Raw genomic sequence first — 57,671 nt, 5'->3', positions numbered from 1 at the left:
TCGCCGCGTCTGGACGACAAAGGCCGCCTGATCCTCCCCGCCAAGTTCCGGGACAAGCTCGCTGGCGGCCTGGTCGTGACCCGCGGCCAGGAGCGCTGCCTGTACGTCTTCGCGATGGACGAGTTCATGCGGGTCGCCGACCAGATGCGCTCGGCCCCCATGACCAGCAAGGCCGCCCGCGACTACCTGCGCGTCTTCCTCTCCGGCGCCAGCGACGAGATCCCCGACAAGCAAGGACGCGTGACGATCCCGACGACGCTGCGCGAGTACGCCGGACTCGACCGCGACCTGGCCGTGATCGGAGCCGGGTCGCGCATCGAAATCTGGGACGCCGGCGCCTGGGCGAGCTACCTCGCGGAGTCCGAGCAGGCCTTCTCCGAGCAGGCCGAGGAGGTGGTGCCCGGCCTGATGTGAGCCCGACCCGCCCGCCCACCCACCCGTTTCACCCACCTCGTCCGCTCGTCGTGGTCTCCACCCGCTCCCGACGTCCTGGCGCACCTTCCCCGGTGCCAGGCCGCTCGGAGCGGTTGGGGACCAGGCCGAGCGGCCGTGTCCTTCAGCTCCTTCCCAGATCCCTCGCAGATCCCTCGTACATCCCTCGTACATCCCCTGCGACCCACCTCGCCCCGCACCCACCGCGAGCCCCGAAAGGACCGGCCATGCAGCGCACCGGCGACGCCGCCTCACGGCACGAGCCGGTCATGCTCGCCCGCATCGTCGAGCTGCTCGCGCCGGCCCTCGCCGAGCCGGGTGCCGTGCTGGTCGACGGCACGCTCGGCATGGGTGGGCACGCCGAGGCGCTGCTGCGCGCCTGCCCGGACGCCGAACTCGTCGGGATCGACCGCGACCGCGAGGCCCTGACCCTGGCCGGTGAGCGCCTCAGCCCCTTCGGTGACCGCGTGCACCTGGTGCACGCGGTGTACGACGAGCTCGCCGACGTCCTCGCCGACCTGCGGCTGGGCGCAGTGCAGGCGGTGCTGCTCGACCTCGGCGTCTCGTCGCTGCAGCTCGACGAGGACGACCGCGGCTTCGCCTACCGCGTCGACGCTCCGCTCGACATGCGGATGGACGCCGACGAGCCGCTGACGGCGGCCGAGGTGCTCAACACCTACGAGCTGGACGACCTCACGCGGATCCTGCGCGAGTACGGCGAGGAGCGGTACGCGCGGCGCATCGCCGCCGCGGTGGTGCGCGAGCGCGCTCGCACGCCGTTCACGACGTCGGCCCGCCTCGTCGAGCTGGTGCGGGCCAACGTGCCGGCCGCCACCCGCCGGGAAGGCGGCAACCCGGCCAAGCGCACGTTCCAGGCCCTGCGGATCGAGGTCAACGGCGAGCTCGAGGCCCTCGACCGGGCCCTGCCCGCAGCGGTTGAGGCGCTCGCGGTGGGTGGGCGCCTGGCGGTGCTGGCCTACCACTCGCTCGAGGACCGCCGGGTGAAGCAGGTGCTCGCTGCGGGAGCACGCAGCAGCGCGCCGGTCGGCCTGCCGGTCGAGCTGCCCGAGCACGCGCCGTACCTGCAGCTCCTCACGCGAGGCGCCGAGGTGCCCAGCGAGACGGAGATCGAGCACAACTCCCGGGCCGCCTCGGCCCGGCTGAGAGCAGCAACGCGCATCCGCGCTGGTGGGGGGAGAGCAGCATGAGCCAGACCTTGGCTGCGGCGACCGGACGGCGTGCGTCCGCGGCGGCCGCCCGCACGGCGCCGGGGAACCCCGGGGTCCGACCGGCCCGGCCGCCTCGGCCCACGCTGCGGGTGGTGCGGCCGCCGGCCGTCGAGCGCGGCCGCACGGTGTTCGCCGTGTCGTGCCTGCTGCTGCTGGTGGGCGGGCTGCTCTCGCTGCTGCTCATCAACACCGCGCTGGCCCAGGGCTCGTTCACGCTGCACGACCTGCAGGCGCAGTCGGACGAGCTCGGTGACCGCGAGCAGGCTCTGCGCCAGGACATCGACGTCCAGGCCGCACCCGAGCGCCTGGCGGAGCGGGCCAGGGCCCTCGGCATGGTGCCGTCGCAGTCGCCGGCGTTCCTGCGGCTGTCCGACGGCAAGCTTCTCGGCGTGGCGGCCCCGGCTCAGCAACCCGAGCAACCTACCGTTGCAGGACAGGCGAAGAAGGCCAGCCAGGCGTCCACGAAGTCCACGAAGTCCACGAAGTCCACGAAGGTCTCGACGAAGTCGACCACGACGAAGAGCAGGTGATGGGGCAGGCGAGGACGACGCCGCGCGGGTCCGCGAACCGCCCGGCGTCGAGCCGTCGGTCTGCGCCGCGGACGTCGTCGGCGTCCCGGGCGGGTTCACCGCGGCCCGGTTCCCCAGCGGCGGGCGCGGCGCGACCGCGGCGGCAGGCGCCCGCGCGTCCGGCTGGCCACGGCCCGCGGGGGCCACGTCGCCCGTCCGTACCGGTGCGTCGGATGCGGCTCGGCCACCCGGCCCGCCGGGCGCGCACCATGTTCCTCGGCGTCTGCATCGTCTTGAGCCTGTTCGCGGTGCAGCTGCTTCGGCTGCAGGCGCTCGACGCCTCGGCGATGGCCCAGCAGGCCCTGGGCAGCCGCCTGACGACCGTGACGGTCGACGCGACCCGCGGCCAGATCGTCGATCGCGACGGCGTCGTGATGGCCACCAGCCTTGAGCGCTACAACGTCACGGTCGACCAGACCACCGTCACCGAGTACTTCCGGTACGAGAAGGACCCGGTGACCGGCGCCAAGCACAAGGTCGTGCTCGGGATCGACGGAGCGGCGCGCGACCTCGCCCCGCTGCTGCACATGAGCGTCGACGCCGTGCGTGCCAAGCTCGACGGCGACCGGCGCTTCGCCTACGTCGCCAAGCGCGTCACCCCCGAGGTGTGGCGCAAGGTCGACGCGCTGCAGATCCCGGGGATCTACCCCGAGACCACGTCACAGCGGGCCTACCCGGCCGACGGCGTCGGTGCCTCGGTGGTCGGCTTCATGAGCAAGGACGGCAAGCCGCTGGGCGGCCTGGAGCTCAAGCTCAACCGCGAGCTCACCGGCCAGGACGGCAGCGTGACCTACGAGCGCGACCCGGGCGGGCGGCACATCCCTACCGGCGACGTGGAGCAGAAGGCCGCGGTGCCCGGCACGACCGTCGAGCTGACCATCGACCGCGACCTGCAGTGGAAGGCCGAGCAGCTGCTGCAGGCCAAGGTCGACGAGAGCGGCGCGCTGTCGGGCACGGTCGTGGTGATGACGCGCGACGGCCAGATCCTCGCGCTCGCGAACGCTCCGACGTTCGACCCCAACGTGCCGAGCAAGGCCAAGCCGGCCAACCTGTCGAACCGCGCCCTGTCCGAGGTGTACGAGCCGGGGTCGACGAGCAAGCTCATGACCGCCGCGGCGGTCCTGGAGGAGGGCGTGGTGACGCCCACCACGCCGTTCACCGTGCCCGGCCACATCCGGCGCGCAGGCAAGACGTTCCACGACTCCCACGACCACGCCCCCGAGCGGCTGACCTTCGCCGGCGTGCTCGCCAAGTCCAGCAACGTCGGCACGATCATGGCGGGCGAGAAGCTGTCGCCGGCGACGATGTACCGCTACCTCACCAAGTTCGGGATCGGGCAGCCGTCCGGGCTGGACTTCCCCGGGGAGAGCCGCGGCATCCTCGCCCAGCCGAAGGACTGGAGCGGCTCGCAGCGCTACACCGTGCTGTTCGGCCAGGGCCTGTCGGTGAACGCGGTCCAGGCGGCTGGTGTCTTCCAGACCATCGCCAACGACGGTGTGCGGGTGGAGCCGCAGCTCGTCGCGGGCACGGTCGGAGCCGATGGCGCCCTGAAGGCGGCTGCCGCGCCGAAGCAGACGCGCGTGGTGAGCGCTCGGACCGCAGCGGCGCTGCGGCTGATGCTCGAGGGGGTCGTCAGCGCCGAGGGCACCGCGCCCGAGGCGAAGATCGCGGGCTACCGCGTCGCCGGCAAGACCGGCACAGCCCAGCGGTACGACCCCACGTGCGGCTGCTACCAGGGCTACACGGGCTCCTTCATCGGCATGGCCCCCGCCGACGACCCGAAGCTGGTCGTCGCCGTCACGCTGCAGCGTCCGGTGCGCGGCTACTACGGCGGCACCGTCGCCGCTCCGGTGTTCCGCGAGGTCATGACGTACGCGCTGCAGAAGCTGCAGATCCCGCCCACCGGCTCGAAGTCGCCCAAGATCTCGATCACCCCGGCCGCCCGGTAGCCTCGGCCCGTGTCTGCAGCTGCCGTGCCGTCGTCCGCCGGGCTGCGTCCCTCGGTGACGAGCGGGTGCACGCTGGGCGAGCTCGTGGACGCCGCCTCCGGAGCGCTCGCGCTCGATCCGGCCGGCGCCGGCGGCACCCGGGTGACCGGTGTGACCCTCGACTCGCGCGCCATCCGGCCCGGGGACCTGTACGCGGCGCTGCCCGGCTCGCGCGCCCACGGGGCCCAGTTCGCCGCCGCGGCGCGCGATCTCGGGGCGGTGGCCGTGCTCACCGACGCGGCCGGACGCGACCAGCTGCGCGAGGCGGACGTCGAGCTCCCGGTGCTGCTCGCCGACGACCCGCGCGCCGTGCTGGGGTCCGTCGCCGCCGACGTCTTCGGTCGGCCGGCCGCTGACCTCGCCCTGCTCGGCGTCACGGGCACCAACGGCAAGACCACCACGACCTTCCTGATGGACGCCGTGCTGCGGGCAGGCGGCTTCACGACCGGGCTCATCGGCACCGTCGAGACCCGCGTGGGCGAGGAGCGGCTGCGCAGCGTGCGCACCACGCCCGAGGCCCCCGATCTGCACGCACTGCTCGCGGCGATGCGCGAGCGCGGTGTGCAGGTCTGCTCGATGGAGGTCTCGAGCCAGGCCCTAGCCCAGCACCGGGTCGACGCGGCCGTGGTCGACGTCGCGGGCTTCAGCAACTTCAGCCGTGACCACCTCGAGCTGCACGGCGACATGGCGACCTACCTGGCGGCCAAGGAGCTGCTGCTCACGCCCGAGCACAGCCGGCGTGCGGTCGTGGTGGTCGACGACGACGGCACGCGCACCGCCGCCAGCCGGGCGAGCGTGCCGGTGACGACGCTGTCGGGGCGCGCCGACGCCGGCACCGACTGGGTGGTGACCGGTCGTGAGCCGCGCGATGGGGGCACCGATTTCCAGCTGTGCGCCGCCGACGGCCGGCGGCTCGACCTGCGCTGCCCCTTGCCGGGCGAGTTCAACGTCATGAACGCCGCCCTGGCCGCCGTCATGCTGCTCGAGCACGGGCTCACCGAGCAGCAGGTGGCGCACGGCCTTCGGCACGCCGGCGGGGTGCCCGGCCGCATGGAGGTCGTCGGTGACCCGACGGCGGGCCCGCTCGCCGTCGTCGACTACGCCCACACCCCAGACGCCGTGGCCGCGGCGCTGCAGACGCTGCGCTCGTCGGTTGCGGGCCGCCTCGTGGTGGTGCTGGGGGCCGGCGGTGACCGTGACCCTGACAAGCGGCCGCTCATGGGCGCGGCGGCGGCGCGGGCGGCCGACGTCGTCGTGATCACCGACGACAACCCCCGCAGCGAGGACCCGGCCGCGATCCGGGCCGCCGTGCTGGCGGGGGCGCGCGAGGCCGCGGCCCCGCACGTCGAGGTGCTCGAGGTCGCCGACCGCCGGCAGGCGATCGGCGAAGGTGCGCGGCGGGCGGGACGGCCGGGGGACGTCCTGCTGGTCGCCGGAAAGGGCCACGAGCCCGGGCAGGAGATCGCTGGAGTGGTGCACCCCTTCGACGACCGCGAGGAGCTCGCGGCGGCGCTGGCCGAGGTGCAGTCGTGATCGCGCTGACGCTGCTGGAGATCGCGCAGGTCACCGGCGGCGAGGTGGTCGGCGACCCGCGCGCCGGCGCCACGGTGGTCGACGCCGCAGTGGTCACCGACGCACGCGAGTGCGGGCCCGGCAGCCTCTACGTCGCCCGCCGGGGCGAGCACGCCGACGGCGTCGACTTCGTCCCGCAGGCGCTCGAGCGCGGCGCGGCCGCGGTGCTGGCCGACCGGCCGGTCGACGCCCTGCCCTGCGTGGTCGTCGCCGACGTGCAGGAGGCCTTCGCCGCACTGGCCCGCGCGGTCGTGCAGCGCGTGCCGGACGTCACCGTCATCGGCATCACCGGCTCGTCGGGCAAGACCAGCACCAAGGACCTGCTGGCGAGCGTGCTGGCCGAGCTCGGCCCCACCGTCGCGCCCGAGGCGTCGCTCAACGGCGAGGTGGGCGTGCCGCTGACCGCCCTGCGCATCGAGCCGAGCACGCGCTACCTCGTGCTCGAGATGGGTGCCCGCGGTGGTGGCCACATCCGCTACCTCACCGAGATCGTGCGACCCGACGTCTCGGTGGTGCTGAACGTCGGCAGCGCCCACCTGGGCGAGTTCGGCTCGGTCGAAGGCATCGCCGAGGCCAAGTCCGAGATCGTGCAGGCCCTCGAGCCGCAGGGCCTGGCCGTGCTGAACGGCGACGACTCGCGGGTGCGCGCCATGCGCGAGCGCACGCGCGGACGCGTGGTGCTCGTCGGGCGGTCGGCCGACTGCGCGGTGCGCGCCGACGAGGTCACCCTCGATGACCAGGCACGGGCGTCGTTCGTGCTCGTGACGCCGGAGGGCTCGGCGCCCGTGCGGCTCGCGCTGTTCGGTGAGCACCACGTGGCCAACGCGCTGGCGGTCGCCGCGGTGGCGCGCGAGCTGGGCATGCCGGTCGACGCGATCGCCGCCGCGCTCGGCCGGGGCCGGGCCGCGAGCCGCTGGCGCATGGAAGTCACCGACCGCCCCGACGGCGTGCGCGTCGTCAACGACGCGTACAACGCCAACCCCGACTCGATGCGCGCGGCGCTCAAGGCCCTGGTGGCGATGGCCGCGGGCCGGCGCACGTGGGCGGTGCTGGGCGAGATGCTCGAGCTCGGCCCCGACTCGCTCACCGCGCACGACGAGATCGGGCGACTCGCGGTGCGGCTCAACGTGTCTCGGCTCGTCGCGGTGGGGCCGGGCGCTCGACCGATCCACACCGGTGCGGTGCACGAGGGCTCGTGGGGCGAGGAGTCCGTGCACGTCCCGGACGTCGAGGCGGCCTACACCCTGCTGCGCGAGCAGCTGCAGCCCGGAGACGTCGTCCTGCTGAAGTCCAGCCGCGACAGCGGCCTGCGCTACCTCGGCGACCGGCTCGCGGCCGACGGGCAGGCGAGCGCATGAGGGCCGTACTCATCGCCGCGGCCGTCTCGCTCATGACCACGCTGCTCGGCACCCCGCTCTACATCCGGTTCCTCGTCAAGGGCGGCTACGGCCAGTTCATCCGCGACGACGGCCCGACCTCGCACCACACCAAGCGCGGCACGCCGACGATGGGCGGGGCCGTGATCATCCTGGCGACGTTGCTGGCGTACCTCGCCGCCCACGCCATCACCCTCAACGCGCCGACGATGAGCGCGCTGCTCGTGCTGTTCCTCATGACCGGGCTCGGCGTCGTGGGCTTCCTCGACGACTTCATCAAGATCAGCAAGCAGCGCAGCCTGGGTCTGCGCGCGGTGCCCAAGCTCATCGGCCAGTCGGTGGTGGCGCTGCTGTTCTCGGTGCTGGTGCTGCAGTTCCCCAACCAGCAGTACCGCACGCCAGCCTCGACGCAGATCTCGTTCATCCGCGACACCCGGCTCGACCTGGCGTTCGCCGGCCCGGCCATCGGCGTGATCCTGTTCGTGGTCTGGGCGTACCTCATGATCGCCGCCACCAGCAACGGCGTGAACCTCACCGACGGCCTCGACGGGCTCGCCACCGGCGCGAGCACCCTGGTGTTCGCCGCGTACATCCTCATCGGCACCTGGCAGTCCAACCAGTCGTGCCAGTCGCTCACGGCGGGCGAGACCGGTGCCGCAGCGCTGAAGTGCTACGAGGTGCGCGACCCGCGCGACCTCGCCGTGGTGGCAGCCGGCCTCATGGGAGCCTGCATCGGCTTCCTGTGGTGGAACGCCTCACCGGCCAAGATCTTCATGGGTGACACCGGTTCGCTGGCTCTCGGGGGCGCGCTCGCCGGGCTCGCCATCACCAGCCGCACCGAGCTGCTGCTGCTGGTGATCGGCGGCCTGTTCGTCATCATCTCGCTGTCGGTGATCGTGCAGGTGGGCTCGTTCAAGCTCACCGGTAAACGCGTGCTGCGCATGGCACCCCTGCAGCACCACTTCGAGCTGCTCGGGTGGCAGGAGGTCACGATCACGATCCGGTTCTGGATCATCGCCGGCCTCTTCGTCGCCCTGGGTCTGGGCATCTTCTACGCCGAGTGGGTGGTCGGTTCGTGACCAGCCGGCTGGACTCCCTCACCGACCGCGACGCCGACTGGGCCGGCCTGTCGGTGGTCGTCGCCGGCCTGGCCGTCAGCGGGTTCGCCGCCGCCGACGCGCTCGTGCAGCGGGGGGCGCGGGTCGTCGTCGTCGACGGCCGCGACGGTGAGGCCGAGCGCGAGCGCCGCGAGATCCTGCAGATCATGGGCGCGCAGGTGCACCTCGGTCCCGAGGCGACCACGCGCCTGCCCGATCTGGCCGAGCAGCCCGACCTCGTCGTCACCTCACCCGGGTGGCGTCCCGACCAGCCGATGCTCGCCGCCGCGCAGGCCGCCGGTATCGCGGTGTGGGGCGAGGTCGAGCTGGCCTGGCGGCTGCGCCCGGCCGAGGGCGGTGCGCCGTGGCTCACCCTGACGGGCACGAACGGCAAGACCACGACCGTGCGCATGCTGGCGCGCATGCTCGAGGCCGCGGGCCTGCGGGCCGCCGCGGTGGGCAACGTCGGGACGCCGATCCTGCACGCCGTGTTGTCGCCCGAGCCCTTCGACGTCCTGGCCGTCGAGCTGTCGAGCTTCCAGCTGCACTGGCTCGACCACAGCCCGCTGTCGGTGGCCCCGCTGGCCAGCGCGGTGCTCAACGTCGAGCCCGACCACCTCGACTGGCACGGCTCGATGGACGCGTACGCCCGCGCCAAGGGCGAGGTGTACGAGCGCACCCAGCTGGCCTGCGTCTACAACGTGCAGAACCCGGTGACCGAGAAGCTGGTGCGCGACGCCGACGTCGCCGAGGGGTGCCGCGCGATCGGCTTCACGCGGGGCATCCCCTCGGTGGGCATGCTGGGCGTCGTCGACGACGTGCTCGCCGACCGCGCCTTCATCGACGAACGGCGCACCTCGGCGGCCGAGCTCGCGACCCTCGAGGACGTCCGAGGTGACGCCCCGGTGCTGGCACCGCACCAGGTGTCGAACGCGCTGGCCGCCGCGGCGCTCGCCCGCGCGGCCGGCGTGCCGCCGGTGGCGGTGCGCGACGGGCTGCGTGGCTTTCGCCCCGACCCGCACCGCATCGCGCACGTGGCCACGCACGGCCAGGTCACCTACGTCGACGACTCCAAGGCCACCAACCCGCCGGCGGCAGCTGCCTCGCTGAGTGCCTTCGACCACGTCGTGTGGGTCGCCGGCGGACTGCTCAAGGGCGCCGACGTCGACGACCTCGTCCGCGCGCACGCTGGCCGCCTGCGCGCTGTCGTGCTCATCGGACGCGACCGCGACGAGATCGCCCAGGCGATCGCGCGACACGCTCCGGATGTGCCCGTCGTCGACGTGGCCAGCACGGACACTGGGGTGATGGACGACGTCGTGCGGCTCGCCAGCGAGCTGGCGCAGCCCGGCGACACGGTCCTGCTCGCGCCGGCGGCCGCGTCGATGGACATGTTCCGCGACTACGCCCAGCGCGGGGAGGAGTTCGCCGCCGCCGTCCACCGGTACACGCGCGACCACGAGGGGAAGTAGCAGGTGGCCAGCCAGGTCGACACGCGGACGGCGCCCGTCGCCACCAGCCGGCTGCGCCGTCAGCTGCCGGCGCTGGAGCGGCTGGACTCGCCGGTGGCGACGTACTACGTCCTGCTCGGCGCGACCCTGCTGCTGCTCGTCATCGGGCTGGTGATGGTGCTCTCGGCGTCGTCGGTCACCTCGCTCACCAAGAGCGGCTCGTCGTTCACGGTGTTCCGCAGCCAGCTGGTCTTCGCGGCGGTGGGCGTCCCGCTGATGCTCATCGCCTCCCGCGTCCCGGTCCGCGCCTGGAAGGCCATCGGGTGGATCGCGCTCATCGTGGCGCTGCTCGCGCAGGCGCTCGTGTTCTCGCCACTCGGCGTCGCGGTCAACGGCAACCGGAACTGGATCGGCGTCGGCGGCATGCGGCTGCAGCCGTCGGAGGCCATGAAGCTCGCGCTCGTGCTGTGGGGCGCGGCGGTGTTGGCGCGCAAGCGGCTGCTGCTCGACCGGTGGGTGCACGTCGCCGTCCCGGTCATGTTCCCGATGGGGTTCATCGCGATCGGCCTCGTGCTCGCCGGCCACGACCTCGGCACCGCGCTGGTGCTCCTGATGATCCTGGCTGCGCTGCTATTTGCGGCCGGCGCGCCGGGGCGGGTGTTCCTCACCGCGGGTGGGGTGATGGCCGCCCTCGTGGGGCTCATGGTCGTCACCAGCGAGAACCGCATGAAGCGGATCGCGAGCTGGCTCGGCGGCGGATGCGACGACCGCCTCGGAGCGTGCTACCAGTCGATCCACGGCAAGTACGCCCTCGCCGACGGCGGCTGGTGGGGGGTCGGACTCGGGGCGAGCCGCGAGAAGTGGTCGTGGCTGCCCGAGGCGCACAACGACTTCATCTTCGCGATCATCGGCGAGGAGCTCGGCCTGCCGGGTGCGCTGGTGGTCCTCGCGCTGTTCCTCCTCCTGGGCTGGGCTTGCCTGCGGCTCGTCACGCGGTCGGACGACCTGTTCGTCCGCATCGCCTCGGCCGCGGCCATGGCCTGGTTGCTCGGGCAGACGCTCATCAACGTCGGGGCGGTCATCGGCATGCTGCCCGTCATCGGCGTGCCGCTGCCGCTGGTGTCGAGCGGTGGCTCGGCGCTCGTGACGTCGCTCGTGCTGCTCGGCATGCTCATGTCGTTCGCGCGCGCCGAGCCGGGGGCCGCCGAGGCACTCACCGCGCGCACCGGCCTGCTGCGCCGCTCGCTCGCCGTCCTGCCCGGTCACCACGTCGGCGAGCGCCGTCGGGGTGGTCGTTCGTGACGATCTCGGTCGTGCTGGCCGGTGGCGGTTCGGCCGGTCACGTGACGCCCCTGCTCGCGCTCGCCGACTGTCTGCGTCGGCGCGACCCGGCCACACGCATCACCGTCCTGGGCACCGCGGAGGGTCTGGAGGCCCGGCTCGTGCCGGCGCGCGGCTACGAGCTCGTGCAGCTGCCGAAGGTGCCGATGCCGCGCCGGCCCGGGCCGGACCTCCTGCGGATCGGCGGTCGGCTGCGCGAGGCCGTGCGTGCGGCGGGTGCTGCACTCGACGCCGCGGAGGCCGACGTCGTCGTCGGGTTCGGGGGCTACGTCTGCCCGCCGGCCTACCTCGCGGCCCGCCGTCGGGGCACACCCATCGTGATCCACGAGGCCAACCCGCTGCCCGGCCTGGCCAACCGCCTCGGCGCCCGGCTCACGCCGTACGTCGCCACCACGTTCCCGCACACGCCGCTGCCGCACGCGGTGCAGACCGGCGTCCCGCTGCGGCACGAGATCAGCGACCTCGCTCGCGCCGACGACGCCGAGCGCCTGGCCCGGCGTCTGCTCGCCCGCGAGCACTTCGGGCTCGACCTCGACCGCACCACCGTGCTCGTCACGGGTGGGTCGCTCGGGGCCCAGCGGCTCAACGACACCTTCGGCGAGGCGGCGCCCGACCTGCGCGCGGCCGGCGCGCAGGTGCTGCACGTCAGCGGCACGGGCAAGCAGGTCGAGGTGCGGCAGAGCGCCGGGGGAGCGGGCGACGACGTGCCGCCGTACGTCGTCGTGCCCTACGTCGACGCCATGGAGCAGGCCTACGCCGCGGCCGACCTCGTCGTGTGCCGGGCCGGCGCCAACACGGTGTGCGAGCTCGCCACCGTGGGACTGCCCGCCGCCTACGTCCCGCTGCCCGTGGGCAACGGCGAGCAGCGGCTCAACGCCGAACCGGTGGTCGCGGCCGGTGGCGGCCTGCTGGTCGACGACGCCGACTGCACAGCCGGCTGGGTGCGCGAGGTGCTCGTGCCCCTGCTGCAGGACGCCGCCGCGCTGCGCGCCATGGGCGAGGCGGCGGCGCGCTTCGTGGTGCCCGACGCGGACGAGCGGCTCGCCGACCTCGTCGAGGCCGCCGTCGAGGGTCGCCGGGTGCCGTCGTGAGGGCCACCGTCGACCTCGACCTCGAGCTGCCCCCGGCGGCCGAGCTGTCACCCGTGCACTTCATCGGCATCGGCGGCGCGGGCATGTCCGGCATCGCCCGGATCATGCTGGCGATGGGGCTGCAGGTCAGTGGCAGCGACGCCAAGGAGTCGCTGCTGCTCACCGCGCTTCGAGCCGAGGGCGCGCGGGTGGACGTGGGTCACGACGCCGCGCACGTCGAGGGGGCCCGCGCCGTCGTGGCGTCGTCCGCCGTGCGGCCGACCAACCCCGAGCTGGCCCGGGCGCGCGAGCTCGGCCTGCTGGTGCTGCACCGCTCGCAGGCCCTCGCCGCGGTCAGCGCCGGTCGTCAGGTGGCGGCCGTCGCCGGCACCAACGGCAAGACCACCACGACGTCGATGCTCACCGTCATGCTGCAGCACTGCGGCGCCGATCCGTCGTTCTCCATCGGCGGCGAGCTCACCGAGAGCGGCACGAACGCCCACTTCGGCAGTGGCGACGTCTTCGTGCTGGAGGCGGACGAGAGCGACGGCACCTTCGTCGTCTACCGGCCGCAGGTGGCCGTGGTGACCAACGTGCAGCCCGACCACCTCGACTACTACGGCACGGCTGCAGGCGTCGACGAGGGCTTCCTGCAGTTCGCGCGCAGCATCCGTCCCGGGGGCCGGCTCGTCGCCTGCGCCGACGACGAGGGCTCCGCGCGCCTCGCCGAGCGTGCGGCCGCCGAAGGCATCGCGGTCACCACGTACGGCGCCGACGCGGGAGCCGACGTGCGCCTCGACGACCTGCGCCTGGTGGGCGCGGGGTCGTCGTTCACCGTCGTCGACCACGGCCGGACGGTCGGCCGCGCGACCGTGCGCGTGCCGGGCCGGCACAACGCCCTCAACGCCCTGGCCGCCTACACCGCGATGGTGGCGCTGGGGCAACCGGCCGAGGCGGCGCTCGCGGCGATCGAGGTGTTCTCCGGCACGCGGCGGCGGTTCGAGGCGCGCGGCACGGCCGGTGGCGTGCGGGTCTTCGACGACTACGCGCACAACCCCGGCAAGGTGCTGGCAGCCCTCGAGACCGCCCGCCAGGTGGCGGGCGGGGGTCGGGTCGTGGTGGTGTTCCAGCCGCACCTGTACTCGCGCACGCGGGACTTCGCCGAGCCCTTCGGCCGCGCGCTGGGACTGGCGGACGAGGTCGTCGTCATGGACGTCTACGCCGCGCGCGAGGATCCCTTGCCCGGGGTGTCGGGCCAGCTGGTGGCCGATGCCGTGCCGCTGCCTCCCGAGCGGGTCGCGTTCGTGCCGTCGTGGTCGGCCGTGACGGACGCCGTGCTGGCGCGGGTGCGGCCTGGCGACCTGCTGCTCACGGTCGGCGCCGGTGACGTCACGATGCTGCCGGACGAGGTGCTGGCCCGGCTCGACGAGGGCACGCAGCGGTGAGCACGCGCTCGACGCGGGTGCGCGAACCGGTCTCGGCCGCCTCGGCCCGGTTCGAGGCGCGAGCGCGCGCGGCGCGCTGGCGGGCCCGGCGCCCAGCGCTCGTGGCGTTCGCCCTGGCCACGGTGGTGGTGCTGCTGGCCGCGGTGTCGTGGTTCGGGCCCCTGCTCGACGTGCGCCACGTCGAGGTACGTGGTCTCACGGGCGCCCAGGCGGCGCAGGTGCGCGACCTCGCCGCCACGCAGCGAGGCACACCGCTTCCTCGTGCCGACGCGAGCGCGGTGAGGCGTGAGGTCTCGCAGCTGCCCTACGTGGCGTCCGTGCGCGTGCAGCGGGCGTGGCCGTGGACCCTGCGGGTCGTCGTCCGGCCGCGGGTGGCCGTGGCAGCCGTACCGCAGCCCGGTGGGGGGTTGCGGCTCGTCGACGCCGACGGCGTGCCGTTCGCGACGGTGCGGCAGGCGCCGTCGGGCCTGCCGGTGCTGCGGGTGCCTGTCGGAGCCGCTGGCCGCGATGCGCTCGCGGCGACGCTGACGGTGCTCGACGGGCTGCCAGAACCCTTGCGCGCCAACGTGAGCCAGGTCAGCGCGAGCACTCCGGACGACGTCCGGATGCGCTGGCGCGGAGCCACCGTCGTGTGGGGGAGCGCCGCCAACACCCCGCTGAAGGCCCAGGTGCTGCAGGCGCTGAGCCGCCAGCAGGCCAAGGTCTACGACGTCAGCTCGCCGCACACGCCCGTCCTGCGCTGACCCCTCTCGACCTCTCCCACCCCTCCAGACCTCTCCCGTGAGTTGGCGCGGTGGCACCCTGCTGCACTCCTAGTGCAGCAGGGTGCCCCAGTCGCACAGCGCGAGTGCAGTGATCTTCCCCAGTGCGTTCGGACGACGGCCTCGACGCGGTTGCGGGCCAGGGATGGCCGGGGATTGGCGGGGGATTGCCACGGGTCTGCCGACACGCCGGGTGTGGTCGTTGTGACTCACCGCTCGCGCACTTAGCGTCTGCGCCAGACGTAGTTGACATAACTATAACCCTCAACTTGAGGGTCAGGGTCGAGCGACACGGCTCAGCACCACTCCAGCCCCAGCACCACTCCAGCCCCAGCACCACCCCGGCCCCAGCACCACCCCGGCCCCAGCACCACCCCAGCCCCAGCACCACCCCAGCGAGAGGCACTCGACGTGGCAGCACCGCAGAACTACCTGGCCGTGATCAAGGTCGTCGGTATCGGCGGCGGCGGCGTCAACGCCATCAACCGGATGATCGACGTCGGTCTGAAGGGCGTGGAGTTCATCGCCATCAACACCGACGCGCAGGCCCTGCTGATGTCAGACGCCGACGTCAAGCTCGACGTCGGCCGAGAGCTCACCCGCGGCCTCGGCGCCGGCGCCGACCCCGAGGTCGGCAAGAGGGCCGCCGAGGACCACATGGAGGAGATCGAGGAGGTCCTGCGCGGAGCCGACATGGTCTTCGTCACCGCCGGTGAGGGTGGCGGCACCGGCACCGGTGGTGCGCCGGTCGTCGCGAAGATCGCCCGCTCGCTCGGCGCCCTGACGATCGGCGTCGTCACACGCCCGTTCACCTTCGAGGGACGCCGTCGCGCCAACAGCGCCGAGACCGGCATCGCGGCCCTGCGCGACGAGGTCGACACCCTCATCGTCATCCCGAACGACCGGCTGCTGTCGATCAGCGACCGCGCGGTCAGCATGCTCGACGCCTTCCGCAGCGCCGACCAGGTGCTGCTCTCGGGTGTGCAGGGCATCACCGACCTGATCACGACCCCCGGCCTGATCAACCTCGACTTCGCCGACGTCAAGTCGGTGATGCAGGGGGCCGGCAGCGCGCTCATGGGCATCGGCTCGGCCCGCGGTGAGGACCGCGCCGTCCAGGCCGCCGAGCTCGCGATCTCCTCACCCCTGCTCGAGGCGAGCATCGACGGCGCGTACGGCGTGCTGCTGTCGATCCAGGGTGGGTCCGACCTGGGCCTGTTCGAGATCAACGAGGCGGCCCGCCTGGTGCAGGAGGCCGCGCACCCCGAGGCCAACATCATCTTCGGCGCCGTGATCGATGACGCTCTCGGCGACGAGGTGCGCGTGACCGTGATCGCGGCCGGTTTCGACGGCGGCGTGCCGACCCGGCGCCAGGACGAGCGGGCACTGGGCCAGATCACCGGCGCCTCCCCCCGGGCTGCGGCAGCCGCCGGGCAGTCCACCGGCCACGTGAGCGCGCCGGCGCCGTCCAGCGGCTCGACGTCGTCCGTGCCGAACGGCGTGAGCCAGCGGCCGTACTCGCCGGTCGGCGCCACGTCGGCCACGCCGACGCCCGTGCCCGCGAACCCGCCGGTGCCCGAGCCCGCGAGGGCGTCGTCGGAGTGGACCGACCAGCCCGCACGCTCCGAGCAGCCCGTGCGGCGCGAGGAGCCGGTCGTGGTGCCCGAGTCGCTCGAGCCGGTGCGTGCCCGCGCGCCGCGCTCGGTGGTGTTCGACGACACCGACGACGAGCTCGACGTGCCGGACTTCCTCAAGTAACCCGCACCGCCGACGACGGCCCGCTGCGCGACCTGCGCGGCGGGCCGTCGTCCGTCCGGCGCCGCCGCGACGACGTGCGACACAATGCAGCGGTGATCGCCTGGAGCCAGTCCCTGCCCGGTGCCGCCGGGGGCGTGCGCCTGGCGCTCACCGACCGCGAGGGCGGCGTCAGCACCGGGCCGTGGGCGGGGACGGTGGGCGGCGGCCTCAACCTGGCGACCCACGTCGACGACGACCCCGCGCACGTGGCGACGAACCGGCAGCGGCTGTGCGCCGCGCTGGCGCTGCCCCCCGACGCGCTGGTGGTGGCCGAGCAGGTGCATGGGCGCGACGTCGTGCAGGTGAGCGGTCCGTGCGCCGACCCGCCCGTGGCCGACGCCCTGGTCACCGACCGCCCGGGGACGGCGCTGATGGTGCTCGTCGCCGACTGCGTGCCCGTCCTGCTGGCCGACCCCGAGCAGGGAGTGGTCGGCGTCGCCCACGCCGGGCGCCCCGGCATGGTGGCCGGCGTGGTGGGGGAGGCGATCGCGGCGATGCGCGACCTCGGCGCCCGCGACCTCCTCGCGCGGCTCGGGCCGTCGGTGTGCCCGCGCTGCTACGAGGTGCCCCTCGACATGCGAGAGGACGTCGCCGCCCGCCGCCCGGAGACTCGCTCGCTCACCTGGGACGGCCGGCCCGCGATCGACGTCGCCGCCGGCGTGCTGGCCCAGCTGGCCGAGCTCGACGTCGCCGTCCGCCAGCTGCCGGGCTGCACGGTCGAGTCCGACCGGTTGTACTCCTACCGGCGTGACGGCCTCACCGGCCGGTTCGCGGGACTGGCCTGGCTGCAGGACGCCGCGTGAGCCTCGACGCGCGGACCCAGGAGCTCGAGCGCAACCTGGCTGCCGTGCGCGAGCGCATCGCGCGCGCCTGCGCTGCCGCCGGCCGTGACGCGGGCGAGGTCACGCTCGTCGCGGTCACCAAGACCTTCCCGGCGGACGACGTCGTGCGCCTGGTCGGCTTGGGCGTGCGCGACGTGGCCGAGAACCGCGACCAGGAAGCCCGCGCGAAGGTGCAGGCCGTGCTCGACAGCGCTCGGCCGGGTGCCGCAGACCTGCGCTGGCACTTCGTCGGTCAGCTCCAGCGCAACAAGGCCGCGTCAGTGGCGCGTTACGCCGACGTCGTGCACTCGGTCGACCGCCCCGCTCTGGTGACCGCGCTGAGCCGCGGCACCGTCGCCGCCGGGCGCGAGCTCGCCGTGCTGCTCCAGCTCGACCTCGATCCCAGCGGCAAGGCGACCGGCCGCGGCGGCGCGGCGCCCTCGCAGGTGCTGGAGCTGGCCGAGCAGGTGCAGGCCGCGGACGGCCTGACGCTGCGCGGGGTGATGGGGGTGGCTCCGCTCGGCGCGCCCGCGCGCGAGGCGTTCACCCGGCTCGCCGCTGCCGCTGCCGTGCTGCGCGAGCGCGTGCCGGATGCCACGTGGATGTCGGCGGGCATGAGCACCGACCTCGAGGACGCCGTGGCCTGCGGCGCGACACACCTGCGTGTCGGCAGCGCGGTCCTCGGATCACGTCCGTCACTCCGGTAACGTCCGAAGGCGTCACACGGGCGCGTGGGGCGTCCACTGACGACACGGAGGAGCTGGCGATGGCAGGTGCGCTGCGCAAGACCATGGTGTACCTCGGGCTGGCCGAGGACGACGACCAGTACGACGACGAGATGTACGACGACTACGACGACCAGCCGTCGCACCGTCCGGAGGTCCCTCGCGCCGAGACGCCGGCACACCGCCCGGGCCACGCCCAGGTCACCCAGCTGCCATCGCGCGCCGTCGGCGTCGTGCGCAGCGCGTCCCCGGAGGCCGACCTGCGCCGCATCACGACGATCCACCCGCGCACCTACAACGAGGCCAAGACGATCGGCGAGGCCTTCCGCGAGGGCATCCCGGTGATCATGAACCTCTCTGACATGGACGACGCCGACGCCAAGCGTCTGGTCGACTTCGCGGCGGGGCTGGTTTTCGGGCTGCACGGCGCCATCGAGCGCGTGACGAGCAAGGTGTTCCTCCTGTCGCCCGCGCACGTCGAGGTGACCGCGGAGGACAAGGAGCCCGTGAACACCTCGGGCCTGTTCAACCAGAGCTGACGGCGTGCACGTCGTCCGGTCGGTCCTCTACCTGGTGGTCCTGGCCTTCTTCATTCTGCTCATCGGCCGCCTGGTCCTGGACTGGATCCAGGTCTTCGCCCGCGCGTGGCGTCCCCGCGGCGTCGTCCTGGTGATCGCCGAGGCGATCTACACCGTGACCGATCCGCCGCTGCGGCTCCTGCGTCGCGCGGTGCCGCCGTTGCGCATCGGCCAGGTGGCCATCGACCTGGCCTTCATGATCCTGTTCATCGTGACCCTGCTGCTGATGCAGCTGCTGTCGTGAGGCCGGCGCCGACGTCCGCCATGACCGCAGCTCGTCACCCCGGGTGCGTCCCGCCCGTGCTCGACAGGCGGTGAGGAGGATCGCGTGATGGAGTCGAAGTGACCTCCTACCTGCAGATTCGCTACCGTGTGCCGGGCGACCCCAGACACCGAGAGGTGACCACATGCCGCTGAACCCCGAGGAAGTTGTCAACAAGCGCTTCAGCCCGACGAAGTTCCGTCAGGGCTACGACGAGGAAGAGGTCGACGAGTTCCTCGACGAGGTCGTCGCCGAGCTGCGACGCCTCAACGCCGAGAACGACGAGCTGCGCGCGAAGCTCAGCGCGTGCGAGAGCCGCGTGGCCGAGTTGTCGCGTGGCGGCGGGGCCCGCCGCCAGGAGCAGGCCCCCACGCCCGCTCCGGTCGCTGCCCCTGCCCCGGCTCCCGCTCCCGTTCCGGCTCCCGCCGCTGCGCAGCCCGCGCCGGCTGCGGCGTCGAGCGGTCCTGAGAGCGCTGCCGGCATGCTCGCGCTCGCCCAGAAGCTCCACGACGAGCACGTCGAGGCGGGCAAGGCCGAGCGGCAGAAGATCGTCGGCGAGGCGCAGGAGCACGCCGCTCGGCTCGTGCGCGAGGCCGAGCAGAAGCAGCGCGAGACGCTGGGCGACCTCGAGGAGCAGCGGCAGGTGCTGCAGCGCAAGGTCGAGCAGCTGCGGCAGTTCGAGCGCGAGTACCGCAGCCGCCTGAAGGCCTACCTGGAGGACCAGCTCAAGCAGCTCGAGACCAAGGCATCCGTGGGTGGCTCGGGGCCCGACAACGCCCAGAGCGGGTCCGGGGGCTCGTCGGCCGAGGTCACGCCGCTGCCGACGCGGGGCGGCGGGTTCACTGGCGGCTCGGACTCCGAGCGCCAGGGTCAGCCGCAGCAGCAGGACACGCCGAGGTTCCCCTTCGGGAGCTGATGAACGGGGTCGCCACGTCGGCGAAGGGCCATCGGATGATCCGGTGGCCCTTTGCCGTGCTCGGGGCCAGCGCGTCACCGAGCGTCGACGGTGCGGCGAGTCGCGTTGAGTCGGCGTCTGCCGCACCCCTATCCTTCCCGCACCGTGCCGTGCGGCGCGGGAAGGCGCCCTCGGGCCGAAGCTGGGAGAGATGATGGCGAGGACGATCAGCGTGGGCACCACCGCCCGCCGCGCTGTCGGTGTGGCCGTCGCCTCGGCCGCCCGGGTGGCGAAGAAGGTCACGAGCGCCCGCGTCGGCGCCGCAGCGCCCGCGAAGAAGGCGGCGAAGAAGGCCACGCCGACGAAGAGCGCCGCCACGGCGAAGAAGGCGGCGACGGCGAAGAAGGCCACGCCGACGAAGAGCGCCACTACGACGAAGAAGGCGGCGACGGCGAAGAAGGCCGCGCCCACGAAGAAGGCGGCGACGGCGAAGAAGGCGGCGACGGCGAAGAAGGTCACGACCGCGAAGAAGGCGGCGACGGCGAAGAAGGTCACGACGGCGAAGAAGGCGGCGACGGCGAAGAAGGCGGCGGCGGCGAAGAAGGTCACGACCGCGAAGAAGACGGCGCCCGCGAAGAAGGCCGCGACGGCGAAGAAGGCCGCGACCGCGAAGAAGGCGGCGCCCACGAAGAAGGCGGCGCCCACGAAGAAGGCGGCGCCCGCGAAGAAGGCGGCGCCCACGAAGAAGGCAGCCCCATCCACCAGCACGACGAAGCGACCGCCCGCTCGCCGCATCTCGAACATCAAGCGGATGGCGGCGCCGACGCCGGAACGCCCGGCGACGAAGGCCGCGACGAAGGCCGCGACGAAGGCCGCGTCGAAGACCGCGACGAAGACCGCTCCCCGGCAGCTGAAGGTGCGCGAGGACGAGTCGCCGTGGACCGCCGCCGAGCTGCGCGAGGTGCGCGAGGAGCTGCGGCGCGACGTCGAGCGGCTGCAGGGCGAGATCACGGCGGCCGAGAGCGACCTGCAGGTGCTGCTGCGCGACTCCGGTGACGGCACGGGGGACGACCAGGCCGACGCCGGTGCGAAGACCTTCGAGCGCGAGCAGGAGATCACCCTCGCCAACAACAGCCGCGAGATGCTCGAGCAGAGCCTGCGGGCCCTGGCCCGCATCGACGACGGCACCTACGGCGTGTGCGAGTCGTGCGGCAACCCGGTCGGCAAGATGCGACTGCAGGCCTTTCCCCGTGCGACCCTGTGCGTGTCATGCAAACAGCTCCAGGAGCGTCGCTGAGCGACGCCGCACCCTCGCCCACGCGGGCCCGCCGAGGCCTGCTCGCCGTCCTCGTCCTCGTGGCAGGGGGTGTGTACGCCCTCGACCAGGTCACCAAGGCCCTCGCGGTCGACCACCTGTCATCGGGCCGTGTCGTCCCCTTGCTCGGCGACGTGCTGCAGCTGCGGCTGATTCGCAACCCTGGTGCGGCCTTCTCCTTCGCCACGGGCATGACCTGGGTGCTCACGCTCGTGGCCATCGCCGTGGTCGTGGTCGTCGTCCGGTCGTCGCGTCGCATCGGCAGCCTGCCCTGGGCGCTCGCGCTGGGGCTCCTGCTCGGTGGGGCGCTCGGCAACCTGACCGACCGGCTCCTGCGCCAGCCGGGGTTCGGGCGCGGTCACGTCGTCGACTTCATCGCCTACTGGCACCTGTTCATCGGCAACGTCGCCGATGTCGCCATCGTGGCCGCCGCGGTGCTCGTGATGGTGCTGGGCGCACGGGGGACGGCGCTCGATGGCACACGCACCGGCGGACGGCGGAGCCACCGTGGCTGAGCCGGACGCGCAGCTGCGCTCGCTGCCCGTGCCCGACGGGCTCGAGGGCGAGCGCCTCGACGCCGCGCTGGCTCGGTTGTTCGGCTTCTCGCGCACCCGGGCCGCCGAGCTCGTCGCGGAGGGCAGGGTGCAGCTCGACGGGTCGTCGACCGCCAAGTCCGACCGCGTCTCGGCGGGTCAGTGGCTCGAGGTCAGCCTGCCGGTGCCTCGGTCGGTCGAGCCGGTCGTCGCCGAGCCGGTCGAGGGCCTGCGGGTCGTGCACGACGACGACGACATCGTCGTGGTCGACAAGCCGGTCGGCGTCGCCGCCCACCCCAGCCCGGGGTGGACCGGCCCGACGGTGGTCGGTGGACTGGCCGGTGCCGGCTACCGGATCGCCACGTCGGGCGCCGCGGAGCGACAGGGCATCGTGCACCGGCTGGACGTCGGCACGTCGGGCCTCATGGTCGTCGCCAAGAGCGAGCACGCCTACACCGTGCTGAAGCGCGCCTTCAAGGAGCGCACGGTCGACAAGGTCTACCACGCGCTGGTCCAAGGTCACCCGGACCCGCTTCGAGGCACGATCGACGCCCCCATCGGCCGGCACCCGCAGCACGACTGGCGTTGGGCGGTGACCTCGGGCGGCAAGCCCAGCATCACCCACTACGAGGTGATCGAGGCCTTCCGGGCCGCCTCGCTCGCCGAAGTGCACCTGGAGACCGGGCGCACGCACCAGATCCGGGTGCACTTCTCGGCGCTGCGGCACCCGTGCGTGGGCGACCTGACCTACGGCGCCGACCCCACGCTCGCGGCGAAGGTGGGGTTGTCGCGGCAGTGGCTGCACGCGGTCCGCCTCGGGTTCGAGCACCCCGGCACGGGCCAGGCGGTCGAGTTCTCGAGCGAGTACCCGGACGACCTCGCGAGGGCCCTGGACGTCATCGCGGCTGGCTGACCTCGGCGACACGCGCAGCAGCCTGGGACGTTGCCCGCCCTCGGCCCGGCTGTCCGACGTGCGACCTAGACTTCACCCCATGCCCTCCAGCTCCACCCCGTCGGACTCGTTCGCGCACCTGCACGTCCACACCGAGTACTCGATGCTCGACGGAGCGGCGCGCATCGACGACCTGATGGCCGAGGCGGCACGCCAGGGCATGCCGGCGATCGCCACCACCGACCACGGCTACATCTTCGGCGCGTACGAGTTCTGGAAGGCCGGCCAGCGGCACGGGGTCAAGCCGATCATCGGGCTCGAGGCGTACCTCACGCCCGGCACCAGCCGCTTCGACCGCACCCGGGTCAAGTTCGGCGACGGCGGCCGCGACGACGTGTCGGGCTCCGGCGCCTACACGCACATGACGCTGCTGGCGCGCACCACGGGCGGCATGCACAACCTGTTCCGGATGGCCTCGCTCGCCTCGCTCGAGGGCTACTACTTCAAGCCGCGCATGGACCGCGAGCTGCTGCAGACCTACGGTCAGGGACTGATCGCCACCACCGGCTGCCCCAGCGGCGAGGTGCAGACGCGCCTGCGGCTCGGCCAGTACGACAAGGCGGTCGAGGCCGCGGCGGAGTTCCGCGACATCTTCGGCGCCGAGAACTTCTACTGCGAGCTGATGGACCACGGCCTGGGCATCGAGCGTCAGGTTCAGCAGGACCTCCTGCGGCTGGCCCGCGACCTCGGGCTGCCGCTGCTGGCCACCAACGACCTGCACTACACGCGCGCCGAGGACGCCAAGGCCCACGCCGCGCTGCTGTGCGTGCAGTCGGGCTCGACGCTCGCCGACCCCAACCGCTTCAAGTTCGACGCCGACGACTTCTACCTCAAGTCCGCTGCCGAGATGCGCCACACCTGGCGCGAGCTCCCCGAGGCCTGCGACAACACCCTGCTCATCGCCGAGCGGTGTGAGGTCACCTTCTCCGAGGGCGAGGGGCGCTACATGCCGCGCTTCCCCTGCCCCGAGGGGGAGGACGAGACGTCGTGGTTCGTCAAGGAGGTCGAGGCCGGGCTGCACCGACGGTTCCCGGACGGCGTCCCCGACTACGCGCGCCAGCAGGCCGCCTACGAGACCGAGGTCATCATCGGCAAGGGGTACCCCGGGTACTTCCTCGTCGTCGCCGACTTCATCAACTGGGCCAAGCGCAACGGCATCCGAGTCGGTCCGGGTCGTGGCTCCGGCGCTGGCTCGATGGCGGCGTACGCGATGGGTATCACCGACCTCGACCCCATCCCGCACGGCCTGATCTTCGAGCGCTTCCTCAACCCCGAGCGCCCGTCGATGCCCGACTTCGACGTCGACTTCGACGAGCGCCGGCGCGGCGAGGTGATCCGCTACGTCACCGAGAAGTACGGCGAGGAGCGGGTCGCCCAGATCGTCACCTACGGCACCATCAAGGCCAAGCAGGCCCTCAAGGACGCCTCGCGCGTCATGGGCTTCCCCTTCGCGATGGGGGAGAAGCTCACCAAGGTGATGCCCGCTGCGGTGATGGGCAAGGACATCCCGCTCACCGGCATCTTCGACCCCCAGCACAAGCGGTACGCCGAGGCCGCCGAGTTCCGGGCGCTGCACGACGCCGACCCCGACGCGCGTGAGGTGGTCAAGACCGCGCTCGGCCTCGAGGGCCTCAAGCGCCAGTGGGGCGTGCACGCGGCCGGCGTGATCATGTCGAGCGAGCCGCTGCTCGACCTCATCCCCATCATGCGCCGCGAGCAGGACGGCCAGATCATCACGCAGTTCGACTACCCGAGCTGCGAGACGCTCGGCCTGGTCAAGATGGACTTCCTCGGCCTGCGCAACCTCACGATCCTCGACGACGCGGTCGCGAACGTGAAGCTCAACCGCGGGGTCGAGCTCGACCTCGACGCGCTGTCGAAGGACATGACCGACCCGGCCACCTTCGACCTGCTCGCCCGCGGCGACACCCTCGGCGTGTTCCAGCTCGACGGCGGCGGCATGCGCACCCTGCTGCGCCAGATGCAGCCCGACAACTTCGAGGACATCTCGGCCGCCCTCGCGCTCTACCGCCCCGGCCCGATGGGCGCGAACTCGCACACCAACTACGCGCTGCGCAAGACGGGCAAGCAGGAGATCACGCCGATCCACCCCGAGCTGGCCGAGCCGCTCGACCCGATCCTGTTGATGACCCAGGGCCTCATCGTCTACCAGGAGCAGGTGCAGCAGATCGCCCAGAAGGTCGCCGGGTACAGCCTCGGCAAGGCTGACCTGCTGCGGCGGGCGATGGGCAAGAAGAAGAAGGAGGTCCTCGACGCCGAGTTCGTGCCGTTCAGCGAGGGCATGAAGGCCAACGGCTACAGCGACGCCGCGATCAAGACGCTGTGGGACATCCTCGTCCCCTTCTCCGACTACGCCTTCAACAAGGCGCACACCGCGGCGTACGGCCTGGTGTCGTACTGGACGGCCTACCTCAAGGCCAACTACCCGGCCGAGTACATGGCGGCCCTGCTCACGAGCGTGCGCGACGACAAGGACAAGTCGGCGCTGTACCTCAACGAGTGCCGGCGCATGGGCATCAAGGTGCTGCCGCCCGACGTCAACGAGTCGATCGCCAACTTCGCGGCCGTCGGCACCGACATCCGCTTCGGTCTCGCGGCGATCCGCAACGTCGGCACGAACGTCGTCGAGGCCATCGTGGCCACGCGCGAGGGCCAGGGGGCGTTCACCTCCTTCGAGGACTTCCTGCGCAAGGTGCCCGCAGTGGTGTGCAACAAGCGCACGATCGAGTCGCTGGCCAAGGCCGGGGCGTTCGACTCGCTCGGCCACAGCCGCGCCGGCCTGGTGCGCGTTCACGAGGTGTACGTCGAGTCCCTCGTCGACGAGAAGCGCAAACAGGCGCAGGGCCAGGAGTCGCTGTTCGCCGGCTTCGGCGACGAGGCCCCGATCGAGCTCGCCGTGCTGCCGGCCATCCCGATGACCGAGTGGGACAAGCGCGACAAGCTGCGGTTCGAGCGCGAGATGCTTGGGCTGTACGTCAGCGACCACCCGCTGTTCGGGATCGAGCACATCCTCACCAGCGCGGCCGACTGCTCGATCGCCGCGCTGCTGGCCGACGAGTCCCGACCGGACGGCACCACGGTCACGATCGCGGGCATGATCAGCGGCCTGCAGCGCAAGATGACCAAGGCGGGCAACCCGTGGGCCATCGCGACCGTCGAGGACCTCGACGGCGCGATCGAGGCGCTGTTCTTCCCGCAGGCGTACCAGACCGTGTCGACCATGCTGGCCGAGGACCTCGTGGTCGTCGTGCGCGGCCGGCTCAACCGGCGCGACGACGTGCCCACCCTCTACGCCTCCGAGCTCACGATCCCCGACATCTCCGAGGGTCCGCGCGGGCCGGTGGTGATCGCGCTGCCGCTCGCGCGCTGCACCCCCCCGGTGGCTGAGCGGCTGAAGGACGTCCTGGCCACCCACCCGGGAGTCACCGAGGTGCACTTGCGGCTCACCCAGTCCGGCCGCTCCACCGTGATGCGGCTCGACGACCGGCTGCGCGTCACGGCCGGCCCGGCGCTGTTCGGCGAGCTGAAGGCGCTGCTCGGGCCCTCGTGCCTGGTCGGCTGAGGAGGGTCGGCTGAGGAGGGTCGGCTGAGGAGGGTCGGCTGAGGAGGGTCGGCGCGCCGCGAGGCTTGAGTCCGACGGTCGGTGTGACGACCTAGACTGGGTGGCCGCCGCAGCCGCTCGCAGAGCGATGCCCGGCTCGACACCTGCGAACCACCACGGCCCGGAGCCCGATCCGCGCGTCCACCCAGGGGGGAACCCGACCATGACCCAGCCTCCGAGCGACCAGCCCGAGCAGCACCTGGCCGGCGCCGACGTCCTCGCCGCAGAGCCGGCCGTGTCGGCGCGGGGTCGCCGCCGCGGCGTGCTCATCGGGGCCAGCGTGCTCGCGGTCGCGCTCGTCGGGGGCGGTGCCGCCCTGGCCGCCAGCAAGCTCGGTGGCGGCGGCGCCCAGCCCGACGAGGTGGTACCGGCCTCGGCGGTCGGCTTCTTCGCCGTCGACCTCGACCCCTCGGCGGGCCAGAAGGTCGACTTCCTGCGCTTCGCCCGCAAGTTCCCCGACGCCCGCAAGGCCATCGGCTCGGACGACGACGTGCGCAAGGCGCTGTTCGAGGCCCTCAAGAAGGACGGCCAGATCAAGGGTGACTGGTCGTCCGACGTCGCGCCCTGGCTCGGTGACCGGGCCGGCTTCGCGGTGCTGCCCCCCCAGGCCGACGGCGACGACCCGGGCGCGGTCGTCGTGCTGGCCGTCACCGACGCCGACAAGGCCAAGGCGGGCATCGCCAAGGTGAGCGAGGGCCAGGCGAAGTGCGAGTTCCCCGACGGCTGGGCCGTCTGCTCCGACGACGCCGCCGTGGTGTCGAAGGCCGTCAAGGACGCCGCCGACAAGCCGCTGTCGCAGGCGAAGGACTACACCGCCGACGTCGACGCGCTCGGTGAGCGCGGTATCGCCCGGGCGTGGTTCGACCTCGGCAAGCTGCAGGAGGCCGTTCCGACGTCGGGCGCGCAGCTGAGCGCCGCCTTGTCGAGCGCGAAGCTCACCGGCCGCACGGCGTTCGCGTTGCGGTTCGACGGCCCGACCCTCGAGCTCACCGGCCAGGCCACCGGCACCCAGCTGCCGAAGCTCACCGGCACGGCCGGTGTCGACGACCTGCCCGCGAGCTCGGTGGCGGTGTACGGCTTCAGCGGCGCCGACCGGCTCGTCGACTACGCCTACGCGCAGGTGCGCAAGGCGGCCGAGAGCATGAACGGCGTCGAGCAGCTGGACGCCGCCACTCGGCAGGTGCAGCAGCAGTTCGGCATCAGCGTGCCGGGCGACGTCACCCGGGCGATCGGCGACCGGATGGCGCTCGTCTACGGGGGCACCGACGACGGGGCGCCGAAGGTCGCCGCGCGGTTCAGCGGCGACCGGGGCACCCTCGACAAGATCGTCAACGCGGTGCAGGGCGGCACCGGCCTGACCCTGGGCAAGGCCCAGTCGGGCTCCGACACGGTGCTCGCGTCGTCCCAGGCGTACGCCGACGAGGTGGCGACGCAGCACGGGCTCGGCGGCGCGCCGGCCTTCAAGGACGCCGTGCCCGACGCCAAGGACGCCCAAGGCGTGCTGTACGTCGACGTCGCGTCGGCGTTGGCGCAGGTCGGCGACCAGGCCGAGCTCAGTGCCACCGAGCGCGAGCAGCTCAAGGTGCTGCGCGCGTTCGGGCTCACCGTCACGCAGGACGGCGACCGGCTCTCCTACGACGCGCGGCTGACCACCAAGTGATCGGGGCCCGGCCGGGCAGGCGACGCGAGCACCCCGCGGTGCGCGCCGCCCTGCCCGTCGCCGGTGCGCTCGTCGTCGGCGTGGCCCTTGGGGCAGCGTGGCGGCTGCTCGCACCGCTGGCGCGCGCCGACGTGGTCGGCGGCGGGGTCTACCTCACCGGCCACCGCGAGCTGCAGGTGGCTCAGGACGGCTGGCTCGCGCTGTTGCTGGCACTGCTCGGGGTCACGGTGGCCACCGTGCAGTCGGCGCGAGCCCGCGAGCCGCAGGCCGGGCGCGCGGTCGTGGCCCTGCTCGGCGTGTTCGTCGTGGGTGCGGTGGCCTGGCAGGTGGGGCAGTGGCTCGGGCCCGCGTCCCTGGCGGCCCAGGTGGCCGCCGGTGCCACGCATCCCACGACCCCGCTGGAGCTGCGCACCACGTCGGTGCTGCTGGTGGGCCCGCTGCTGTTCGCCGTCACTCGCTGCCTCGGAGCGCTCTTCAGCAGCCCCGCCCGCTGAGCCACCTCGCCTCAGCGGCGAGCGCCGCGCTCGTGCAGCAGGCCTCGCGCGACCAGCTCGACCACGACGAGCACCGCGACCGACTGCACCATGAGCAGCGCCACCAGCACCACGAGCTGGACGGCCGCCGCCTCCATGGCCGTCGCGCCACCGAGCAGCATGCCGACGAACGCGCCCGGCAGGGTCACCAGGCCGACGGTGCGCGTCTGGTCGAGGCCTGGCACGAGCGCCAGCGCCGCGTCGTCGCGGGCGACCAGCAGTGCCGCCTCGCGCGGGGCCAGACCGATGGACAGCGCGGCCTCGTACTCGCCGTGACGCCGGGCGAGCGCGTCCAGGCACCGGCGCCCGGCGAGCACCGTCGCGGTCATCGCCCCACCGATGAGGATCCCCCCGATCGGCACCAGGGCGACACCCTCCAGCGGCACGAGCCCGGTGGCGAGGGTGAGCAGGATCGCGGGCGTGGCACCCGCGACCACTGCGAGCAGCGCCCACAGCCCCGTGCGGTCCTCGGTCAGCCGGCGCGCCGCCGTTGCGCCGGCGACGCCCACCATGAGCAGCAGGAACGCCAGGGTGAGGGGCAGCGAGTCGAGCACCGCGGCGATCACCAGCGCCACCACGAGCAGCTGCACCATGGCGCGCCCGGCGGCGCGCAGCACGGCCCAGGCCTGGCCGAGCGAGCCGACGACGTTCACCACCGCCGCGGCCGCCGTGCTGGTGACCACGACGGCCACCAGGGCCCACCGCGTGGCGCCGGTGCTGATGTCGACGATCGCCGCGGAGTGCAGCGCGCTCGAGGTCACCCGGCGACGGTACCGGCCCGGGCACGGCGTCTTGCCAGACGGAGCACGCGGCGGGGACGTCGGGCCGCTGACCTAGACTGGTCGGGTGATCGCACGTACCGACCTGCGCGGACGCCGGCTCGACGCCGCGACGCTGCGCCAGGTGCTGCCCCGGGCCGGGTTCGACGTCGAGGCCGCTGTCGACGTCGTGCGACCGATCTGCGAGCAGGTGCGCCATGGCGGCGCCCAGGCCCTGCGCGACCTGGGTGAGCGGTTCGACGGCGTGCGCCCCACCCAGCTGCGCGTCCCCGCGCCAGCACTGCAGGCCGCGCTCGACGAGCTCGACCCCGCGGTGCGGGCGGCGCTGGAGGAGTCGATCGAGCGCGCCCGTCGAGTGCACCGCGACCAGCGCCGCGTCGACGTCGTCACGCAGGTCGTGCCGGGAGGCCGGGTCACCGAGCGCTGGGTACCGGTGGGCCGAGTCGGTCTGTACGCCCCCGGCGGCCTCGCCGTGCTCGCCAGCAGCGTCGTGATGAACGCCGTGCCGGCGCAAGAGGCGGGCGTGCCGTCGATCGCGCTCGCGAGCCCGCCCCAGCGCGACAACCCCGAGCGGTTCGCCGGCCTGCCGCACCCCACCGTGCTGGCCGCCTGCGCCCTGCTCGGCATCGACGAGGTCTACGCCGTCGGGGGAGCCCAGGCGGTCGCGATGTTCGCCTACGGCGCCAAGGAGACCGGCCCCGACGGGGGCCCGGACGGCGAGGTGCTGTGCGAGCCCGTCGACCTGGTGACGGGTCCGGGCAACATCTACGTCGTGGCGGCCAAGCGCCTGCTCAAGGGCGTGATCGGCATCGACTCCGAGGCGGGTCCCACCGAGATCGCCGTGCTGGCCGACGACACGGCCGACCCCGCTCACGTCGCGGCCGACCTGATCAGCCAGGCCGAGCACGACCCGCTCGCCGCGTCCGTGCTCGTCACCCCCGACGCGGCGCTCGCTGACGCCGTCGAGGCCGAGCTCGAGCAGCAGGTCGCGGCCACCAAGCACACCGAGCGCGTGCGCGAGGCCCTCGGCGGCTCGCAGTCGGGCATCGTGCTCGTCGACGACGTGCAGGCCGGTCTGGCCGTGTGCGACGCCTACGCGGCCGAGCACCTGGAGATCCAGACCCGTGACGCCGCGGACGTGGCGGCGCGGGTGCGCAACGCCGGCGCGGTGTTCGTCGGTGCCTTCGCGCCCGTCTCGCTCGGTGACTACTGCGCCGGATCCAACCACGTGCTCCCCACCGGCGGCTGCGCGCGTCACTCCAGCGGCCTGTCGGTGCAGTCGTTCCTCCGCGGCATCCACGTGGTCGAGTACGACCGCGCCGCCCTGGCCGAGGTGGCCGACCACGTGGTCGCGCTCGCCAACGCCGAGGACCTGCCCGGTCACGGCGACGCCGTCCGGGTGCGCCTGCGCGACGCATGAGCCTCGACGCGCTGCCGCTGCGCGAAGACCTGCGAGGCTCGGTGCCGTACGGCGCCCCGCAGCTCGACGTCGCCGTCCGGCTGAACACCAACGAGAGCTCGTACGACCTGCCCGAGCCGGTCGCACTGGCCGTCGTGGAGGCGGTGGCCCGCGAGGTCCGCCACCTCAACCGCTACCCCGACCGCGAGTTCACGGTGCTGCGCGAGGAGCTCGCGCGCTACCTCGGGCACGACCTGGCGACCGAGCAGCTGTGGGCGGCCAACGGGTCCAACGAGGTGCTGCTGCAGGTGCTGCAGGCCTTCGGGGGCCCCGGACGCACCGCCCTCGGGTTCACGCCGGCGTACTCGATGCACCCGATCATCACGGCCACGACGTCGACGGCGTGGGTCGACGGCCGGCGCGGTGCGGCGTCCGGCGACTTCGACCTCGACGCGGACGACGTCGCGCGGCAGGTGCGCGACACCGACCCCGACGTGGTGTTCCTCTGCTCGCCGAACAACCCGACCGGCACGGCGTTGCCCCTCGAGGTCGTCCGCGCGGCGTACGAGGCGTCCGGGCACGCGATGGTCGTGGTCGACGAGGCGTACGCCGAGTTCGCCCGCGCCGGCACGCCGAGCGCGCTGACCTTGCTGCCTGGGCGGCCACGGCTCGTCGTCACCCGCACCATGAGCAAGGCCTTCGCCTTCGCCGGGGCCCGGGTGGGGTACCTCGCGGGCGACCCGGCGGTGTGCGACGCGTTGCGACTCGTGCGCCTGCCGTACCACCTGTCGTCGCTGACGCAGGCCGCTGCCGTGGCGGCCCTGCGCCAGGCGCCGGTGCTGCTCGGCACCGTCGCGGCGATCCGCGCCCAGCGCGACCGCATCGTGGCGGCGCTGCCCGGCCTCGGCGTCCAGCCGGTGCCGAGCGACGCCAACTTCGTGCTGTTCGGTGGCCTCGCCGACGCCGCGGCGACGTGGCGCGACCTGCTCGAGCACGGGGTGCTCGTCCGCGACGTCGGCCTTCCCGGCTACCTTCGCGTCACGGCGGGTACGCCCGATGAGACCACCGCCTTCCTGACCGCGCTCGCCGCCACCCTCGAGGAGTCCCGATGACGACGCGTCGCGCCCGGATCGAGCGCAGCACCGGCGAGAGCCGGGTGCTCGTGGAGGTCGACCTCGACGGCACCGGCCGCTCCAGCGTCAGCACCGGCGTCGGCTTCTACGACCACATGCTCGCCAGCCTGGCCAAGCACGCCCTGCTCGACCTCACCGTCGAGGCTGACGGCGACACGCACGTCGACGCGCACCACACGGTCGAGGACGTCGCGATCGTGCTCGGGGACGCGCTGCGCGAGGCGCTGGGTGACAAGGCGGGCATCGCTCGCTTCGGTGACGCCCTCGTGCCGCTCGACGAGACCCTCGTGCAGGTGGCCGTCGACGTGAGCGGTCGGCCCTACTGCGTGCACACCGGCGAGGCCGAGGGCCAGGCCTACGTCGTCATCGGCGGCAGCTACGTCGGTTCGCTCACCCGGCACGTGTTCGAGACCCTCGCCCACCACGCGGGGATCGCGCTTCACGTGCGGGTGCTCAGCGGGCGCGACCCCCACCACGTCGTCGAGGCGCAGTACAAGGCCGTGGCTCGAGCCCTGCGCGCGGCCATCGCCCCCGACGAGCGGGTGGGTGGGGTCCCGAGCACCAAGGGCGTCCTGTGACCTCGACGCCCGAGGGCCTCGCCGGCCCCCGGGTGCTGCTGCTGGCGCGCGGCCGGTTCGACGGCGTGCGCGCCTGGGCCCGCAAGGGCCTGGTGCCGGTGTGGATCGTCCCGGACGTCGCGTGGACGCTCGTCGTGCCGGCCGGCCCGGCTGCCAGTGCGCCGCCCTACGACGACCCGATCGCCCTGCTCGGCGGTCGCCCGCTGCCCGCGCGGCTGCGGCCCTCGCTGTGCGTCGTGGCCGACGGGCCGCGCGCGGTCGTCACCGCGCACGAGGCGAGCCGGCTGAGCCGGCCGCGGTGGCTCGTGTGGAGCCGTGCGGCCGGCCTGCAGCGGGTCGAGCAGCTGCCGCGGTTGGCGCTGCCCGCGTTGGCCGAGCTGGCCGCGCCCCACACCGGCGCCGTGGGCCTGGAGCGTCTGCGCGCCGCCCTCGCCGCCGACGCCCGCAGCGGCGCCGACGTGGTCGACGACGTGCTCCGCGCCCTGGGCCTGCCGGGCGCGGGCGTGAGCATCGACGCCGTCCGCGCGGGCGACCTGCCCGGGGCGGTGCGCATCGACCCCGACGAGCGCGCCGTCGCGCGCTTCGACGCCCACGTCGCGCACGAGCGCGAGCTCGCCCAGCAGCTGGAGGACCGCTCGTGACCCGCCCCAGCGTCGTCGTCCTGGACTACGGCTCCGGCAACGTCCACTCCGCCGTGCGCGCCCTCGAGCGGGTCGGCGCCGACGTCACCCTCACGGCCGACCGCGCCGCGGTGCTCGACGCCGACGGTCTGCTGGTGCCGGGCGTCGGCAACTTCTCGGCCTGCGTGCGCGGGCTGCAGGCCGTGCGCGGCGGCGAGCTCGTCGGCCGCCGGCTGGCCGGTGGGCGTCCGGTGCTCGGCATCTGCGTCGGCCACCAGGTGATGTTCGAGCGCTCGACCGAGCCGTACGACGCGGGTGCGCTCGACGGCCTGGGGGAGTGGCCGGGTGTCGTCGAGCGGCTGTCGGCCGAGGTCGTGCCCCACATGGGCTGGAACACCGTCGAGGTGGCCCCGGGCTCGGCGCTGTTCGCCGGTGTCGAGGACGAACGGTTCTACTTCGTGCACTCCTACGCCGTGCGCCGGTGGGAGCTGCCCGAGCCCGGTGCCGAGACGAGCCGGCTCACCGCACCCCTGGTGAGCTGGAGCGAGCACGGCGGTCGGTTCGTGGCCGCCGTCGAGAACGGTCCGCTCAGCGCCACGCAGTTCCACCCCGAGAAGAGCGGGGACGCCGGCGCGCACCTGCTCGCCAACTGGGTGCGCTCGCTGTGAGCGATCCCCGAGCCCTGACCTGTCCCGAAAAGGAGCGCCACCGTGTCCGGTGAGTCCCGTCTGCAGCTGCTGCCCGCCGTCGACGTCGCCGACGGGCAGGCCGTGCGCCTCGTCCAGGGCGAGGCCGGCAGCGAGACGTCGTACGGCGACCCGCTGGCCGCCGCCCTCGCCTGGGCCGAGGCCGGTGCCGAGTGGATCCACCTCGTCGACCTCGACGCCGCCTTCGGCCGCGGCTCCAACCGCGAGCTGCTGGCCGACGTCGTCGCCCGGCTCGACGTCGCCGTCGAGCTGAGCGGTGGCATCCGCGACGACGCGTCGCTGGACGCGGCGCTCGCCACCGGCTGCACCCGGGTCAACCTCGGCACGGCCGCGCTCGAGGACCCGGACTGGACGGCGCAGGCCATCGCCCGGCACGGCGACCGCATCGCCGTGGGCCTGGACGTGCGCGGCACGACGCTGGCCGCCCGCGGGTGGACCCAGGAGGGCGGTGACCTGTGGGAGACCCTGGAGCGGCTCGACCGCGACGGCTGCGCCCGTTACGTCGTCACCGACGTCACCAAGGACGGCACCCTGCGCGGCCCCAACCTCGACCTGCTGCGCGAGGTCTGCGCCCGCACCAGCGCGCCGGTGGTGGCCAGCGGTGGCATCTCGAGCCTCGACGACCTGCGAGCCCTGCGCGACCTCGTGCCGCTGGGCGTCGAGGGCGCGATCGTCGGCAAGGCGCTGTACGCGCAGGCGTTCACCCTCGGCGAGGCGCTCGACGTGGCCGGCCGCCCCGACGTCTGAGCCCCAGCCAGCGCGCCCCGAGGTGCGCTGCCGCGCGAAACCTCGATGAGCCAGGCCCCGGCGTCCCCGTAGGATCTGGTGCCCATGGCCCGCCAACCCGTTCTCACCTCCCGAGCCCAGGACTTCCCCCGCTGGTACCAGGAGGTGCTGGCCAAGGCCGAGCTGGCCGAGAACGGCCCGGTGCGCGGCAGCCAGGTGATCCGGCCCTACGGGTACGCCATCTGGGAACGCATGCAGGCCGAGATGGACGCCCGCATCAAGGCGGCGGGCGCCCGCAACGCGGCGTTCCCGCTCTTCATCCCGCAGAGCTACCTGCAGCGCGAGGCTCAGCACGTCGAGGGCTTCAGCCCCGAGCTCGCCGTCGTGACGCACGCCGGCGGCAAGGAGCTCGAGGAGCCCGTGGTGGTGCGGCCGACGTCTGAGACGGTCATTGGCGAGTTCATGGCCAAGTGGACGGCGAGCTACCGCGACCTGCCGCTGCTGCTCAACCAGTGGGCCAACGTCGTGCGGTGGGAGATGCGCCCGCGCCTGCTGCTGCGCACCAGCGAGTTCCTGTGGCAGGAGGGGCACACCGCGCACGCGACGCAGGCCGACGCCGCGGCGTACGCGCGGCGCATCCTGCACGAGGTGTACGAGGACTTCATGGTGAAGGTGCTCGCCATGCCGGTCGTCGTCGGTCGCAAGACCGTGCGCGAGCGCTTCGCCGGCGCGACGGCGACCCTGTGCCTGGAGGCCATGATGGGTGACGCCAAGGCGCTGCAGATGGGCACCAGCCACGAGCTCGGCCAGAACTTCGCGCGCGCTTTCGACATCGACTTCCTCGATGCGACGGGGGAGCGCCAGCTCGCCTGGACGACCTCGTGGGGCACCTCGACCCGCATGCTCGGCGGCCTGATCATGTGCCACGGCGACGACGACGGCCTGCGCGTGCCGCCACTGCTTGCGGCGGTGCAGGCGCTCGTCACCGTCGTCAAGGACGGCGACGGCGTCGCGGCGTCCGCGCACCGCCTCGTCGACGAGCTGAGGGCAGCCGGTGTGCGCGTCGAGCTCGATGACCGCACCGACACGCCGTTCGGGCGCCGCGCGGTCGACGCCGAGCTCAAGGGCGTGCCCGTGCGGATCGAGGTGGGGCCGCGCGACCTCGCCGAGGGCCAGGTGACGGTGGTGCGGCGCGTGCCCCAGACCAAGACGCCGACGGCGCTCGCGGACGTCGTGCGGGCCGTGAGCGAAGCGCTCGCTGCTGACCACCAGGCCCTGCACGACGAGGCGCTCGCCCGCCGCGAGCGGCTCACCGCCGACGTCACCTCGGTCGACGAGGCAGCCGAGGCGGCCACGGCCGGCTGGGCTCGCATCCCGTGGTCGACGCTCGGGGTGGAGGGTGAGGCGAAGCTCGCGGCCCGCGGGGTCACCGTCCGCTGCCTCGTGCGGCCCGACGGCGGCGTGCCGGACTCCGACGACGAGCCCGGGGCGATCGCGGTCGTGGCCCGGGCGTACTGATGGCCGACCACGCGTCGTCCGGTGAGGCGGCTGACTCGGCGGGCGTGCCGTGGACCGGCCGCACGCTGCCCGCGGGTGGGTTCCCCGGCGACGACGGCAGCGCGGACGCCGCCCTGCAGCACGCGCTGGCCGACAACGCCGCGGGTCGGGCCGGCGACGAGGACGTCGTGGCGGCGCTCGCCACCGCGCGCCTGCTGGTGCCCGTCGTGGCGGTGCTCGGCGAAGGCATCGAGGCCGCGCACGGGACGGCCGACAAGCAGGCCGACATGGCCCTGGTGACGCTGACCTCGCCGGACGGCGTCCGTGCGCTCCCGGTCTTCAGCAGCCTGGAGTCCTTGGCGCGGTGGGACTCGGCAGCGCGTCCCGTGCCGGTCGAGGCCCGCCGGGCTGCGGTGTCGGCCGTCGCCGAAGGCTGCGACGCCATGGTGCTCGACCCCTCCGGGCCGGTCAGCTTCGTCGTCGGGCGCCCGGCGCTGTGGGCGCTGGGCCAAGGACGGCCGTGGGTGCCCGCCCACCGCGACCCGCAGGTGGCTGCCGTCCTGCGGGGCGTCGCGGCGGCCCTCGCCGACGTCGACTCGGTGACCGGTGAGCCGGGGGAGCGGGCCGAGCTGCGGGTCGTCGTCGCGGTGTCAGCTGACCTCGATCGCGAGGCGCTGCGCGCTCTCGGCGCGCGGGTGGGTGAGCGGCTGCAAGCCAGCGACGTGGTGCGCGAGCGGGTCGACGGCGTCGAGCTGGCGCTCGTGCGCGCGCCGGCACCTGCCGAGGGCTGAGCGCTCGCAGGCGGCTGCCAGACTGGCCGGCGTGCCCCTGACCCCCTACCGCCGGGTGCTGGCGGTGCCGGGTGTGCGCTCGCTGACCCTGCTCGGCATCGCGGCCCGCATCCCGCACGCCGCGACTGCCGTCATCCTCACCGTGCACGTCGTCACCACGCTCGGCCGCGGCTACGGAGCCGCGGGCTTCGTCGTGGCCGCCTGGACCGTGGGGATGGCCCTCGGGGCGCCGTGGCGGGGCCGCGCGGTCGACCGCCTGGGGCTGCGCACGGCGCTGATCCCGTCCCTCGTCGCCGAGGGCGCGGTGTGGTGCACTGCGCCGTGGCTGCCGTTCCCCGCGCTCGTCGCGACGGTGGTCGTCGGCGGTGCCCTCGGGCTCCCGACGTTCACCGTCGTGCGGCTGGCGCTGTCGCTCATGGTGCCGCAGGCCCAGCGACGCACGGCCTTCGCGCTGGACTCGGTCAGCGTCGAGGTGTCGTTCATGGTGGGGCCGGCCCTCGGTGTGCTCCTCGCGACGCACGCGTCGACGGCGCTCGCCCTGGTGGCGCTGGGGGTGTCGATGGTGCTCGCGGGTGTGGGCCTGATGGCGCTGAACCCGCCGACGCGCAGCGCCGAGCGCACCGCGCAGGACGCCGCCGACCGCCACGACGGCCGCGCGCGCCCGAAGGTCGGCATCCCCGTGACGCCGGCGCTGCTCGCGGTGCTGGCGGCGGCTGCGGGCGCGACGGTGGTGCTCGCCGGCACCGACGTGTCGATCATCGCCTCGCTGCGGTCGACCGGCGAGCTCGGGTGGACTGGCCTGGTCGCCGCGGTGTGGGCGTTCGCGTCACTGCTGGGCGGGGTGGTCTACGGTCTCGTCCCGCGCTCGCTGCCGCCGTTCTGGCTGCTCTTCGGGCTGGGCGCGCTCACCGTGCCGGTGGGACTGGCTCACGGTCCGCTCGCCCTCTCGCTCGCCATGCTGCCGGCGGGGTTCCTGTGCGCCCCGGTCATCACGGCGACGGCGGAGGTGCTGACCGCGCTCGTGCCCGAGGCCGTGCGCGGTGAGGCGATGGGCTGGCACGGCTCGGCGCTCACCGTGGGCACGGCCGTCGGCGCGCCTCTCGCGGGCTTCGCCATCGACCGCGGCGCTGCGTCGGTCGGATTCGCCACGGTGGGGGCGCTGGGTGCGCTGCTCGCGGCCGCGGGGCTGGCGGTCGTGGCCCTGCGCCGCCGCGCGCTCGCCTGACCCCGGGCGCCGGCGGGTCCGGCGTCGCGCACACTGGGCCGCATGCGCATCGAGCTCGTGGCAGGTGACATCACCACCCAGGACGTCGACGCCGTCGTCAACGCGGCCAACTCCTCGCTGCTCGGCGGAGGAGGCGTCGACGGCGCCATCCACGCGGCGGGCGGCCCCGAGATCCTGTCCGCCTGCCGCGAGCTGCGCGCCACGTCGCTGCCCCGCGGGTTGCCCACGGGGCAGGCCGTGGCCACGACGGCCGGGCGCCTCCCGGCGCGCTGGGTGATCCACACGGTCGGCCCCGTCTACGGGCGGGACCCGGCCGCAGCCGAGCTGCTCGCCTCGGCCTACCGCGAGAGCCTGCGGGTCGCCGACGAGCTGGGTGCGGCCAGCGTGGCCTTCCCGTCGATCTCCACCGGCGCGTACGGCTACCCGTTGGCCGAGGCCGCGCCGATCGCCGTCCGCACCGTGCGCGAGTCCGGCGCCGCCGTGGCGCACGTGCGGTTCGTGCTGTGCGGCCGCGCCGCCTACGCCGCCTTCGAGCTGGCGCTCGCCGATCGCTGAGCCGGGCCGCCATCGCTCGCTGGTCGAGGGTTGCTCCCGCTTGCTGAGGGGTGCACCCCTCAGCAAGCGGAGTGTCACCCACTGAACGTGATCAACGGGAGAGCGGGGCAACGGTCAGGAGACGGGGCCGGTGAGCTTCTCGCCCGGGCCCTGGCCGGGCGGGTCGGGCACGGGGGAGGCCTCGCGGAACGCCAGCTGCACCTGGCGCAGCCCGTCACGCAGCAGCCGCGCGTGCTGGTTGCCCACCTCGGGCGCGGCGGCGGTGACCAGGCCCGCCAGCGCCGAGATCAGCTTGCGCGCCTCGTCGAGGTCGCGGTGGGCGGCGCTCTCCTCGTCGGCCCCCAGCCCGCACTTCACGGCCGCGGCGCTCATGAGGTGCAGCGCGGTGGTCGTGATCACCTCGATCGCTGGGACGTCGGCGATGTCGCGCACGGCGGCGGCGTCAGGCTCGGGAGCTGACGGAATAGAGGAGTGCTCGTCCATGCTGATACCCTTGCAGACTGACCGACCAGATCCGTCGCCGGCCTCCGGGTCGCCAGCAGGTCTGGTGCGCAAGTGGAGTCTCTCCCACCCGAGTGGCCTAGCGGCTGCCGGGTCTCGGTCCGGCCGGCCCTCGGGCCGGTCCGTGAGCAGCGGTACGACGGTTCGCCGGCGTCCCGCTCCCCGCGGTTGACGGACCACCTGAGGCTCCCCTCGCGACGGCGACGGGAGCCTTTCTCGTCTCCGCGGTCCCGCCCGAACTCAAGGAGCAGCACATCAGCGAGCCCCGCATCAACGACCGCATCCGGGTACCCGAGGTGCGGCTCGTCGGACCCAACGGCGAGCAGGTCGGCATCGTGCGCGTCGAGGACGCGCTGCGGCTGGCCCAGGAGGCTGACCTCGACCTGGTCGAGGTGGCCCCCACGGCCCGCCCGCCGGTCTGCAAGCTCATGGACTTCGGCAAGTTCAAGTACGAAGCGGCTCTGAAGGCCCGTGAGGCCCGCAAGAACCAGATCAACACCGTGATCAAGGAGATCAAGCTCCGGCCGAAGATCGACCCGCACGACTACGGCACCAAGAAGGGCCACGTCGAGCGGTTCCTCAAGGCCGGTGACAAGGTGAAGGTCACGATCATGTTCCGTGGTCGCGAGCAGTCCCGGCCCGAGCTGGGCTTCCGGCTGCTGCAGCGCCTCGCGGAGGACGTCGCCGAGCTCGGTTTCGTCGAGAGCGCGCCGAAGCAGGACGGCCGCAACATGATCATGGTGCTCGGCCCCACGAAGAAGAAGGCCGACGCCAAGGCCGAGGAGCGCCGCCGGCGCAGCGCGGCGGACGACGCCGCAGCCGCTGCCGACAGCGCCACCGAGCCGTCCACGAGCCCCGCCGAGACCCCGGCACCCGCCGAGGCCTGAGCCCAGGTCTGAACCAGGTACCACCAGCTCCCGACCGGTGCCCGCACCGGCCGGTACGACGAGACGCGCCCGCACCCGCGGGTCGACGACGACGAGGAGAACGGCAGCCATGCCGAAGAACAAGACGCACAGTGGTGCGAAGAAGCGCTTCCGGATCACCGGCAAGGGCAAGGTCATGCGCGAGCAGGCCGGTCACGTCCACAAGTTCCACGAGAAGACGCCGCAGAAGGCCCGCGCCCTCTCCAACGACGTCGTGGTCGCGAAGTCGGACGTCAAGAAGATCAAGAAGCTGCTCGGCCGCTGAGGCCACCCGTTCCCCTCGGCGCCCTCCTCGACGGAGCGGTCGCCGGCCATCACTGAAGGAGTACTCACGTGGCACGCGTGAAGCGGGCGGTCAACGCCCAGAAGAAGCGCCGGGTCGTCCTCGAGCGGGCGAGCGGCTACCGCGGTCAGCGCTCGCGCCTGTACCGCAAGGCCAAGGAGCAGGTCACCCACTCCCTCGGCTACGCCTACCGCGACCGCCGGGCCAAGAAGGGCGACTTCCGTCGCCTGTGGATCCAGCGCATCAACGCCGCGGCCCGCGCCAACGGCATGACGTACAACCGGTTCATCCAGGGCCTGAAGGCCGCCGGCGTCGAGGTCGACCGTCGCATGCTGGCCGAGCTGGCCGTGAACGACGCCGCGGCCTTCACCACGCTCGTCGAGCTGTCTCGCGCGAACGTCCCGGCCACCACCGACGCCGCCACCGACGCGGCCTGAGCCCAGGCTCAGCAGCACCCCACCGACGCGCCTGCGTCAGCCCGCACCGCCGATGACCCCCATCCCCGCCGATCCGACACGAGACGGCGTGGAGGTCTGGCTCGACAACCCTCGAGCCGACCGGGTCAAGCGCGTGCACCGGCTGGCCAGGCGCGTCGGTCGTGATCGGGGCGGCCGGTTCCTCGCCGAGGGACCCCAAGCCGTCCGTGAGGCCGTCGCCGCGCACGCCCAGACCGGTGACGTCGTCGACGAGCTGTACGCCACGTCCGCCGCGCTGGAGCGCTGGCCCGACGTCGTCGCCGCGGCCCGCGAGGCCGCGATCGTGCCTCTCGGCGCCAGTGAGCCGGTGATGGCGGCGCTCACCGACACCGTCTCGCCGCAGGGCCTGCTGGCCGTGTGCCGCACCGTCGACCATCCGCTCGACGTCGTGCTCGACGCCGTGCTCGACTTCGTGCCCGACGCGGTGCCCGACGCGGTGCCCGACGCGGTGCTCGAGGCGGCAGACGCGCCGGGCGCGCTGCCGCTCGTCGCCGTGCTGGTGCACGGGCGCGACCCCGGCAACGCCGGCACCGTGCTGCGCGCGGCGGATGCTGCCGGAGCCTGCGGCGTGGTGTTCACCGAGGCCAGCGTCGACGTCCACAACCCCAAGGTCGTGCGGTCGACGGCGGGGAGCCTGTTCCACCTGCCGGTGTGCCAGGGCCCGGCGCTGGCTGACGTCGTGGCCGGCCTGCGGGCCCGCGGTGTCGTCGTCCTCGCTGCGGACGGTGCCGGCGACCACGACCTCGACGACCTGCTCGACGACGCCGAGCACGACCCCGAGGCGCTGCTGCGCCGGCCGACCGCGTGGTTGTTCGGCAACGAGGCGTGGGGCCTGGACGAGCAGACCCGCGCCCTCGCCGACGCCGTCGTGCGCGTCCCGCTGCGTGGGCGCGCCGAGAGCCTCAACCTCGCGATGGCCGCGACGGTGTGCCTGTACGCCTCGTCCCGCGCCCTGTCGAGGTCCCGCCGTACGACCTCCCGCGCAGCGGACGGCGTGGGGGGCCGCAGGACCGGCGGCGAGACCGACTCGTGAGCGCGGATCTTCCCCTGTCCGCCGGATTGACTACAGTCGCTTCATGCTCGCGGACCAGCTCGCACCCGCAGGCGATGCGTGATGTCCCCGGAGCCTGACACCTCACCGGTGGGGATCGAGCACCTGCCCGACGGCGTGCTCGTGGCTGACGGCGCGGCCCGGGTCGTCCAGCTCAACTCCGCCGCCGTGCGGATCCTGCAGCGCCAGCGCGACGACCTGCTCGGCCGCGACGTGCGCGAGGTCCTGCCGCTGCAGGACACCCAGGGCCGGCGCTGGTGGACGTGCACCGACCCCTGGAACGGCCTGGCCACCCGCACCGGCCACCGCGAGCGGCTGCTGCTGCTGCCCGGCAAGGAGCAGCCGATCGAGCTGTTCGTCACCGCCACCTACCACCGGCCCGGGCACCTGGCGCCGGTCGACCGCGTGGTGCTGTCCGTGCGCGACGCCATCAGCCGGCGCCGCACCCACGAGGAGGACGGCGCCCTCATCTCGACCGTGGCGCACGAGCTGCGCTCGCCGCTGACGTCGGTCAAGGGGTTCACCGCGACGCTGCTGCGCCGCTGGGACCGGTTCACCGACGACCAGAAACGCTTCATGCTCGAGACGATCGAGCACGACGCCGACCGCGTCACCCGGCTCATCACCGAGCTGCTCGACATCTCGCGCATCGACGCCGGACGGCTGGAGGTGCGGCGCCAGCCCGTCGACGTCGAGTCGGCCGCCCGTCGCTACGTCGACCGCATGGTGGCCAGCGGCACCGACGCCCGGCAGTTCGTGGTCAACGCCGACACCGAGCTGCCCGAGGTGTGGGCCGACCCCGACCGGATCGAGCAGGTGCTCGCCAACCTGCTCGAAAACGCCGTGCGCCACGGCGACGGCACCGTCACGCTGGACCTCATGTCCGGCTCCGAGGTGCTGACTCCCGGCGCGGCGGCCGAGCCCGTGCTGGTCGTCAGCGTGAGCGACGAGGGTGAGGGCATCGACGAGGCCGACCTGCAGCGGGTGTTCACCCGGTTCTGGCACGGCCGCCGCCGCGGTGGGACGGGGCTGGGGCTCTACCTCGTGCGCGGTCTGGTCGAGGCGCACGGCGGGCGGATCACGGTCGGTCGCGCGGCGTCGGGTGGTGCGCAGTTCCGATTTACCCTGCCCGCGTCGGCCCCGGACCACGTGGCCTGAGCGCGGGCGCCCCCTCAGCGTCGCCTCACCGCGGCCTGGGACGATGGCCACCTGGTGCGCCGGCCCCGTCGCCGGCGGTGCCGTCACGCTCGTCACGGAAGTAGGTACTCATGTCCGCCCCCAACTCCAGCTACGACCCCGTGGAGGTCGAGGCGTTGTCGGTCGAGTCGGTGCACGCCGCGCTGGCCGACGCCCTCGCCGCCGCAGCCGCCGCCACGTCGCTGGACGAGCTGAAGAGCGCCCGACTGGCCCACGCGGGCGACCGCAGCCCGCTGGCACTGGCCAACCGCGAGATCGCCGCCCTGCCGCCGGCAGCCCGCGCCGACGCCGGACGCCGGGTGGGCCAGGCCCGCGGCGAGGTGAGCCGCGCCTTCGCTGAGCGGCAGAGCGTGCTGGAGGCCGAGCGCGACGCCCGCGTGCTGGTGGAGGAGGCCGTCGACGTCACGCTGCCGGTCGACCGCGCCCCGCGCGGAGCCCGCCACCCGCTCAACACGCTGCAGGACAAGATCGAGGACCTCTTCGTGGCCATGGGTTGGGAGGTCGCCGAAGGCCCAGAGCTGGAGTCGGAGTGGTTCAACTTCGACGCGCTCAACTTCGACGCCGACCACCCGGCGCGCCAGATGCAGGACACCTTCTTCGTCGAGCCACCCGACGCCGGGCTGGTGCTGCGCACGCACACCTCGCCGGTGCAGGTGCGCACGCTGCTCGAGCGCGGCGTGCCGACGTACGTCGTGTGCCCGGGCAAGGTGTTCCGCACCGACGAGCTCGACGCGACGCACACGCCGGTGTTCCACCAGGTCGAGGGCCTGGCCGTCGACGAGGGGCTGTCGATGGCGCACCTGAAGGGCACGCTGGAGTACTTCGCGCGCGCGATGCTCGGCGCGGACGTCGTGCTGCGTTGGCGGCCGTCGTACTTCCCGTTCACCGAGCCGAGCGCGGAGGTCGACCTGCAGTGCGCCATCTGCCGCGGCGCCGACCTGGAGTGCCGGACGTGCGGCGGCATCGGCTGGATCGAGTGGGGTGGCTGCGGCATGGTGCACCCGAACGTCCTGCGTTCGTGCGGGGTCGACCCCGACCGCTACAGCGGCTTCGCGTTCGGCATGGGCATCGAGCGCACCCTGATGATGCGCTACGGCGTGCGCGACATGCGCGACATGGTCGAGGGCGACGTCCGGTTCAGCCAGCACTACGGGATGGAGATCTGATGCGCGCGCCGCTGTCGTGGCTGCGGGAGCACACCGACCTGCCGGCCGGCACGACGCCCCAGCAAGTGCTGGACGTGCTGTGGCGCGTCGGGCTCGAGGAGGAGGCCGTGCACGGCGGCGACCTCACCGGACCGGTCGTGGTCGGGCGCGTGCTGTCGGTCGAGCCCGAGCCGCAGAAGAACGGCAAGACCATCCACTGGTGCCAGGTGCAGGTGGGCCCGGGACCCGACGACGTGCGCGGGATCGTCTGCGGCGCCTCGAACTTCGGCGCCGGTGACCCGGTCGTCGTCGCTCTGCCCGGCGCCGTCCTGCCCGGCGGCTTCGAGATCTCGGCGCGCAAGACCTACGGCCACGTCTCGGACGGCATGATCTGCTCCGAGCGCGAGCTCGGCCTCGGCGACGACCACGCCGGCATCATCGTGCTGGAGCGCCCGGGGCCCGGCGACGCCGAGCCGGGCACCGATGCCATCGCCCTGCTGGGTCTCGACGACGTCGCCATCGAGGTCAACGTCAACCCCGACCGCGGCTACTGCTTCAGCCTGCGCGGCATCGCCCGCGAGTACGCGCTGGCCACCGGCGGCCGCTTCACCGACCCGGCGGACGTCGAGGTGCCGCTCGCCGATGGCCAGGGCTTCCCCGTGCGCCTCGCCGACGACTCGCCCGTGCGCGGACGCCCCGGCTGCGACCGGTACGTCGCTCGCGTCGTGCGCGGTTTCGACCCGGGCGCCGCGACCCCCGACTGGATGCGCACGGTGCTCACGCTGTGCGGCATGCGGCCGATCTCGCTGGCGGTCGACGTCACGAACTACGTCATGCTCGCCACCGGCCAGCCGCTGCACGCCTTCGACCTCGACCGGCTCGGCGAGCGCATCGTCGTGCGCCGTGCGCGAGCGGGGGAGCGGCTCACCACGCTGGACGACATCGAGCGCACGCTCGACCCGCAGGACCTGCTCATCACCGACGAGGCGGCTGACGGCACCTCGCGCGTGCTGGCCCTCGCGGGCGTCATGGGCGGAGCCAGCAGCGAGGTGGCGCCCGACACCACGAACCTGCTCGTGGAGTCGGCGCACTTCGACCCCGTCACGGTGGCGCGCACCGCCCGCCGGCACAAGCTCGGCACCGAGGCCGCCCGGCGCTATGAGCGCGGCGTCGACACCGATCTCGCCGACCGCGCGGCCGAGCTGGCCGTCCGGTTGCTCGTCGAGCACGGCGGCGGCCGCGCCGAGGCCGTGACGGACGTCGACCAGCGCGCGCCGCGAGAGCCGATCACGCTGCAGCGCGACCTTCCGCGCCGGCTCGCCGGGCGCGACTACACCGACGCCGAGGTCCGCGAGGCGCTGGAGGCGGTCGGCTGCACCGTGAGCGACGACCCGCAGCGTGCTGACCGGCTGGTCGTGATGGCGCCGTCGTGGCGTCCGGACCTGCTCGAGGGGGCAGACCTCGTCGAGGAGGTCGCGCGCGTGCACGGCTACGACACCATCCCGGTGGTGCTGCCGGCGGCCCCAGCCGGCCGGGGGCTGACCCGCGAGCAGCGGCTGCGGCGCTCGGCGGCTCGCGCGCTCGCCGAGCAGGGCCTGGTGGAGGTGCTCACCTACCCGTTCATGCCCGCGGAGCGGCTCGACCAGCTGGCGCTGCCCGACGACGACCCGCGGCGCACGGCACTGCGGCTGGCCAACCCGCTCAGCGAGCAGGCGCCGCTGCTGCGCACCAGCGTGCTCGCGACGCTGCCGGACGCCGTGCACCGCAACCTCTCGCGCGGCACGCGGGACGTCGCCGTCTTCGAGATCGGGCGCGTGTTCCGCCCGCACGGCGCACCCGTGGCGGCTCCGCGCCCGGCTGGCGGCCGGCGTCCGGACGACGCGGTGCTCCACCAGCTCGAGACCGGCGTCCCGGCGCAGCCGCTGCGGGCCGGCGTGCTGCTGGCCGGGCACCGCGAGCTGCCGGGGTGGTGGGGTCCGGGGCGCGCAGCCGACTGGACGGACGCCGTCGCGGCCGTGCAGGGTCTGGCCGCGTCCCTGGGCCTGCCGGCGTTGGTGGTGACGGCCGACCAGCACGCGCCGTGGCACCCAGGCCGCTGCGCGCGCCTCGCGCTGGCCGACGGCACCCTGGTCGCTCACGCCGGTGAGCTCGCACCGGCCGTCGTGGCGGCGCTCGACCTGCCGGAGCGCACGTGCGCGGCCGAGGTGGACCTCGACGTGCTGCTCGCCGCTGTGCCTGAGATCGTGCCGGCGGTGCCAGTGCCGACGCACCCGGTCGCGCTGCGCGACGTCGCGCTCGTGGTCGACGCCGACGTGGCGGCGGCCGACGTCGAGCGTGCGCTGCGCGACGGCGGTGGGGCGCTGCTCGAGCAGGTGCGGCTGTTCGACGAGTACCGCGGCGAGCAGGTCGGGGAGGGCAAGCGCTCGCTCGCCTACCGCCTGGTGCTGCGCGCTCCCGACCGCACCCTCACCGGTGACGAGGCGAGCGCCGCCCGCGACGCCGCCGTGACGGCCGCCTTCGAGCGCACCGGAGCGACGCTGCGCGACTGACCCCGCCCGTGATCATGCACGTCAGCCCCGTCTGCCGGGGCTGGCGTGCATGATCACGGCACAGGGCCAGGTGCATGGATTCGCGTGTGGCTGTATAGTCATGCGAGTGATCAAGGTCGCGGTGGCGGGCGCCAGTGGGTACGCGGGCGGAGAGGTGCTGCGCCTCGCGCTGGCCCATCCCCAGCTCGAGATCGGGGCGCTGACCGCCGGCTCGAGCGTCGGCACCCGGCTCGGTGAGCACCACCCCCACCTGCGCCCGCTCGCCGAGCGCGAGCTCGTCGCGACGACCCCCGAGCAGCTGGCGGGGCACGACGCCGTCGTCCTGGCGCTCCCGCACGGCCAGTCGGCCGCCCTGGCTGGGCAGCTGCCCGACGACGTGGCGGTGATCGACTGCGGCGCCGACTTCCGGCTGTCCGACCCCGCGGCGTGGACGGCCTTCTACGGCACCGACCACGCCGGCACGTGGCCCTACGGCCTGCCCGAGCTGCCGCTCGCCGGCGGTGGCGCGCAGCGCGCGCGGCTCGCAGGTGCTCGGCGCATCGCGGTGCCGGGCTGCTACCCGACTGCCGTCTCGCTCGCTCTGGCGCCGGGCTTCGCGGCCGGCCTGCTCGCGGCCGACGAGGTCGTGGTCGTGGCGGCGTCCGGCACCTCGGGCGCCGGCCGGGCGCTGAAGGCGCACCTGCTCGGCTCGGAGGTCATGGGCTCGATGTCGCCGTACGGCGTGGGCGGTGTGCACCGGCACACGCCAGAGATCGAGCAGAACCTCGCGGCCGCGGCCGGCCGGCCGGTCACGGTCTCGTTCACGCCTACCCTCGCACCCATGGCCCGAGGCATCCTGGCCACCTGCACCGCGCGCCTCACGCCGGACGCCGACCCCGCCGTCGTGCGCATCGCCTGGGAGCGGGCGTACGCCGGCGAGGCGTTCGTCGAGCTGCTGCCCGAGGGCAGCTGGCCCCGCACCGCCGACACCTACGGCGCCAACACCGCGCACGTGCAGGTGACCGTCGACGAGCGCGTCGGTCGGGTCGTGGCGGTCGCGGCGATCGACAACCTCACCAAGGGCACGGCAGGGGCCGCGATCCAGAGCCTCAACCTCGCCCTGGGGCTACCCGAGACGCTGGGCCTGCCGACGATCGGGGTGGCACCGTGAGCGTCACCGCAGCCCGCGGCTTCCGGGCCGCCGGCGTGACCGCCGGACTCAAGCCATCCGGTCGCCCCGACCTCGCCCTCGTCGTCAACGACGGCCCCTCGGCGGCAGCCGCCGCCGTCTACACGAGCAACCGCTGCAAGGCCAACCCGGTGCTGTGGAGCGAGGTCGCCAGCGCCGACGGTGTGGTGCGGGCCGTCGTGCTCAACTCCGGGGGCGCCAACTGCTACACCGGCCCGCAGGGCTTCGCCGTCACGCACGCCAGTGCCGAGCAGGTGGGCGCGCTCGTCGGCGTGGACGCCGGCGACGTCGTCGTGTGCTCCACGGGTCTCATCGGTGAGCAGCTCGACGGTCCCCGCCTGGCCGCCGGCATCGACGCGGTCGCCGCGGCCCTGGACGCCGCCGGAGGAGCCGACGCCGCGACGGCGATCATGACCACCGACACCGTCAGCAAGCAGGCCGTGCACGAGTCCGACGGCTGGGTCGTCGGGGGCATGGCCAAGGGCGCGGGCATGCTGGCGCCCGCCCTGGCCACCATGCTCGTCGTCATCACCACTGACGCGGACGTCGACGCGGTGACCTGCGACCACGCGTTGCGCGCCGCCACGCGCGTCACGTTCGACCGCCTCGACTCCGACGGGTGCCAGTCGACCAACGACACGGTGCTGCTCATGGCGAGCGGTGCGAGCGGCGTCCGGCCCGACGCCGAGGCGTTCACCGCCGCGCTCACCGCCGTCTGCCACGACCTCGCCCAGCAGCTCATGCGCGACGCCGAGGGCGCCGAGCACGACATCGCCATCGAGGTGGTGCGCGCGGCGAGCGAGGACGACGCCGTCGAGGTGGCTCGTGCCGTCGCCCGCAGCAACCTGTTCAAGACCGCCGTGTTCGGTCGCGACCCCAACTGGGGACGCGTGCTCGCGGCGGTGGGCACGACGAGCGCGGCGTTCGACCCCTCGACCCTCGACGTCGCGATGAACGGCGTCTGGATCGCCCGCGACGGCGGCCCCGGCGACGACCGCGCCGGCGTCGACCTCACCGCCCGCGACGTCCACCTCGTCATCGACCTCAAGGCCGGGGAGGCCACCGCTACCGTGTGGACCAACGACCTCACGCACGCCTACGTGCACGAGAACTCGGCGTACTCGACATGAGCCGCTGGGGCACCTCGCGACCGATGCGCGCCGACGACCCGGCCTGGGACGCCACCCGCGCCGGCGTCCTCATCGACGCCCTGCCGTGGCTCAAGCAGTTCCACGGCCAGGTCGTGGTGATCAAGTACGGCGGGCACGCCATGACCGACGAGCACCTCAAGCGCGCCTTCGCCGAGGACATGGTCTTCCTGCGCCACGTCGGCATCCGCCCCGTCGTCGTGCACGGCGGTGGCCCGCAGGTCACGGCCATGCTGGCCCGCCTCGGCATCGAGTCGCAGTTCCGCGCCGGCCTGCGCGTCACCACCGAGGAGACGGTCGACGTGGTGCGCATGGTGCTCGTCGGCCAGGTCGGTCGCGAGCTCGTGGGTCTCATCAACGAGCACGGCCCGCACGCAGTCGGGCTCTCGGGCGAGGACGCCGGACTCCTCCGGGCCGAGCGCCACCGGCCCGTCGTCGACGGCGCACCGGTCGACATCGGACTCGTGGGCGACGTCGTCGAGGTCGACCCGGCGGCGGTGCTCGACCTCGTCGGCGCCGGACGCATCCCCGTCGTGTCGTCCATCGCGCCCGAACGCGGTGGCCAGGTGCTGAACGTCAACGCCGACACCGCCGCCGCGGCGCTCGCCGTCGCGCTGGGCGCGGTCAAGCTCGTGGTGCTCACCGACGTCGAGGGCCTCTACAGCGACTGGCCCGACCGGTCGTCGCTCGTGCAGCAGATCGCGGCCGACGAGCTCGAGGAGGTGCTGCCGCAGATCGACTCCGGCATGGCCCCCAAGATGGCCGCCTGCCTGCGCGCCGTTCGCGGCGGCGTCACCCGCGCCACGGTGGTCGACGGCCGCCTGCCGCACGCGCTGCTGCTCGAGATGGTGACCAGCGAAGGCACGGGAACGATGGTGACGCCGTGAGCGAGCAACCCACCTCCGCCGCCGCCAGCGCCGACGCGCTGGTGTCCGCCGACGCCTCGTCCGCGCAGTGGCTCGAGCGCTACGCGGCCGCGCTGCTGCCGACGTACGGCACGCCGCAGCGCGTGCTGGTGCGCGGTGAGGGCGCGTACGTCTGGGACGCCGACGGCCGGCGCTACCTCGACCTGCTGGGCGGCATCGCCACCAACGCTCTCGGCCACGCCCACCCGACGTTGGTCGGTGCCGTCACCGCGCAGCTGTCGACCCTCGGCCACGTCTCGAACTTCTTCGCCTCGGCGCCGCAGGTGGCGCTCGCCGAGCGGCTGCTCGGCCTGCTCGAGGCACCCCGCGGCTCGCGGGTCTTCTTCGCCAACTCCGGCGCCGAGGCCAACGAGGGCGCGTTCAAGATCGCCCGGCGCACGGGACGCCCCCGGATCCTGGCGCTCGAGGGCGCCTTCCACGGCCGCACCCTGGGTGCGCTGGCGCTCACCCACAAGGCTGCCTACCGCGAGCCCTTCGAGCCGCTGCCCGGCGGCGTCGAGCACCTTCCGTTCGGTGATCTCGCCGCCCTCGAGGCGGCCCTCGACGACCAGGTCGCCGCGCTCGTGCTCGAGCCGGTGCAGGGTGAGGCCGGGGTGCGTCCGCTGCCCGAGGGCTACCTCGTCGAAGCGCGCCGACTCACCGAGCGCGTCGGCGCGCTGCTCGTCGTCGACGAGGTGCAGACCGGCATGGGTCGCACCGGCGCGTGGTTCGCGCACACCCGGCACGGCGTCGTGCCGGACGTCGTCACGCTGGCCAAGGGCCTCGGCGGCGGCATCCCCGTGGGCGCGGTCGTCACCCTCGGCGAGCGGGCGTCCGGACTGCTCACCGCGGGCCAGCACGGCACCACGTTCGGTGGCAACCCGGTCGCCGCCGCGGCGGCGCTCGCCACGATCCACGTCATCGAGCGCGACGGCCTGCTGCCCCGGGTGCAGCAGGTCGGACGGCGCATCGCCGCCGGCGCGGTCGCCGCCGGGGCGCCGCTCGTGGCCGGGGTGCGCGGCGAGGGCCTGCTGCTCGGCGTCCACCTGCACGAGCCGCGCGCCGCGCAGGTCGCCTCCGCCGCGCTCGAGGCCGGGTTCATCGTCAACGCGGTCGCGCCCGACACCGTGCGCCTCGCGCCGCCGCTGATCCTGACGCCCGAGCAGGCAGACTCCTTCCTGGCCGCACTGCCTGCGATCGTGGCCGCCGCCTGCACCGACGACCCGCCCGCCGACGACCCTCAGGAGCCGTGATGCCCCGCCACTTCCTGCGCGACGACGACCTCAGCCCCACCGAGCTGGTCGAGGTGCTCGACCTGGCGGCGCGGGTGAAGGCCGACCGGTTCGCGCTACGCCCCCTCGAGGGGCCGCGGGCCGTCGCGGTGCTCTTCGACAAGCCGTCGACGCGCACGCGCGTGTCGTTCAGCATCGGCGTCGCCGAGCTGGGCGGGTACCCCCTCGTGATCGACGCCCAGTCGAGCCAGCTGGGCCGCGGGGAGCCGATCGAGGACACCGCCCGGGTGCTCGACCGCCAGGTCGCGGCGATCGTCTGGCGCACGTTCGGCCAGGACCGCATCGAGGCCATGGCCGCCGCCAGCCGCGTGCCGGTGGTCAACGCCCTCACCGACTCGTTCCACCCGTGCCAGATCCTCGCCGACCTGCAGACCATCCGCGAGCACAAGAAGACGCTCGCCGGCCTCACGCTCGCCTACCTCGGCGACGGCGCCAACAACATGGCCCACTCATACCTGCTCGGCGGCGCCACCGCGGGCCTGCACGTGCGCATCGGCACGCCCGCCTCGCACCTGCCCGACGCGGACGTGGTCGACCGGGCGCGCGAGATCGCCGCCGAGACCGGTGGCTCCGTGCTCGTCACCGACCGCCCGGAGGAGGCCGCCGAGGGCGCCGACGCCCTGGCCACCGACACCTGGGTGTCGATGGGTCAGGAGCTCGAGAAGGGCGAGCGCGCAGGCGCGGCCAGCCCGTTCACGCCGTTCGCCGTCGACGCCTCGGCCCTGTCGCGCGCGGCGGTCGACGCCGTCGTCCTGCACTGCCTGCCGGCTTACCGCGGGCTCGAGATCGCGGCCGAGGTGATCGACGGGCCGCAGTCGGTGGTGTGGGACGAGGCCGAGAACCGCCTGCACGCGCAGAAGGCCCTGCTCGCCTGGCTGCTGGAACGCTCGTCGTGACCGAGCGTCCGGCCACTGCGACGGCACACACCAAGACGGCGCGGCTCCAGCGCATCGCCGAGGTGCTGTCGCACACCGCCGTGCGCTCGCAGACCCAGCTCGCCGACCTGCTGGCGGCTGACGGCATCGAGGTCACCCAGGCGACGCTCTCGCGCGACCTCCTCGAGCTCGACGCCGTGAAGGTGCGCGTCCCCTCCGGGGCCCTGGTGTACGCCGTCCCGGCCGAGGGCGGCGACCGCACGCCCCACGCGGTGCAGGACTCCACGGCCGCCGAGGCCCGGCTCGCCCGGCTGCTCGGCGAGCTGCTCGTGTCGGCGGAGGGCTCGGCCAACCTGGCGCTGCTGCGCACCCCCCCGGGCGCAGCCCAGTTCCTGGCCTCGGCCATCGACCGCGTGCGCCCGAGTGACGTCCTCGGCACCGTGGCCGGCGACGACACCGTGCTCGTCATCAGCCGCGACGCGGCCGGCGGCGAAGCCGTTGCCGAGCGTCTGCTCGCGCTGGCCAACGACACCGATCCCGATGACCGAGTCCCCACCGGCACCACCACCCGAAGGAACCCACGTTGAGCAAGGTCCTCACCTCCCTGCCCGTCGGCGAGCGCGTCGGCATCGCCTTCTCCGGCGGCCTCGACACCTCGGTGGCCGTGGCCTGGATGCGCGAGAACGGTGCCGTCCCGTGCACCTACACCGCGAACATCGGCCAGTACGACGAGCCCGACATCGACGGTGTCCCGGCCCGTGCGCTGCAGTACGGCGCCGAGCTGTCGCGCGCGGTCGACTGCCGCCGTCCGCTGGTCGAGGAGGGGCTGGCCGCCCTGGCGTGCGGCGCGTTCCACATCCGCTCCGGTGGCCGCGCCTACTTCAACACCACGCCGCTCGGGCGGGCGGTCACGGGCACGATGCTCGTGCGCGCCATGCACGAGGACGGTGTCGACATCTGGGGCGACGGCTCGACGTTCAAGGGCAACGACATCGAGCGGTTCTACCGCTACGGCCTGCTCGCCAACCCCTCCCTGCGCATCTACAAGCCCTGGCTCGACGCCCGCTTCGTCGAGGAGCTGGGCGGTCGGGCCGAGATGAGCCAGTGGCTCACCGAGCACGACCTGCCCTACCGCGACAGCAAGGAGAAGGCGTACTCCACCGACGCGAACATCTGGGGCGCGACGCACGAGGCCAAGACGCTCGAGCACCTCGACGTCTCGCTGGAGTCCGTCGAGCCCATCATGGGCGTGCGCTTCTGGGACCCCGCCATCGCGATCGAGGCCGAGGACGTCACCGTGCGCTTCGAGCGCGGGCGCCCGGTGGCGATCAACGGCGTCACTTACGACGACGCGGTCGCCCTGGTGCACGAGGCCAACACCATCGGTGGTCGGCACGGACTCGGCATGTCCGACCAGATCGAGAACCGCATCATCGAGGCCAAGAGCCGCGGCATCTACGAGGCGCCGGGTATGGCGCTGCTCTGGATCGCCTACGAGCGCCTGGTCAACGCGATCCACAACGAGGACACCATCGCGAGCTACCACGCCCACGGCCGTCGGCTCGGCCGGCTGCTCTACGAGGGACGCTGGCTGGACCCGCAGTCGCTGATGCTGCGCGAGTCGGTGCAGCGCTGGATCGCCTCAGTGGTCACCGGCGAGGTCACGGTGCGCCTGCGCCGCGGCGAGGACTACACGATCGTGCGCACCGAGGGCCCGGCGTTCTCCTACCACCCCGACAAGCTGTCGATGGAGCGCACGGAGAACGCCGCCTTCGGCCCCACCGACCGCATCGGCCAGCTGACGATGCGCAACCTCGACATCGCCGACTCGCGCGCGCTGCTCGAGCTGTACGCCGGTCAGCCGCTCGACCAGGGGCAGGTGCTCGTCGAGCACGGCACGCTCTTCGGCGAGCTGCCCGCGGGGGGCTTCGACCAGATCACCCAGAACCCCGGCGTCGCGGGGGACGAGGAGGCGGCGCTCGACCAGGCCGCGATGGAGGCGGGTACCGACTGATGAGCGACGACACTGGCCGCCAGCAGGGCACGAACGCCGGGGCGCTGTGGGGCGGGCGCTTCTCGGGAGCACCGGCTGATGCTCTCGCCGAGCTCAGCCGCAGCACCCACTTCGACTGGCGGCTGGCCCGCTACGACCTCGCCGGTTCGCGGGCGCACGCCCGGGTGCTGCACACCGCGGGGCTGCTCGACGACGACGACCTCGCGGGGATGCTCACGGCGCTCGACCGCCTCGACGCCGACGTGGCCTGCGGCGCCTTCGGCCCGGCGCCGGACGACGAGGACGTGCACGCGGCGCTCGAGCGTGGGCTCATCGAGCGAGCCGGGCCCGAGCTGGGCGGCCGGCTGCGCGCCGGGCGCTCGCGCAACGACCAGATCGCCACGCTCGTGCGGATGTACCTGCGCGACCACGCGCGCGTCGTCGCAGCCCGGGTGCTCGACGTCGTCCAGGCGCTCGTCGAGCAGGCCGCCGCCCACTCGACGGCACCGATGCCGGGTCGCACCCACCTGCAGCACGCGCAGCCGGTCCTGCTGGCCCACCACCTGCTGGCCCACGCCTGGCCGCTGCTGCGCGACGTCGATCGGCTGCGCGACTGGGACGCGCGCGCGGCGGCCTCGCCGTACGGCTCGGGCGCTCTGGCGGGCTCCTCGCTCGGCCTCGACCCCGCCGCCGTGGCCGCTGAGCTCGGCTTCGACCGGCCCGTCGAGAACTCGATCGACGGCACCGCAGCCCGCGACGTCGTCGCAGAGTTCTCCTTCGTCACGGCCATGGTCGGCGTCGACGTCTCGCGGCTGGCCGAGGAGGTCATCGTCTGGGCCACGAAGGAGTTCTCCTTCGTCACGCTCGACGACGCCTACTCGACCGGGTCGAGCATCATGCCGCAGAAGAAGAACCCCGACGTCGCCGAGCTGGCGCGCGGCAAGGCCGGCCGGCTCATCGGTGACCACGCCGGCCTGCTCGCGACGCTCAAGGGCCTGCCGCTCGCCTACAACCGCGATCTGCAGGAGGACAAGGAGCCGGTGTTCGACGCCGTCGACACCCTCGAGGTGCTGCTGCCGGCCGTGAGCGGCATGGTCGCGACGCTGGTGTTCCACACCGACCGGCTCGCCGAGCTGGCGCCGCAGGGCTTCGCCCTGGCCACCGACATCGCCGAGTGGCTGGTGCGCCAGGGCGTGCCGTTCCGGGTGGCGCACGAGGTGGCGGGCGAGTGCGTCCGCCGCTGCGAGCAGCGCGGCATCGAGCTGTGGGACCTCGACGACGCCGACCTCGCCGAGATCTCACCGCACCTCGGCGCCGGGGTCCGCGAGGTGTTGTCGGTCGAGGGGTCGCTCGCGTCGCGCGACGCCGTGGGAGGCACCGCGCCGGCCCGGGTGGCCGAGCAGCTGGACGCGGCGCGCGGCGCGTTGAGCGACGCGCGCGCGTGGGCCTCGGCAGCGCCCTCGGCCCGCGGCCGCTAGCGACCCCGCCGGTTGCCGACGAACGCCGCCGCCGGCAGCAGGGGAGCGGCCAGCGCGAGCGCCGCGACCCGCAGCGGCGTCGGGGCCGGCACGAAGAAGCCGAACACCACGAGCACGATGCAGGGCACCCACAGCACGAAGTAGCGGCGGCGACGCTGGGCGATGTCGGCGTCGAGCCGCTCGCGCTCGGTCGGCGTCACGATGTCGTACCGCGGCGCACGCCGCTCTCGACGGGCCATGGCACCGAGTGTGCCCGCGCGCGGCGCCGGCCGCCCGAGCGGGCCGCAGCCCGGCGGCGCCCGTACGATCCGCAGGTGGCCGACCTCGACCTGCCGCCCGGCGCCGGCGCGCCGCCGCGCTCGCTCGCGCGGCTGCTGAGCGGCCCGGTGCTCGACGTCGCGCCGCGGTTGCTCGGCGCTGTCCTCGAGCACCGCACCGACGCCGGAGTGGTGGCCGTCCGGCTCACCGAGGTCGAGGCCTACGCCGGGCCGGGGGACCCGGGGTCGCACGCGCGCAACGGGCGCACGCCCCGCACGCAGGTCATGTTCGGGCCGCCCGGGCACCTCTACGTGTACTTCTCGTACGGCATGCACTGGTGCGTGAACGTGGTGTGCGCGCCGGAGGGCGCGGCGTCCGCCGTCCTGCTGCGCGCCGGCGAGGTGGTGGGCGGCCACGACCTGGCCCGCGCCCGCCGTCCGGCGGCGCGGACCGACCGCGACCTGGCCCGCGGCCCGGCCCGCCTCGCCTCCGCGTTGGGACTCGACGGCTCGCTCGACGGCGTGGCCCTGGGGGGTGCGCGGTCGGCGTCCCCGGTGCGGCTGGTGGTCCCCGCGACGCCGGGGAGCGCCGTCCGGACGGGCCCGCGGGTCGGCGTCAGCGGCGCCGGAGGGGACGGCGAGCGCTACCCCTGGCGGTTCTGGCTCGACGGCGAGCCCAGCGTGTCGGCGTACCGGCCGGGCGTGGTGCGCGGCGATGGGCGCCAGGAACCGGTTCGCCGCAGCGCGGGCTGATCAGGCAGGCTGGCGGCAGCAGACGGCGGGGCGCGGGCTCCGGCACGGACGAAGGGACGATCGTGGTCGACATCCTCGACGAGCTGAAGTGGCGTGGGTTGGTGGCGCAGACCACCGACGAAGCCGCGTTGCGCCAGGCCCTCGCGGACGGTCCGCTCACGGCCTACTGCGGCTTCGACCCGACCGCGCCTTCGCTGCACTTCGGCAACCTCGTGCAGCTGATCGTGCTGCGTCACCTGCAGCGGGCGGGGCACCGGGTCATCTGCCTCGTGGGCGGCTCCACCGGCCTCATCGGTGACCCGCGGCCCAGCGCCGAGCGGGTGCTCAAGACCAAGGAGCAGACGGCGCAGTGGGTGGCCCGCATCCAGGACCAGGTGCGCCCGTTCCTGCGTAGCGACGGCGAGAACCCCGCGGTGTTCGTCAACAACCTCGACTGGACCCAGGGGCTGTCGGCGCTGGACTTCCTGCGGGACGTGGGCAAGCACTTCCGGGTCAACCAGATGGTGAAGAAGGAGGCCATCGCCGCGCGGCTCAACTCCGACGAGGGCATCTCCTACACCGAGTTCAGCTACCAGCTGCTGCAGGGGCTCGACTACCTGCAGCTGTTCCGCGACTACGGGTGCACCCTGCAGACCGGCGGGAACGACCAGTGGGGCAACCTCACGGCCGGCTCCGACCTGATCCACCGGGTCGAGGGGGCGTCGGTGCACCTGCTGACCACACCGCTGCTCACCGACTCGTCGGGGGAGAAGTTCGGTAAGAGCGCGGGCAACGCGATCTGGCTGTCGGCGGACATGACCAGTCCGTACGCGTTCTACCAGTACTGGCTCAACGTCGAGGACGCGTCGGTGGTCACGCTGCTGAAGGTCTTCACCGACCGCAGCCGCGAGCAGATCGAGGCGCTCGACCGCGAGGTGACCGAGCGCCCGTTCGCACGGGAGGCCCAGCGCACCCTGGCGGCCGACGTGACGACGCTGGTCCACGGCGCGCAGGCCACCGCGGCCGTCGAGGCGGCCAGTCGCGCGCTCTTCGGGCGAGGTGCGCTCGACGAGCTCGACGAGCGGACCCTCGCGGACGCGACCGCGGAGCTGCCACAGGCCTCGGTGAAGGCGGGCAGCTCGGTGGTGGACGCGTTCGTGGACGCCGGCCTGTCGGCCAGCCGTTCGGCGGCGCGCCGCACGATCGACGAGGGCGGGGCGTACGTCAACAACGTCAAGGTGACGGACCCCGACGCCGTGCTGACGGCGGACGACCTGCTGCACGGTCGCTTCGCCGTCCTGCGGCGGGGCAAGAAGTCCCTGGCCGCAGCGGTCGTGGCCTCCTGAGGCATGGGGCAGCTGGGTTCCCCGCGGCCGGCGCGGCGGATTTGACTCGGCCGAGACGGCGCCCGTAATCTTCTCGACGTCAGCCCGGTTGGGAGGCACGGACACCGTGAGGTGGCCGGTCCCGCAGGCTGACTTCCTGCTGATGGCGCCGAGTGTCTTGCTCGGGGGTCGCCGGCGTCCTGAGGGCGCTGGTCAGACCGGCTCCTAGAGCCTGCTAGAGTAGGTGACCCCGGTCCCCACTGAAGGACCTCACCGCAGGCCTCGCGCCTCGGCCCGAGGACCTCGACGCGGACGGGCAGTAGAACGAGAACGGCA

At 73.6% G+C, this 57,671-nt stretch carries 54 protein-coding genes (1 of these 54 only partly in view); 51 read left to right on the top strand and 3 right to left on the bottom strand.

Annotated features, from left to right (window positions below):
* The 24 genes from mraZ to ASD06_RS12420 form a co-directional block, all read left to right on the top strand.
* Positions 1-414: the 3' portion of a division/cell wall cluster transcriptional repressor MraZ gene (gene mraZ, locus ASD06_RS12535; protein ID WP_056678017.1), read on the top strand. The gene continues 18 nt to the left of window position 1, outside the view; only the last 414 of its 432 coding nucleotides appear in the window; the start codon falls outside the window, past its left edge; the stop codon is at positions 412-414.
* 245 nt (positions 415-659) lie between these two features.
* Positions 660-1,640: a 16S rRNA (cytosine(1402)-N(4))-methyltransferase RsmH gene (gene rsmH, locus ASD06_RS12530; protein WP_056678016.1), complete on the top strand. Its 981-nt coding sequence runs from the start codon at positions 660-662 to the stop codon at positions 1,638-1,640.
* On the top strand, positions 1,637-2,191 hold the full coding sequence (locus ASD06_RS12525) for a septum formation initiator family protein (protein WP_157371699.1): 555 nt from the start codon (positions 1,637-1,639) through the stop codon (positions 2,189-2,191). The genes rsmH and ASD06_RS12525 overlap by 4 nt, the downstream gene beginning before the upstream one ends.
* A gap of 212 nt (positions 2,192-2,403) precedes the next feature.
* Positions 2,404-4,179 carry a penicillin-binding protein 2 gene (locus ASD06_RS18935; protein WP_056678012.1) on the top strand — a complete coding sequence of 592 codons (1,776 nt, stop codon included), beginning with the start codon at positions 2,404-2,406 and terminating at the stop codon, positions 4,177-4,179.
* Positions 4,180-4,188: 9 nt separating this feature from the next.
* On the top strand, positions 4,189-5,751 hold the full coding sequence (locus tag ASD06_RS18930) for a UDP-N-acetylmuramoyl-L-alanyl-D-glutamate--2,6-diaminopimelate ligase (RefSeq protein WP_235502329.1): 1,563 nt from the start codon (positions 4,189-4,191) through the stop codon (positions 5,749-5,751).
* On the top strand, positions 5,748-7,148 hold the full coding sequence (murF, locus tag ASD06_RS12510; protein WP_056678009.1) for a UDP-N-acetylmuramoyl-tripeptide--D-alanyl-D-alanine ligase: 1,401 nt from the start codon (positions 5,748-5,750) through the stop codon (positions 7,146-7,148). The genes ASD06_RS18930 and murF overlap by 4 nt, the downstream gene beginning before the upstream one ends.
* Positions 7,145-8,245, top strand: a complete 1,101-nt coding sequence (gene mraY / locus ASD06_RS12505; RefSeq protein ID WP_056678008.1) for a phospho-N-acetylmuramoyl-pentapeptide-transferase — start codon at positions 7,145-7,147, stop codon at positions 8,243-8,245. The genes murF and mraY overlap by 4 nt, the downstream gene beginning before the upstream one ends.
* Positions 8,242-9,735 (top strand): UDP-N-acetylmuramoyl-L-alanine--D-glutamate ligase, encoded by a 1,494-nt coding sequence (gene murD / locus ASD06_RS12500; RefSeq protein ID WP_235502328.1) that lies wholly within the window; start codon positions 8,242-8,244, stop codon positions 9,733-9,735. The genes mraY and murD overlap by 4 nt, the downstream gene beginning before the upstream one ends.
* Positions 9,736-9,738: 3 nt before the next feature.
* A complete protein-coding gene (gene ftsW, locus ASD06_RS12495; protein WP_082537997.1) occupies positions 9,739-11,016 on the top strand; it encodes a putative lipid II flippase FtsW in 1,278 nt (425 codons plus the stop codon).
* Positions 11,017-11,018: 2 nt separating this feature from the next.
* Positions 11,019-12,146, top strand: a complete 1,128-nt coding sequence (gene murG / locus ASD06_RS12490; RefSeq protein WP_056678502.1) for an undecaprenyldiphospho-muramoylpentapeptide beta-N-acetylglucosaminyltransferase — start codon at positions 11,019-11,021, stop codon at positions 12,144-12,146.
* Positions 12,143-13,570 carry a UDP-N-acetylmuramate--L-alanine ligase gene (gene murC / locus ASD06_RS12485; RefSeq protein WP_056678004.1) on the top strand — a complete coding sequence of 476 codons (1,428 nt, stop codon included), beginning with the start codon at positions 12,143-12,145 and terminating at the stop codon, positions 13,568-13,570. The genes murG and murC overlap by 4 nt, the downstream gene beginning before the upstream one ends.
* Positions 13,567-14,313: a cell division protein FtsQ/DivIB gene (locus ASD06_RS12480; RefSeq protein ID WP_056678002.1), complete on the top strand. Its 747-nt coding sequence runs from the start codon at positions 13,567-13,569 to the stop codon at positions 14,311-14,313. The genes murC and ASD06_RS12480 overlap by 4 nt, the downstream gene beginning before the upstream one ends.
* Positions 14,314-14,742: 429 nt before the next feature.
* Complete coding sequence (gene ftsZ, locus ASD06_RS12475; RefSeq protein WP_056678000.1) at positions 14,743-16,089, top strand: cell division protein FtsZ; 1,347 nt, start codon at positions 14,743-14,745, stop codon at positions 16,087-16,089.
* A gap of 92 nt (positions 16,090-16,181) precedes the next feature.
* Entirely contained in the window at positions 16,182-16,931 is a 750-nt protein-coding gene (pgeF, locus tag ASD06_RS12470; protein WP_056677989.1) for a peptidoglycan editing factor PgeF, read from the top strand.
* Positions 16,928-17,656, top strand: coding sequence for a YggS family pyridoxal phosphate-dependent enzyme (locus ASD06_RS12465; RefSeq protein WP_056677986.1), 729 nt, complete (start codon positions 16,928-16,930; stop codon positions 17,654-17,656). The genes pgeF and ASD06_RS12465 overlap by 4 nt, the downstream gene beginning before the upstream one ends.
* Positions 17,657-17,715: 59 nt before the next feature.
* On the top strand, positions 17,716-18,213 hold the full coding sequence (locus tag ASD06_RS12460) for a cell division protein SepF (protein ID WP_056677981.1): 498 nt from the start codon (positions 17,716-17,718) through the stop codon (positions 18,211-18,213).
* A 4-nt stretch (positions 18,214-18,217) separates the two neighbouring features.
* A complete protein-coding gene (locus tag ASD06_RS12455) occupies positions 18,218-18,496 on the top strand; it encodes a YggT family protein (RefSeq protein WP_056677979.1) in 279 nt (92 codons plus the stop codon).
* A gap of 163 nt (positions 18,497-18,659) precedes the next feature.
* Positions 18,660-19,430 (top strand): DivIVA domain-containing protein, encoded by a 771-nt coding sequence (locus ASD06_RS12450; protein WP_082537996.1) that lies wholly within the window; start codon positions 18,660-18,662, stop codon positions 19,428-19,430.
* A 190-nt stretch (positions 19,431-19,620) separates the two neighbouring features.
* Positions 19,621-20,706 (top strand): TraR/DksA family transcriptional regulator, encoded by a 1,086-nt coding sequence (locus tag ASD06_RS19680; protein ID WP_235502326.1) that lies wholly within the window; start codon positions 19,621-19,623, stop codon positions 20,704-20,706.
* The gene (gene lspA / locus ASD06_RS12440) at positions 20,679-21,239 is read left to right on the top strand and encodes a signal peptidase II (RefSeq protein ID WP_082537994.1); all 561 of its coding nucleotides are present in this window, start codon (positions 20,679-20,681) and stop codon (positions 21,237-21,239) included. Before ASD06_RS19680 ends, lspA begins: the two co-directional genes overlap by 28 nt.
* Positions 21,232-22,170, top strand: coding sequence for an RluA family pseudouridine synthase (locus tag ASD06_RS12435; protein WP_235502325.1), 939 nt, complete (start codon positions 21,232-21,234; stop codon positions 22,168-22,170). Before lspA ends, ASD06_RS12435 begins: the two co-directional genes overlap by 8 nt.
* Positions 22,171-22,249: 79 nt before the next feature.
* The gene (gene dnaE, locus ASD06_RS12430; protein ID WP_056677973.1) at positions 22,250-25,792 is read left to right on the top strand and encodes a DNA polymerase III subunit alpha; all 3,543 of its coding nucleotides are present in this window, start codon (positions 22,250-22,252) and stop codon (positions 25,790-25,792) included.
* Positions 25,793-25,994: 202 nt separating this feature from the next.
* Positions 25,995-27,491 carry a DUF3352 domain-containing protein gene (locus tag ASD06_RS12425; protein WP_056677970.1) on the top strand — a complete coding sequence of 499 codons (1,497 nt, stop codon included), beginning with the start codon at positions 25,995-25,997 and terminating at the stop codon, positions 27,489-27,491.
* Positions 27,492-27,529: 38 nt separating this feature from the next.
* Positions 27,530-27,985 carry a hypothetical protein gene (locus ASD06_RS12420; RefSeq protein ID WP_157371696.1) on the top strand — a complete coding sequence of 152 codons (456 nt, stop codon included), beginning with the start codon at positions 27,530-27,532 and terminating at the stop codon, positions 27,983-27,985.
* An 11-nt stretch (positions 27,986-27,996) separates the two neighbouring features.
* Here the strand turns inward: ASD06_RS12420 and ASD06_RS12415 are convergent, their stop codons facing one another.
* A complete protein-coding gene (locus ASD06_RS12415; protein WP_369853747.1) occupies positions 27,997-28,755 on the bottom strand; it encodes an ABC transporter permease in 759 nt (252 codons plus the stop codon).
* 115 nt (positions 28,756-28,870) lie between these two features.
* Here ASD06_RS12415 and hisD point away from each other — a divergent pair, with 115 nt between their 5' ends.
* The 10 genes from hisD to ASD06_RS12365 all read left to right on the top strand — a co-directional run bounded on the left by hisD (position 28,871) and on the right by ASD06_RS12365 (position 38,034).
* Positions 28,871-30,223, top strand: a complete 1,353-nt coding sequence (gene hisD, locus ASD06_RS12410; RefSeq protein ID WP_056677965.1) for a histidinol dehydrogenase — start codon at positions 28,871-28,873, stop codon at positions 30,221-30,223.
* Positions 30,220-31,314, top strand: coding sequence for a histidinol-phosphate transaminase (locus ASD06_RS12405; RefSeq protein WP_056677962.1), 1,095 nt, complete (start codon positions 30,220-30,222; stop codon positions 31,312-31,314). The genes hisD and ASD06_RS12405 overlap by 4 nt, the downstream gene beginning before the upstream one ends.
* Positions 31,311-31,913 carry an imidazoleglycerol-phosphate dehydratase HisB gene (gene hisB / locus ASD06_RS12400; protein ID WP_056677959.1) on the top strand — a complete coding sequence of 201 codons (603 nt, stop codon included), beginning with the start codon at positions 31,311-31,313 and terminating at the stop codon, positions 31,911-31,913. Before ASD06_RS12405 ends, hisB begins: the two co-directional genes overlap by 4 nt.
* Complete coding sequence (locus ASD06_RS12395) at positions 31,910-32,554, top strand: hypothetical protein (protein WP_056677956.1); 645 nt, start codon at positions 31,910-31,912, stop codon at positions 32,552-32,554. Before hisB ends, ASD06_RS12395 begins: the two co-directional genes overlap by 4 nt.
* A complete protein-coding gene (gene hisH, locus ASD06_RS12390) occupies positions 32,551-33,201 on the top strand; it encodes an imidazole glycerol phosphate synthase subunit HisH (protein ID WP_056677951.1) in 651 nt (216 codons plus the stop codon). Before ASD06_RS12395 ends, hisH begins: the two co-directional genes overlap by 4 nt.
* A gap of 42 nt (positions 33,202-33,243) precedes the next feature.
* On the top strand, positions 33,244-33,987 hold the full coding sequence (priA, locus tag ASD06_RS12385; protein WP_056677948.1) for a bifunctional 1-(5-phosphoribosyl)-5-((5-phosphoribosylamino)methylideneamino)imidazole-4-carboxamide isomerase/phosphoribosylanthranilate isomerase PriA: 744 nt from the start codon (positions 33,244-33,246) through the stop codon (positions 33,985-33,987).
* 84 nt (positions 33,988-34,071) lie between these two features.
* Positions 34,072-35,484 (top strand): proline--tRNA ligase, encoded by a 1,413-nt coding sequence (gene proS / locus ASD06_RS12380; RefSeq protein ID WP_056677945.1) that lies wholly within the window; start codon positions 34,072-34,074, stop codon positions 35,482-35,484.
* On the top strand, positions 35,484-36,254 hold the full coding sequence (locus tag ASD06_RS12375; RefSeq protein WP_056677942.1) for an SseB family protein: 771 nt from the start codon (positions 35,484-35,486) through the stop codon (positions 36,252-36,254). The genes proS and ASD06_RS12375 overlap by 1 nt, the downstream gene beginning before the upstream one ends.
* Positions 36,255-36,285: 31 nt before the next feature.
* A complete protein-coding gene (locus ASD06_RS12370) occupies positions 36,286-37,479 on the top strand; it encodes an MFS transporter (protein WP_157371695.1) in 1,194 nt (397 codons plus the stop codon).
* A 42-nt stretch (positions 37,480-37,521) separates the two neighbouring features.
* Positions 37,522-38,034: an O-acetyl-ADP-ribose deacetylase gene (locus tag ASD06_RS12365; protein ID WP_200942143.1), complete on the top strand. Its 513-nt coding sequence runs from the start codon at positions 37,522-37,524 to the stop codon at positions 38,032-38,034.
* 114 nt (positions 38,035-38,148) lie between these two features.
* On the opposite strand, the gene ASD06_RS12360 is transcribed toward ASD06_RS12365, so the two are convergent.
* On the bottom strand, positions 38,149-38,517 hold the full coding sequence (locus ASD06_RS12360) for a DUF1844 domain-containing protein (protein WP_056677936.1): 369 nt from the start codon (positions 38,515-38,517) through the stop codon (positions 38,149-38,151).
* A gap of 272 nt (positions 38,518-38,789) precedes the next feature.
* Here ASD06_RS12360 and infC point away from each other — a divergent pair, with 272 nt between their 5' ends.
* From infC to argH, 15 genes are all read left to right on the top strand, one after another.
* On the top strand, positions 38,790-39,422 hold the full coding sequence (infC, locus tag ASD06_RS12355; protein ID WP_082537992.1) for a translation initiation factor IF-3: 633 nt from the start codon (positions 38,790-38,792) through the stop codon (positions 39,420-39,422).
* A gap of 109 nt (positions 39,423-39,531) precedes the next feature.
* Entirely contained in the window at positions 39,532-39,726 is a 195-nt protein-coding gene (gene rpmI / locus ASD06_RS12350; protein ID WP_056677931.1) for a 50S ribosomal protein L35, read from the top strand.
* Between the two features lie 68 nt (positions 39,727-39,794).
* Positions 39,795-40,181 carry a 50S ribosomal protein L20 gene (gene rplT, locus ASD06_RS12345; RefSeq protein ID WP_056677928.1) on the top strand — a complete coding sequence of 129 codons (387 nt, stop codon included), beginning with the start codon at positions 39,795-39,797 and terminating at the stop codon, positions 40,179-40,181.
* Positions 40,182-40,233: 52 nt separating this feature from the next.
* The gene (locus ASD06_RS12340) at positions 40,234-41,253 is read left to right on the top strand and encodes an RNA methyltransferase (protein WP_056677924.1); all 1,020 of its coding nucleotides are present in this window, start codon (positions 40,234-40,236) and stop codon (positions 41,251-41,253) included.
* Positions 41,254-41,334: 81 nt separating this feature from the next.
* Complete coding sequence (locus ASD06_RS12335; RefSeq protein WP_056677921.1) at positions 41,335-42,429, top strand: ATP-binding protein; 1,095 nt, start codon at positions 41,335-41,337, stop codon at positions 42,427-42,429.
* A 110-nt stretch (positions 42,430-42,539) separates the two neighbouring features.
* On the top strand, positions 42,540-43,634 hold the full coding sequence (pheS, locus tag ASD06_RS12330; RefSeq protein ID WP_056677918.1) for a phenylalanine--tRNA ligase subunit alpha: 1,095 nt from the start codon (positions 42,540-42,542) through the stop codon (positions 43,632-43,634).
* Positions 43,634-46,162 (top strand): phenylalanine--tRNA ligase subunit beta, encoded by a 2,529-nt coding sequence (gene pheT, locus ASD06_RS12325; RefSeq protein ID WP_056677917.1) that lies wholly within the window; start codon positions 43,634-43,636, stop codon positions 46,160-46,162. Before pheS ends, pheT begins: the two co-directional genes overlap by 1 nt.
* A gap of 100 nt (positions 46,163-46,262) precedes the next feature.
* The gene (gene argC, locus ASD06_RS12320; protein ID WP_056677913.1) at positions 46,263-47,312 is read left to right on the top strand and encodes an N-acetyl-gamma-glutamyl-phosphate reductase; all 1,050 of its coding nucleotides are present in this window, start codon (positions 46,263-46,265) and stop codon (positions 47,310-47,312) included.
* Entirely contained in the window at positions 47,309-48,460 is a 1,152-nt protein-coding gene (gene argJ, locus ASD06_RS12315) for a bifunctional glutamate N-acetyltransferase/amino-acid acetyltransferase ArgJ (protein WP_056677910.1), read from the top strand. Before argC ends, argJ begins: the two co-directional genes overlap by 4 nt.
* A 23-nt stretch (positions 48,461-48,483) precedes the next feature.
* Positions 48,484-49,365 carry an acetylglutamate kinase gene (gene argB / locus ASD06_RS12310; protein ID WP_082538024.1) on the top strand — a complete coding sequence of 294 codons (882 nt, stop codon included), beginning with the start codon at positions 48,484-48,486 and terminating at the stop codon, positions 49,363-49,365.
* Positions 49,362-50,636, top strand: a complete 1,275-nt coding sequence (locus ASD06_RS12305; protein ID WP_056677905.1) for an acetylornithine transaminase — start codon at positions 49,362-49,364, stop codon at positions 50,634-50,636. Before argB ends, ASD06_RS12305 begins: the two co-directional genes overlap by 4 nt.
* Positions 50,636-51,571 carry an ornithine carbamoyltransferase gene (argF, locus tag ASD06_RS12300; protein WP_056677903.1) on the top strand — a complete coding sequence of 312 codons (936 nt, stop codon included), beginning with the start codon at positions 50,636-50,638 and terminating at the stop codon, positions 51,569-51,571. Before ASD06_RS12305 ends, argF begins: the two co-directional genes overlap by 1 nt.
* Positions 51,568-52,137, top strand: coding sequence for an arginine repressor (locus ASD06_RS12295; protein ID WP_056677900.1), 570 nt, complete (start codon positions 51,568-51,570; stop codon positions 52,135-52,137). Before argF ends, ASD06_RS12295 begins: the two co-directional genes overlap by 4 nt.
* Positions 52,134-53,564 carry an argininosuccinate synthase gene (gene argG, locus ASD06_RS12290; protein ID WP_056677897.1) on the top strand — a complete coding sequence of 477 codons (1,431 nt, stop codon included), beginning with the start codon at positions 52,134-52,136 and terminating at the stop codon, positions 53,562-53,564. The genes ASD06_RS12295 and argG overlap by 4 nt, the downstream gene beginning before the upstream one ends.
* The gene (argH, locus tag ASD06_RS12285) at positions 53,564-55,021 is read left to right on the top strand and encodes an argininosuccinate lyase (RefSeq protein ID WP_056677894.1); all 1,458 of its coding nucleotides are present in this window, start codon (positions 53,564-53,566) and stop codon (positions 55,019-55,021) included. The genes argG and argH overlap by 1 nt, the downstream gene beginning before the upstream one ends.
* On the opposite strand, the gene ASD06_RS12280 is transcribed toward argH, so the two are convergent.
* Positions 55,018-55,260 (bottom strand): hypothetical protein, encoded by a 243-nt coding sequence (locus tag ASD06_RS12280; protein WP_056677891.1) that lies wholly within the window; start codon positions 55,258-55,260, stop codon positions 55,018-55,020. The two genes, argH and ASD06_RS12280, sit on opposite strands and share 4 nt — an antisense overlap.
* Before the next feature lie 75 nt (positions 55,261-55,335).
* On the opposite strand from ASD06_RS12280, the gene ASD06_RS12275 reads away from it, so the two are divergent.
* Complete coding sequence (locus tag ASD06_RS12275) at positions 55,336-56,031, top strand: DNA-3-methyladenine glycosylase (protein WP_082537991.1); 696 nt, start codon at positions 55,336-55,338, stop codon at positions 56,029-56,031.
* A gap of 62 nt (positions 56,032-56,093) precedes the next feature.
* Entirely contained in the window at positions 56,094-57,356 is a 1,263-nt protein-coding gene (tyrS, locus tag ASD06_RS12270; RefSeq protein WP_056677888.1) for a tyrosine--tRNA ligase, read from the top strand.
* Positions 57,357-57,671 lie beyond the last annotated feature (315 nt).

Source organism: Angustibacter sp. Root456 (genome assembly GCF_001426435.1).
Taxonomy (GTDB): domain Bacteria; phylum Actinomycetota; class Actinomycetes; order Actinomycetales; family Angustibacteraceae; genus Angustibacter.
Note: the sequence above shows the minus strand (reverse complement) of the source record. Positions and strands in the feature narration are given on the sequence as shown.

Bases quoted from the DNA above. Each gene is read 5' to 3' on its own strand.
- pheT (WP_056677917.1), top strand. From the start codon at position 43,634: ATGCGCGCGCCGCTGTCGTGGCTGCGGGAGCACACCGACCTGCCGGCC.
- ASD06_RS12375 (WP_056677942.1), top strand. From the start codon at position 35,484: ATGGCCGACCACGCGTCGTCCGGTGAGGCGGCTGACTCGGCGGGCGTG.
- ASD06_RS12525 (WP_157371699.1), top strand. From the start codon at position 1,637: ATGAGCCAGACCTTGGCTGCGGCGACCGGACGGCGTGCGTCCGCGGCG.
- argH (WP_056677894.1), top strand. From the start codon at position 53,564: ATGAGCGACGACACTGGCCGCCAGCAGGGCACGAACGCCGGGGCGCTG.
- lspA (WP_082537994.1), top strand. From the start codon at position 20,679: ATGCAAACAGCTCCAGGAGCGTCGCTGAGCGACGCCGCACCCTCGCCC.
- dnaE (WP_056677973.1), top strand. From the start codon at position 22,250: ATGCCCTCCAGCTCCACCCCGTCGGACTCGTTCGCGCACCTGCACGTC.
- ASD06_RS12335 (WP_056677921.1), top strand. From the start codon at position 41,335: ATGTCCCCGGAGCCTGACACCTCACCGGTGGGGATCGAGCACCTGCCC.
- argC (WP_056677913.1), top strand. From the start codon at position 46,263: ATGCGAGTGATCAAGGTCGCGGTGGCGGGCGCCAGTGGGTACGCGGGC.
- argF (WP_056677903.1), top strand. From the start codon at position 50,636: ATGCCCCGCCACTTCCTGCGCGACGACGACCTCAGCCCCACCGAGCTG.
- ASD06_RS12405 (WP_056677962.1), top strand. From the start codon at position 30,220: ATGAGCCTCGACGCGCTGCCGCTGCGCGAAGACCTGCGAGGCTCGGTG.
- proS (WP_056677945.1), top strand. From the start codon at position 34,072: ATGGCCCGCCAACCCGTTCTCACCTCCCGAGCCCAGGACTTCCCCCGC.
- ASD06_RS19680 (WP_235502326.1), top strand. From the start codon at position 19,621: ATGATGGCGAGGACGATCAGCGTGGGCACCACCGCCCGCCGCGCTGTC.
- ASD06_RS12340 (WP_056677924.1), top strand. From the start codon at position 40,234: ATGACCCCCATCCCCGCCGATCCGACACGAGACGGCGTGGAGGTCTGG.
- hisB (WP_056677959.1), top strand. From the start codon at position 31,311: ATGACGACGCGTCGCGCCCGGATCGAGCGCAGCACCGGCGAGAGCCGG.
- ASD06_RS12280 (WP_056677891.1), bottom strand. From the start codon at position 55,260: ATGGCCCGTCGAGAGCGGCGTGCGCCGCGGTACGACATCGTGACGCCG.
- ASD06_RS12425 (WP_056677970.1), top strand. From the start codon at position 25,995: ATGACCCAGCCTCCGAGCGACCAGCCCGAGCAGCACCTGGCCGGCGCC.
- rpmI (WP_056677931.1), top strand. From the start codon at position 39,532: ATGCCGAAGAACAAGACGCACAGTGGTGCGAAGAAGCGCTTCCGGATC.
- mraY (WP_056678008.1), top strand. From the start codon at position 7,145: ATGAGGGCCGTACTCATCGCCGCGGCCGTCTCGCTCATGACCACGCTG.
- ASD06_RS12365 (WP_200942143.1), top strand. From the start codon at position 37,522: ATGCGCATCGAGCTCGTGGCAGGTGACATCACCACCCAGGACGTCGAC.
- pheS (WP_056677918.1), top strand. From the start codon at position 42,540: ATGTCCGCCCCCAACTCCAGCTACGACCCCGTGGAGGTCGAGGCGTTG.
- ASD06_RS12460 (WP_056677981.1), top strand. From the start codon at position 17,716: ATGGCAGGTGCGCTGCGCAAGACCATGGTGTACCTCGGGCTGGCCGAG.
- ASD06_RS12450 (WP_082537996.1), top strand. From the start codon at position 18,660: ATGCCGCTGAACCCCGAGGAAGTTGTCAACAAGCGCTTCAGCCCGACG.
- ASD06_RS18935 (WP_056678012.1), top strand. From the start codon at position 2,404: ATGCGGCTCGGCCACCCGGCCCGCCGGGCGCGCACCATGTTCCTCGGC.
- rsmH (WP_056678016.1), top strand. From the start codon at position 660: ATGCAGCGCACCGGCGACGCCGCCTCACGGCACGAGCCGGTCATGCTC.
- argB (WP_082538024.1), top strand. From the start codon at position 48,484: ATGCGCGCCGACGACCCGGCCTGGGACGCCACCCGCGCCGGCGTCCTC.
- ASD06_RS12360 (WP_056677936.1), bottom strand. From the start codon at position 38,517: ATGGACGAGCACTCCTCTATTCCGTCAGCTCCCGAGCCTGACGCCGCC.